The 56,911-nt window shown below is 65.6% G+C and carries 51 protein-coding genes (2 of these 51 cut by a window edge); 35 read left to right on the forward strand and 16 right to left on the reverse strand.

Translation table 11 applies throughout. From position 1 onward, the window contains the following. The 3 genes from DCM80_RS24530 to DCM80_RS24540 all read left to right on the forward strand — a co-directional run. Positions 1-2, forward strand: partial view of a Zn-ribbon domain-containing OB-fold protein gene (locus tag DCM80_RS24530; protein ID WP_257194095.1) — a 2-nt sliver only. The gene continues 358 nt to the left of window position 1, outside the view; just 2 of its 360 coding nucleotides fall inside the window; its start codon lies beyond the left edge, outside the window; the stop codon is cut by the window's left edge — 2 of its three bases fall inside, at positions 1-2. 482 nt (positions 3-484) lie between these two features. Continuing rightward, positions 485-1,012 (forward strand): carboxymuconolactone decarboxylase family protein, encoded by a 528-nt coding sequence (locus DCM80_RS24535; RefSeq protein ID WP_257194096.1) that lies wholly within the window; start codon positions 485-487, stop codon positions 1,010-1,012. A 26-nt stretch (positions 1,013-1,038) separates the two neighbouring features. Further along, the gene (locus DCM80_RS24540) at positions 1,039-1,341 is read left to right on the forward strand and encodes a nucleoside triphosphate pyrophosphohydrolase family protein (RefSeq protein WP_257177843.1); all 303 of its coding nucleotides are present in this window, start codon (positions 1,039-1,041) and stop codon (positions 1,339-1,341) included. A 224-nt stretch (positions 1,342-1,565) separates the two neighbouring features. Here DCM80_RS24540 and glsA read toward each other — a convergent pair whose 3' ends face one another. From glsA to DCM80_RS24560, 4 genes are all read right to left on the reverse strand, one after another. After that, positions 1,566-3,413 (reverse strand): glutaminase A, encoded by a 1,848-nt coding sequence (gene glsA / locus DCM80_RS24545; protein WP_257194097.1) that lies wholly within the window; start codon positions 3,411-3,413, stop codon positions 1,566-1,568. A gap of 21 nt (positions 3,414-3,434) precedes the next feature. Next, positions 3,435-5,510: a TRAP transporter permease gene (locus DCM80_RS24550; protein WP_257194098.1), complete on the reverse strand. Its 2,076-nt coding sequence runs from the start codon at positions 5,508-5,510 to the stop codon at positions 3,435-3,437. A gap of 239 nt (positions 5,511-5,749) precedes the next feature. Further along, positions 5,750-6,916: a TAXI family TRAP transporter solute-binding subunit gene (locus tag DCM80_RS24555; RefSeq protein WP_257194099.1), complete on the reverse strand. Its 1,167-nt coding sequence runs from the start codon at positions 6,914-6,916 to the stop codon at positions 5,750-5,752. A 173-nt stretch (positions 6,917-7,089) separates the two neighbouring features. Further along, positions 7,090-7,311 carry an acetyl-CoA carboxylase biotin carboxyl carrier protein subunit gene (locus tag DCM80_RS24560; RefSeq protein ID WP_257194100.1) on the reverse strand — a complete coding sequence of 74 codons (222 nt, stop codon included), beginning with the start codon at positions 7,309-7,311 and terminating at the stop codon, positions 7,090-7,092. Between the two features lie 94 nt (positions 7,312-7,405). Here DCM80_RS24560 and DCM80_RS24565 point away from each other — a divergent pair, with 94 nt between their 5' ends. The 4 genes from DCM80_RS24565 (at position 7,406) to DCM80_RS24580 (ending at position 12,457) form a co-directional block, all read left to right on the forward strand. Further along, complete coding sequence (locus tag DCM80_RS24565) at positions 7,406-8,380, forward strand: IclR family transcriptional regulator (RefSeq protein WP_257194101.1); 975 nt, start codon at positions 7,406-7,408, stop codon at positions 8,378-8,380. Continuing rightward, positions 8,310-9,869 (forward strand): acyl-CoA carboxylase subunit beta, encoded by a 1,560-nt coding sequence (locus DCM80_RS24570; protein ID WP_257194102.1) that lies wholly within the window; start codon positions 8,310-8,312, stop codon positions 9,867-9,869. Before DCM80_RS24565 ends, DCM80_RS24570 begins: the two co-directional genes overlap by 71 nt. 169 nt (positions 9,870-10,038) lie before the next feature. Continuing rightward, complete coding sequence (locus DCM80_RS24575) at positions 10,039-11,742, forward strand: GMC family oxidoreductase (protein ID WP_257194103.1); 1,704 nt, start codon at positions 10,039-10,041, stop codon at positions 11,740-11,742. A gap of 331 nt (positions 11,743-12,073) precedes the next feature. Beyond that, positions 12,074-12,457, forward strand: coding sequence for a hypothetical protein (locus DCM80_RS24580; protein WP_306594547.1), 384 nt, complete (start codon positions 12,074-12,076; stop codon positions 12,455-12,457). A gap of 24 nt (positions 12,458-12,481) precedes the next feature. On the opposite strand, the gene DCM80_RS24585 is transcribed toward DCM80_RS24580, so the two are convergent. After that, on the reverse strand, positions 12,482-13,960 hold the full coding sequence (locus DCM80_RS24585) for an FAD-binding oxidoreductase (RefSeq protein ID WP_257194105.1): 1,479 nt from the start codon (positions 13,958-13,960) through the stop codon (positions 12,482-12,484). Between the two features lie 479 nt (positions 13,961-14,439). Here DCM80_RS24585 and DCM80_RS24590 point away from each other — a divergent pair, with 479 nt between their 5' ends. From DCM80_RS24590 to DCM80_RS24615, 6 genes are all read left to right on the forward strand, one after another. Beyond that, positions 14,440-15,861: a TadE/TadG family type IV pilus assembly protein gene (locus DCM80_RS24590; RefSeq protein ID WP_257194106.1), complete on the forward strand. Its 1,422-nt coding sequence runs from the start codon at positions 14,440-14,442 to the stop codon at positions 15,859-15,861. Positions 15,862-15,891: 30 nt separating this feature from the next. Continuing rightward, positions 15,892-16,419: a TadE/TadG family type IV pilus assembly protein gene (locus DCM80_RS24595; protein ID WP_257177854.1), complete on the forward strand. Its 528-nt coding sequence runs from the start codon at positions 15,892-15,894 to the stop codon at positions 16,417-16,419. 8 nt (positions 16,420-16,427) lie between these two features. After that, the gene (locus DCM80_RS24600; protein WP_028135787.1) at positions 16,428-17,096 is read left to right on the forward strand and encodes a TadE/TadG family type IV pilus assembly protein; all 669 of its coding nucleotides are present in this window, start codon (positions 16,428-16,430) and stop codon (positions 17,094-17,096) included. A gap of 348 nt (positions 17,097-17,444) precedes the next feature. Next, positions 17,445-18,020 carry a peroxidase-related enzyme gene (locus DCM80_RS24605; protein WP_257177856.1) on the forward strand — a complete coding sequence of 192 codons (576 nt, stop codon included), beginning with the start codon at positions 17,445-17,447 and terminating at the stop codon, positions 18,018-18,020. A gap of 111 nt (positions 18,021-18,131) precedes the next feature. Beyond that, complete coding sequence (locus DCM80_RS24610) at positions 18,132-18,938, forward strand: CoA transferase subunit A (RefSeq protein ID WP_257194107.1); 807 nt, start codon at positions 18,132-18,134, stop codon at positions 18,936-18,938. Next, complete coding sequence (locus tag DCM80_RS24615) at positions 18,935-19,681, forward strand: CoA-transferase (protein ID WP_257194108.1); 747 nt, start codon at positions 18,935-18,937, stop codon at positions 19,679-19,681. The genes DCM80_RS24610 and DCM80_RS24615 overlap by 4 nt, the downstream gene beginning before the upstream one ends. 243 nt (positions 19,682-19,924) lie before the next feature. Here DCM80_RS24615 and DCM80_RS24620 read toward each other — a convergent pair whose 3' ends face one another. From DCM80_RS24620 to DCM80_RS24630, 3 genes are all read right to left on the reverse strand, one after another. Then, on the reverse strand, positions 19,925-21,214 hold the full coding sequence (locus DCM80_RS24620; protein WP_257194109.1) for an MFS transporter: 1,290 nt from the start codon (positions 21,212-21,214) through the stop codon (positions 19,925-19,927). Between the two features lie 111 nt (positions 21,215-21,325). Next, on the reverse strand, positions 21,326-22,522 hold the full coding sequence (locus DCM80_RS24625; RefSeq protein ID WP_257194110.1) for an acetyl-CoA C-acyltransferase: 1,197 nt from the start codon (positions 22,520-22,522) through the stop codon (positions 21,326-21,328). A gap of 283 nt (positions 22,523-22,805) precedes the next feature. Then, positions 22,806-23,576 (reverse strand): enoyl-CoA hydratase, encoded by a 771-nt coding sequence (locus DCM80_RS24630; protein ID WP_257194111.1) that lies wholly within the window; start codon positions 23,574-23,576, stop codon positions 22,806-22,808. Positions 23,577-23,722: 146 nt separating this feature from the next. On the opposite strand from DCM80_RS24630, the gene DCM80_RS24635 reads away from it, so the two are divergent. Together DCM80_RS24635 and DCM80_RS24640 are read left to right on the forward strand one after the other, a co-directional pair. Beyond that, positions 23,723-24,256, forward strand: coding sequence for a PaaI family thioesterase (locus tag DCM80_RS24635; protein WP_257177862.1), 534 nt, complete (start codon positions 23,723-23,725; stop codon positions 24,254-24,256). A 64-nt stretch (positions 24,257-24,320) separates the two neighbouring features. Further along, entirely contained in the window at positions 24,321-24,941 is a 621-nt protein-coding gene (locus DCM80_RS24640) for a TetR/AcrR family transcriptional regulator (protein ID WP_257194112.1), read from the forward strand. A gap of 347 nt (positions 24,942-25,288) precedes the next feature. Here the strand turns inward: DCM80_RS24640 and DCM80_RS24645 are convergent, their stop codons facing one another. Next, a complete protein-coding gene (locus DCM80_RS24645; RefSeq protein ID WP_257194113.1) occupies positions 25,289-26,197 on the reverse strand; it encodes a LysR family transcriptional regulator in 909 nt (302 codons plus the stop codon). A 102-nt stretch (positions 26,198-26,299) separates the two neighbouring features. Between DCM80_RS24645 and DCM80_RS24650 the strand changes: the two genes are divergently transcribed. The 8 genes from DCM80_RS24650 (at position 26,300) to DCM80_RS24685 (ending at position 36,190) form a co-directional block, all read left to right on the forward strand. Further along, positions 26,300-27,796, forward strand: a complete 1,497-nt coding sequence (locus DCM80_RS24650) for a CoA-acylating methylmalonate-semialdehyde dehydrogenase (RefSeq protein ID WP_257194114.1) — start codon at positions 26,300-26,302, stop codon at positions 27,794-27,796. Positions 27,797-27,979: 183 nt separating this feature from the next. Beyond that, positions 27,980-29,125, forward strand: coding sequence for an isobutyryl-CoA dehydrogenase (locus tag DCM80_RS24655; protein WP_257194115.1), 1,146 nt, complete (start codon positions 27,980-27,982; stop codon positions 29,123-29,125). Further along, entirely contained in the window at positions 29,122-30,189 is a 1,068-nt protein-coding gene (locus DCM80_RS24660; RefSeq protein ID WP_257194116.1) for an enoyl-CoA hydratase/isomerase family protein, read from the forward strand. Before DCM80_RS24655 ends, DCM80_RS24660 begins: the two co-directional genes overlap by 4 nt. Positions 30,190-30,389: 200 nt before the next feature. Next, positions 30,390-31,313, forward strand: coding sequence for a 3-hydroxyisobutyrate dehydrogenase (gene mmsB, locus DCM80_RS24665; RefSeq protein WP_257198037.1), 924 nt, complete (start codon positions 30,390-30,392; stop codon positions 31,311-31,313). Next, positions 31,313-33,031 (forward strand): AMP-binding protein, encoded by a 1,719-nt coding sequence (locus DCM80_RS24670; RefSeq protein WP_257194117.1) that lies wholly within the window; start codon positions 31,313-31,315, stop codon positions 33,029-33,031. The genes mmsB and DCM80_RS24670 overlap by 1 nt, the downstream gene beginning before the upstream one ends. 151 nt (positions 33,032-33,182) lie before the next feature. Next, positions 33,183-33,662, forward strand: a complete 480-nt coding sequence (locus DCM80_RS24675) for a MaoC family dehydratase (protein ID WP_257194118.1) — start codon at positions 33,183-33,185, stop codon at positions 33,660-33,662. Between the two features lie 232 nt (positions 33,663-33,894). After that, a complete protein-coding gene (locus tag DCM80_RS24680; RefSeq protein WP_257177870.1) occupies positions 33,895-34,812 on the forward strand; it encodes an SDR family NAD(P)-dependent oxidoreductase in 918 nt (305 codons plus the stop codon). Between the two features lie 145 nt (positions 34,813-34,957). After that, complete coding sequence (locus tag DCM80_RS24685; RefSeq protein ID WP_257194119.1) at positions 34,958-36,190, forward strand: TIGR03862 family flavoprotein; 1,233 nt, start codon at positions 34,958-34,960, stop codon at positions 36,188-36,190. A gap of 96 nt (positions 36,191-36,286) precedes the next feature. Here the strand turns inward: DCM80_RS24685 and DCM80_RS24690 are convergent, their stop codons facing one another. From DCM80_RS24690 to DCM80_RS24700, 3 genes are read right to left on the reverse strand one after another with little or no spacing between them, the layout of a single operon-like run. Next, on the reverse strand, positions 36,287-37,366 hold the full coding sequence (locus tag DCM80_RS24690) for a D-TA family PLP-dependent enzyme (RefSeq protein ID WP_257194120.1): 1,080 nt from the start codon (positions 37,364-37,366) through the stop codon (positions 36,287-36,289). Between the two features lie 3 nt (positions 37,367-37,369). Continuing rightward, positions 37,370-39,181 (reverse strand): ABC-F family ATP-binding cassette domain-containing protein, encoded by a 1,812-nt coding sequence (locus DCM80_RS24695; RefSeq protein WP_257194121.1) that lies wholly within the window; start codon positions 39,179-39,181, stop codon positions 37,370-37,372. A 2-nt stretch (positions 39,182-39,183) separates the two neighbouring features. Next, positions 39,184-39,675 (reverse strand): YaiI/YqxD family protein, encoded by a 492-nt coding sequence (locus DCM80_RS24700; RefSeq protein ID WP_257194122.1) that lies wholly within the window; start codon positions 39,673-39,675, stop codon positions 39,184-39,186. Between the two features lie 107 nt (positions 39,676-39,782). Between DCM80_RS24700 and DCM80_RS24705 the strand changes: the two genes are divergently transcribed. Further along, positions 39,783-40,583, forward strand: a complete 801-nt coding sequence (locus DCM80_RS24705; protein WP_257194123.1) for a hypothetical protein — start codon at positions 39,783-39,785, stop codon at positions 40,581-40,583. 184 nt (positions 40,584-40,767) lie between these two features. On the opposite strand, the gene DCM80_RS24710 is transcribed toward DCM80_RS24705, so the two are convergent. After that, positions 40,768-43,140: a xanthine dehydrogenase family protein molybdopterin-binding subunit gene (locus DCM80_RS24710; RefSeq protein ID WP_257194124.1), complete on the reverse strand. Its 2,373-nt coding sequence runs from the start codon at positions 43,138-43,140 to the stop codon at positions 40,768-40,770. Positions 43,141-43,349: 209 nt separating this feature from the next. Here DCM80_RS24710 and DCM80_RS24715 point away from each other — a divergent pair, with 209 nt between their 5' ends. After that, complete coding sequence (locus tag DCM80_RS24715) at positions 43,350-44,423, forward strand: Ppx/GppA phosphatase family protein (protein ID WP_257194125.1); 1,074 nt, start codon at positions 43,350-43,352, stop codon at positions 44,421-44,423. Between the two features lies 1 nt (position 44,424). After that, positions 44,425-45,108: an RlmE family RNA methyltransferase gene (locus DCM80_RS24720; RefSeq protein ID WP_257194126.1), complete on the forward strand. Its 684-nt coding sequence runs from the start codon at positions 44,425-44,427 to the stop codon at positions 45,106-45,108. 87 nt (positions 45,109-45,195) lie between these two features. Here the strand turns inward: DCM80_RS24720 and DCM80_RS24725 are convergent, their stop codons facing one another. Then, the gene (locus DCM80_RS24725) at positions 45,196-46,686 is read right to left on the reverse strand and encodes an MFS transporter (protein ID WP_257194127.1); all 1,491 of its coding nucleotides are present in this window, start codon (positions 46,684-46,686) and stop codon (positions 45,196-45,198) included. A 166-nt stretch (positions 46,687-46,852) separates the two neighbouring features. Between DCM80_RS24725 and DCM80_RS24730 the strand changes: the two genes are divergently transcribed. The 7 genes from DCM80_RS24730 to DCM80_RS24760 all read left to right on the forward strand — a co-directional run bounded on the left by DCM80_RS24730 (position 46,853) and on the right by DCM80_RS24760 (position 53,941). Continuing rightward, the gene (locus tag DCM80_RS24730; protein ID WP_257194128.1) at positions 46,853-47,095 is read left to right on the forward strand and encodes a type II toxin-antitoxin system RelE/ParE family toxin; all 243 of its coding nucleotides are present in this window, start codon (positions 46,853-46,855) and stop codon (positions 47,093-47,095) included. A 9-nt stretch (positions 47,096-47,104) separates the two neighbouring features. After that, a complete protein-coding gene (locus DCM80_RS24735; protein ID WP_257194129.1) occupies positions 47,105-47,515 on the forward strand; it encodes a helix-turn-helix transcriptional regulator in 411 nt (136 codons plus the stop codon). A 232-nt stretch (positions 47,516-47,747) separates the two neighbouring features. Continuing rightward, a complete protein-coding gene (gene guaB, locus DCM80_RS24740; protein ID WP_028135815.1) occupies positions 47,748-49,241 on the forward strand; it encodes an IMP dehydrogenase in 1,494 nt (497 codons plus the stop codon). Between the two features lie 250 nt (positions 49,242-49,491). Next, positions 49,492-50,526, forward strand: a complete 1,035-nt coding sequence (locus DCM80_RS24745) for an NADP-dependent oxidoreductase (RefSeq protein WP_257194130.1) — start codon at positions 49,492-49,494, stop codon at positions 50,524-50,526. A gap of 142 nt (positions 50,527-50,668) precedes the next feature. Next, positions 50,669-52,489 (forward strand): caspase family protein, encoded by a 1,821-nt coding sequence (locus DCM80_RS24750; RefSeq protein ID WP_257194131.1) that lies wholly within the window; start codon positions 50,669-50,671, stop codon positions 52,487-52,489. 54 nt (positions 52,490-52,543) lie between these two features. After that, positions 52,544-53,494 carry an alpha/beta hydrolase gene (locus DCM80_RS24755; RefSeq protein WP_257194132.1) on the forward strand — a complete coding sequence of 317 codons (951 nt, stop codon included), beginning with the start codon at positions 52,544-52,546 and terminating at the stop codon, positions 53,492-53,494. Positions 53,495-53,644: 150 nt separating this feature from the next. Then, positions 53,645-53,941, forward strand: coding sequence for a hypothetical protein (locus tag DCM80_RS24760; RefSeq protein WP_257194133.1), 297 nt, complete (start codon positions 53,645-53,647; stop codon positions 53,939-53,941). Positions 53,942-53,954: 13 nt separating this feature from the next. On the opposite strand, the gene DCM80_RS24765 is transcribed toward DCM80_RS24760, so the two are convergent. Then, positions 53,955-54,797, reverse strand: a complete 843-nt coding sequence (locus tag DCM80_RS24765) for a metallophosphoesterase (protein ID WP_257194134.1) — start codon at positions 54,795-54,797, stop codon at positions 53,955-53,957. Positions 54,798-54,866: 69 nt separating this feature from the next. Next, positions 54,867-55,481 carry an acriflavin resistance protein gene (locus DCM80_RS24770; RefSeq protein ID WP_257194135.1) on the reverse strand — a complete coding sequence of 205 codons (615 nt, stop codon included), beginning with the start codon at positions 55,479-55,481 and terminating at the stop codon, positions 54,867-54,869. Between the two features lie 161 nt (positions 55,482-55,642). On the opposite strand from DCM80_RS24770, the gene DCM80_RS24775 reads away from it, so the two are divergent. Both DCM80_RS24775 and DCM80_RS24780 read left to right on the forward strand, forming a co-directional pair. Next, complete coding sequence (locus tag DCM80_RS24775; RefSeq protein WP_257194136.1) at positions 55,643-56,065, forward strand: MAPEG family protein; 423 nt, start codon at positions 55,643-55,645, stop codon at positions 56,063-56,065. 38 nt (positions 56,066-56,103) lie between these two features. Continuing rightward, positions 56,104-56,911 carry the 5' portion of an RsmB/NOP family class I SAM-dependent RNA methyltransferase gene (locus DCM80_RS24780; protein ID WP_257194137.1) on the forward strand. Its footprint extends 491 nt past the window's final position, so 808 of the gene's 1,299 nt are visible here — the first part of the coding sequence; the start codon lies at positions 56,104-56,106; the stop codon falls past the right edge of the window.

The following is a 56,911-nucleotide window of genomic DNA, read 5'->3' on the forward strand; positions in this document are numbered from 1 at the left end:
AGAGGGCTTCGTCATTCGGGGGCGGTCATGCGACCGAGCCTGGAACGGGTATTCTGGGCCTGGCCTGTGCGAGAGCCACCCCGGAATGACGAAAACGCTAAAACTCCAACTAGCGCCCGTAGAACAAGATGCTGGCGATGACGAGCATCGCCGTCACCGCCAGCATATGCGCGAGCGCTCCCGAGGCCGCCCCCTTGGTGGCTTCCTTCATGCCGTTTTCTCCCTAGACTTGGGCGTGACTCATCGTTGTGCGGCTAGCGCACCCGACGGCCAATTGTTTTACTCGGAACACCCCACTTCTCGAGTATCCGCCGCGACGTGTCCCCACGCAGCGAATATCGATCGTCCCAGGGTCGATCAGCAATGCGGCGGCAATTTGACTCGATGATGTTGCTCCTGCGTCGGCGCAAGAATAGAGTTTCAAGGAACTCTCGCCGGCAATTGCAAAAAGCATCAAAAGCTCTGGGAAAACTTCAGGAAAATCATGGCCCGCATTCCGTACAGCGACCCGTCCAAGGCATCCGACCGCACCCGCGAGATCCTCGACAAGAACCGCAACGCCAACATCTTCCGCATGATGGCGCACTCGCCGAGCTACTTCGAGCAGTACTGCCGGCTGGGTGGCGCGATCCGCCACAAGGGCGAGCTGGATCCGATCGTGCGCGAGCTCGCGATCACCCGCACCGGGATTCTGTGTGAGGCGCCGTACGAGATCGTCGCGCACAAGCGGATCGGCAAGAATGTCGGCGTCACCGACGCGCAGAACGAGGCGCTCGAGAACTGGCAGGCGGCGAGCTGCTTCAACGAAGTGCAGCGTGCCGCGCTCGCCTTCACCGACGAGATCGTCAAGCTGAGGAAGCCGACCGATGCGACCTTCAAGGCGATCGCGTCGCAGCTGACGCCGGCCGCGCTGGTCGAGCTGCAGCTCTCGGTCGGGTTCTACATCATGACCTCGAAATTTCTGGAGACCTTCGAAATCGATCTCCAACCCGTCACCGAAGTGGTAGGCTGATCCCAAAGACGCGGCGAGGGATGCTCATGACGATCGACGAGTACGCGGCCTGGGCCGCGACCATTGCCAAGGTCGGTGAGCATCCGTCCAACGAGCGGCTGTCCTATCTCGGCCTCGGTCTCGCCGGTGAAGCCGGCGAGGTCGCCGATCACATCAAGAAGCTGCTGCGCGACGACTGGCTCGACAAGGCCGGTCTGGTCGATGAGCTCGGCGATGTCATCTACTACTGGGCCTGCCTGTGCGCCGCGACCGGCCAGCAGCCGTCGGCGCTGCTCGAAGCCAGCGCAAAGAAGATCAAGCGACGGCTGAGCGAGGCGGCGAGCCGCTGAGGCGACAATCTCGTTGCGGCCATCCTTCGAGACGCCCGCCGTTGGCGGGCCCTCAGGATGAGGACCGAGCGCGCGGCAGCAGTTTCAGCGAGCAACATTGCTTCTTAGCCTCATCCTGAGGAGACCGCAAAGCGGTCGTCTCGAAGGACGAGGCGTGCGCTCAGGTCGACGCAAAGGCCAGATGCAGCACCATCGCCTGTCGAGGGAGCGAAGTCCTCCTTGGCTCACGTCGAGGTCAGAATGTCCACCTTCGCGTTGGCGACGATCAGGCGGTCGGCGAGCAGCTGCGCGAGGTTGCGCATGACGCGCTCGCTGGCGCGCGGGTGCTGCTTGCGGAAGCGTTCGAACGCTTTCAGCGGCACTTCGAACGCGGTCGCCGCCATGTCGGCGAACACGTCGGCCGAGCGCGTCGGCTCCAGCAGCGCCATCTCGCCGAACGCCATGCCGGCGGTCAGCGTCGCCAGCCGCACGCCGTCGGGCAGCGTGACATGAACCGCGCCGCTGCGCAGGAAGAACAGGGAGGAGGCCGGATCTCCCGTGGTGATGATCTTGGCGCCGGCCTGATAGGTTCGGATCGCGCAGATCGAGGCGAGATCGGTCAGCTCTTCCTCGCTCATCCCGGCAAGCAGCGGCTGCTCGGCAAGCTCGGTGGTCTCGTGGAAGTCGATCGAGCCGCCATAGCGGTAGACGATCTGGTCTTCGGCCCATTCGATCGCGGTGTCGAGCAGGTAGAAGTCGCGGACGTTCTTCAGCTCGGCGGTCCATTCCCGCAGGCTGTCCCATTCCCTGGAGGCGCGCCTGACGCCGGACAGCACCACCGTGACGTTCAGGGCCGCGAGCTCTTCGAAGGCTTCGGCGATCAGCCGCGCGCCCGCACGGGTGGTGGACGTGACACGGTGCAGGTCGAACACGACGATTTGCGGTCGCGGTCGTCCGGCCAGCCGGCGCGAGACGTAGTCGACGGCCGATAGCGACAGCGTGCCGACCAGCTCGATGACCCGTACCTCCTGCTCGTGCGCGGCCAGGATCTCGCGCTCCTGCGGCCGGCGCACGCGGCGGGACGGGCTCTTGCCGATATCGTAATCGGCGATGACGGCGTTGCGGGCGTCGTCGCTGCGGTTGAGCATGTGGAGGTCGTAATGCGAGGACAGGGCCTCGCAGACCTTGATGCCGCGCACGCTGTTGCCGTGCTTGTCGAGCTTTGGCGAATAGCTGCCGAGCCCGAGGCGGGCAGGGAGCGCGGCCAGAATGCCGCCGCCGACGCCGCTCTTGGCGGGAATGCCGATGCGGTAGATCCATTCGCCGGCATAGTCGTACATGCCCGACGAGGTCATCACCGAGAGGGTGCGCGAGATCGCATAAGGCGTCAGCACCTGCTCGCCCGTCACCGGATTGACGCCGCGATTGGCCAGTGTTGCCGCCATTACCGCGATGTCGCGCGCGGTGACCAGCACGGCGCATTGCCGGAAGTAGACGTCGAGCACGGCGGCGACGTCGTCCGAGATCACCGCGTTGGTCTTGAGCAGATAGGCGATCGCGCGGTTGCGGTCGCCGGTCTGGCTCTCGGACGCATAGACGGCCTCGTCCACGGCGAGCTCGCGGCCGGCAAAGCGGCCGAGCGCGAGACGGATCTGCTCGAAGGCTTCTGCGCCCTTGCTGTCGTGGATCAGTCCGGTGCAGGCGATCGCGCCGGCATTGACCATCGGGTTGAACGGGTGGTTCTCGGCGTTGAGGCGGATCGAGTTGAAGGGGTCGCCCGAGGGCTCGACGCCGATCGCGCGCTCGACCCTGCCGGCGCCGAGCAGGTCCAGCGCCAGCGCGAACACGAACGGCTTCGACATCGACTGGATGGTGAAAGGCGCCCTGGAGTCGCCGACCTCGTAGACGTGGCCGTCCAGGGTCGCGAGGCTGATGCCGAAACAGGCAGGGTCGGCCTTGCTCAGCTCGGGAATGTAGTCGGCAACGCTGCCCGAAGTTTCGGCAGAGAATTCGTTGAGGCAATTGTCCAGAAACCGCAGCAAGGGCGGTTGCGAGCGGGTCCAGGCGGCGGCGAGAGGCGAGAGCGGTGTCATCGCCTCACTTGTGCAACGCAATCAGGGGGCGCGCAACCCGTCCGGCATCATGGTCTGCCGCCGGACCAGCACCAGCGCGAGCAGGGCGGTGGGCACGAGAATGGCAAGGCCGAGCAGCGTCACCTGCAGCTGCGACAGCGGCATGATGCCGCCGCCGGGCGTGGCCACCACGAAGCCGCCGATCACCAGCAGCACACGGATTGGCCATTCCAGCGCGCCGGCGCCGCGCAAGTCCCCGACGAAAGGCTGGTAACCCTGAATGCCGCCGCAGATGAACAGCGTACCGAACGCCGCAAGCCCCATCAGGCCGAGGCCGACCAGATACGGGCTCGGCCCCTGCAGCACCAGCGCCGGATTGAGCACGAAGAAGAACGGCAGGAAATAGATGATGCTGCCGACCCACATCGACTCCCAGCCGGTCTTCATCGCCGGCGAGCCGGCAATGCCGGCGGCGGCAAAGGAGGCGATCGCGACCGGCGGTGTGATCGACGACAGCATGCCCCAATAGAAGATGAACATGTGCACCGCCATGCGGTTGAGCCCGAGCTTCTCCAGCGCGGGCGCGACCAGTATGGCGAGGAAGATGTAGCAGGCCGTCGTGGTCAGCCCGAGGCCGAGGATCAGGCTGGTCAGGGCGCACATCGCCAGCAGCAGGAAGGGATTGTCGCCGGCGATATGCAAGAGGTCGTTGGCAAGGCTCGACACCACCCCGGTCATCGAGAATGCGCCGATCAGCAGGCCGCAGCCGGCGAGGATGCCGACGAGCTCGACGAAGGTGCGCCCGTTGACCTCGAGGAATTTGCCGATGGTCGCAAGCGTCCAGCGCGTGTCCTTGGAGAAGAACTGGTTGAGCACGAGCAGCAGTGCGGTGGCATAGAACGGCGCATGGCTCTCGCGCTTGAAATAGAGCAGCATCACGACCAAGAGCGCGATGACGAAGACGTAGTACCAGCCGTCCTTGATCGTATCCATGACCCGCGGCAGCTCGGCGCGCGGAATGCCTTTCAGCTTGTGGCGCGCGGCGTAGGCGTCGACCTGCATGAACAGACCGGCGTAATAGAGCACGGCCGGAATGATCGCGGCCACCGCGACGTCGGCATAGCTGACGTTGAGGAACTGCGCGATCACGAACGCGGTGGCGCCCATCACCGGCGGCGCCAGCACCGCACCGGTCGAGGCGCAGGCCTCGATCGCGGCCGCATAGGAGGCGCGGAAGCCGCTCTTCTTCATCACGGGGATGGTCATGGTCCCCGCGGTCAGCACGTTGGAGATGATCGAGCCCGACATCATGCCGAGCAGGCCGCTGGCGAAGATGCAGACCTTGGCCGCGCCGCCGCGGAAGGTACCGCACAGCGCGAAGGCGAGGTTGATGAAGAACTTGCCGGCGCCGGTCATCATCAGCGCGGTGCCGAACACCAGGAAGCCGATCACGGTGTCGGCAAAGGCCTGGATGGGGATGCCGAGTAGGCTCTCGCCCGACAGCACGTGATAGGCGGTCGCCTGTTCCAGCGTCGATTGCGTGCCGCGGAACGGTCCGAGCCAGCCGGCTTCGGCGAACAGCGGATAGACGGTGAAGGGCAGCACGCTCAGCAGCAGGCTCCAACCCCCGGTGCGGCGCAGCGCCTCCATCAGGATCGCCCACATCACGAGGCCCGCGGCGATCACGTTGGTCGGCGCGCCGCCGAATTCCCAGCCGGCCTCCGCCGCCTTGCGTACGTTCGACATCAGCATGATGGCCGCCGCGAAGGTCGCGACGAACAGGACGAGGTCATACCAGGGAATGCGGTCGAGCGGCGCACGCCCGGTGCCGGGGAAGATCAGGAAGGTGAACGGCAGCATCAACGCGATCAGGAGGTAGAAATATTCGGTGTTGAGCTGGGTGTAGCCGATGAAGAATCGCAGCGAGAATTGCTGGTTGATGCACAGCAGGATGGTCGCCGCGGTCGCGGCCACCAGCATCCAGCGCCAGGCGCCGCGCAGCGTCCGCACGCGCGTGACCTCTGCTTCCTGCAGGTTGGCGGCGGCGTTATGCGGATCGTCGAACACGACCCGCGTGGCCGCGTCTTGCGGGGCGGTGGAGGTGGAGGAAGACATCATCGATCCCGGGGCGTGGGCTGGTAACTCTGACTAAGCGAATGGCCGTTGTTTGAATCGCTCGGACCGCGGATTCGACCTCTCCCGCTTGCGGGAGAGGTTGCGCCGAAGGCGCGGGAGAGGGCTTTCTCCTCTAGGGGATTGTCCCTTTGCGGAAACACCCTCTCCCCAACCCTCTCCCGCTTGCGGGAGAGGGAGTGCACCTATCGCGTGACGACGATCGAGTCCAATAACGCCTCTCTCTATTCCTCGAACCCGTTCGGCATATCCGCCTTCGCGAGCGCCGCCGCGCGGGCCTTCATCCAGCCGTCGAGAAACGCCTTGTCATCCGCCGGCGGATTGGACTTGCCGTAATCGGCCCATGCCGCGCCGAGCACCTCTTGGCGCTTGATCAGCTTGTTGTTGTGCGCCTCCTGCGCATCGCTCCATTGCCCGGCCTCCTTCAGCGCCTTCACCGCGCCGGGATGCACCGGCACCACCCAGTTCTTGGTCTGGCGATCGGCGGCAAGACCGCCGGCGCCGGGCGCGGAATCCTTGTAGGCGTCGTAATTGACGATCATGGCCTTGGTCATCGCATAGACCTGGTCGGCCGGCTGCGAGGCGTAGGCCACGAAGATCGGGTAGGGGTAATTGCCGAGCTCGACCGGCTTCTGCGGCGTGATGCCGGCGCCGCAGGTCGCGACCTGCGGGAAGAAGAACGAGCCGACCTTCTGCATCCGCGCCCAGCCTTCCTTGTCCTTGGCGGGAAGCGGCGGCCAGATCAGGCCGCGCGGCGAGGTCTCGGCTTCCTTGGCAGGGCCGGTGATGGTGGTGCCGAAGGCGGCATCGACGTCGTTGTTGATCAGGCCTTTCCACATCGCGCCGTAGCTCGCGAACTCGACGACCTTGACGTCCTTCTGCGTCAGGCCGGCGAAGGCCAGCACCGCGAGCGAGTTCTGGTTCAGCGCCGGCGAGCCGACCACGAAGCCGACGCGCTTGCCCCTGAGGTCTTTCAGCTCCTTCACGCCCGTGTCGGCGGCAACGCCGAGCGAGCCGCAATTGCAGTCGACCGACGAGAGCAGGATCTGCAGCGGCTGCGGTCCCCATTCCTTCGCGCCGAACTCGAACACGCCTTCCTGTGCGAAATAGGTGCCGGATCCCATCGCCGAGGACACGGCGCGCTTGGCGCGCAGCGGCGCAAGCCGGGCGACGTCGTTGCCCGCAGGCAGCACGCGCACGTCGGTGCCGTACTTGTCCTTCATCATCTTGCCGACGCCGACCGCGATGTTGAAACCGGCGGTGCCGGTGTCATAGGCGGTGAAGGCCAGCGTCGCCGGCAACTTGAGGTCTTCGGCGAACGAATAGCGTGTAGACGCAAAAGAAATGCCCGCCACCAAGGCAGGCGCGAGTACGAGCAGCCCACGAAGCATGTTTTCCCTCCCATGATCCTCGCTTCGACGCGAAGATTTCTTTCTTTGTTTGAAACAACGTTTTGTTTGCAAGAGATCATGTCACCGCGATCGAACGATGGCAACGCCGCACCGCGCATGCGGGAACGAGGCTGACAGAATGTCGCGCGAAACTTTGTCCGAAACAGAACATTTCAGCACGCGACGATCGCGATCGCCTGACCCTCCGCGACGACGTCGTCGAGCTTCACCAGCAGAGACGTGATCGTGCCGCTTGCGGGCGAAGAGACCGGTATCTCCATCTTCATGGCTTCGACAACCACAACGTCATCGCCATCCGCGACGGTTCCTCCAACTTGCACGGGAGTTGCGCAGACGCGTCCCGCAATCTCCGTGACGATCTTAATTTCTGGCATGCCATCGCCTTTTTGTTGTCGTCGCAAAATGCCTGAGGTAGCGTCGTCTGCAAGTGGAATTTAATTCCGCAGAGCGGAACACACGGTAGGGAACATGGGACGACGATCGGAGCGGTTGAGTAGGCAAGGCGCACTCGCTGGCGATGCCGGCGAGGGAGATGTCATCCAGGTGGTCTCGCGCGCGTTCGACGTGTTGCGATGCTTCGAAGGCCACGAGGCGAGGCTCGGCAATCTCGAGATTTCAAATCGCTGCGGTCTGCCGCGCTCGACGGTGTCGCGGCTCACGCACACGCTGACGCGGATGGGGCAACTGGTCTATCTGCCGCGCGATCAGAAATATCGCATCGGCCCGAGCGCGGTCGCGATGAGCGCCACGATGATGAAGGGCGCGCAGCTGCGCAGTTTGATCCGGCAGCGGCTGCAGGAAGTCGCCGAGCAATTGCCGGGCACGGTCGGCTTCGTCGTTCCGGATCGATTCCATCTCGTCTATCTCCTGTTCGCGCGCTCGGCGACCGCACTCGGCCTGCACGAGGGCACCGGCAGCCGCATCGCGATGGCCTCCACCGCCGCGGGCGCGGCCTACACCGCGGCGCTGGCGCCGGAGGTCGGCGATGCCTTCATCGCGGAGATGGAGCGGGAGGCTCCCGAGGCGGCGAAGATCCTGAAGCCGCGCATCGAAGCCAACCGGCAAATGCTGCGCGAGCGCGGCTATGTCGTGGCCTGCGGCCTGTGGAGCCCGCACATCAACGGTCTCGCGCTGCCGATATGGTCGCCGCAGTACCAGACCTTCGTGGTCATCACGATCGGCCTGCTTTCGGCGATGTATGACGAGGAGCGGCTGCATGCCGAGGTCGCGCCATTGATGCTCGAGCTCGGGCGTTCGCTCGGCGGCCTGCTCGAGGGCGCCGAAGGTGACGTCTTCAACAACCGCATCCCGCGTAAACCGGTCGCAATGGCCGTGCACAACAATAACAAGCCGATCCATTCGGAGGGAGTGAATGAACTGGAAGCCGGAACTCGACGAGCTCGCCCGGCGCGAAGCCTTCGCGCGGGAGATGGGCGGCGTTGACAAGGTCAAGCGACAGCATGACCAGGGCCGGCTGACTGTTCGGGAGCGCATCGACAAGCTGACCGACAAAGGCAGCTTTCACGAGATCGGCGCCGTCTCCGGCATCGGCGAGTACGATGCCGGCGGCGAATTGCAGAAATTGACGCCGGCCAACTGCGTGTTCGGCCGTGCCCGCGTCGACGGGCGCACATTGGTCGTGGTCGGCGACGATTTCACGGTCCGCGGCGGTTCGGCCGATGCGTCCATTTCGGCAAAGCCGTTGATGGCCGAGGAGATGGCGCACGACTTGCGCCTGCCCATCGTGCGCATCATCGAGGGCTCCGGCGGCGGCGGCTCGGTCAAGACCATCGAGACCAAGGGCGCGGCCAACCTGCCGGGCGGCATCGGCGGCACGCGCTGGTATCGCTTCACGACGGAGAACCTGTCGCGCGTGCCGGTCGTCGCGCTCGGCCTCGGCTCGGTGGCGGGCCTCGGAGCCGCGCGCCTTGCCGCCAGCCACTATTCCATCATGACGCGGAAGTCCGCGATGTTCGTCGCGGGGCCGCCGGTGGTGAAGGCGCTGGGGCAGGACCTCTCGAAGGAGGAACTCGGAGGCGCCGACATCCAGACCCGCGCCGGCGCAATCGACCATGCCGTCGACACCGAGGATGAGGCGTTCGCCTGCGCGCGGCGTTTCCTGTCCTACCTGCCGTCATCGGTCTACGAGCTGCCGCCGACCTTGCCCTGCACCGACAATCCGGAGCGCAGCGACGAGGCGCTGATGAACGCGGTGCCGCGCAACCGCAAGCAGGTCTACAAGATCCGGCCGATCATCGAATCCGTCGTTGACAGGGGCTCGTTCTTCGAGGTCGCCAGGAATTTCGGCAAGCCCATCATCGTCGGCCTCGCGCGGCTCGAGGGCAGGGCGGTGATGGTGCTGGCCAGCGACAGCTTCCACTATGGCGGGTCCTGGACGGCGGATGCCTGCCAGAAGGTGGTGCGCTGGGTCGACTTCGCCGAGACCTTCCACCTGCCGATCGTCTACCTCATGGACTGCCCCGGCTTCATGATCGGCCTCGATGCCGAGAAGGCGGCGACCATCCGCCACGGCGTCCGTGCCATGGCCGCGGTGAACCAGACCACGGTGCCCTGGTGCACCGTGATCCTGCGCAACGCCTTCGGCGTCGCCGGTGTCGTGCATCAGCCGGCCGACCGCTTCTCGATCCGCTACGCCTGGCCGTCGGCCTATTGGGGCTCGCTGCCGCTCGAAGGCGGCATCGAGGCCGCCTATCGGGCCGACATCGATGCGGCCGAGGACAAGGCGGCGAAGCTGGAGGAGATCCAGCAGCGCCTCAACAAGCTGCGCTCGCCGTTCCGCTCGGCCGAGAAATTCTGGGTCGAGGAGATCATCGATCCCCGCAAGACGCGATCGCTGCTGTGCGAGTTCGCGCGCCTCGCCGAGCCGCTGCGTAAGCCGGGGCCGCCGGAGAATTTTTCGATCCGGCCGTAGCATCCTCGTGCCAGGACATGATCCTCGTGCCTCGGACACAGCGCGCCGCTCCTTCAGCGGTGCGGCGCGTCCGGGACACGAGGTGCGGCACCGACAGATCCAAGCCACTTCCACAGCAAAACAATAACGGGCTAAGCTCGCCCAACAAGAACAACAGGAAACGCCAATCGTGTACGACTTCATCATCGTCGGCGGCGGCTCGGCGGGGTCCGTGCTGGCGCACCGGCTCTCGGCCAGAAGCGCCAACAGGGTCCTGCTGTGCGAGGCCGGACAGGACACGCCGCCCGGCAACGAGCCGGCCGAAATTCGGGACAGCTATCCGGGCACCGCCTATTTCGATCCGCGCTTCCACTGGACCGAGCTCAAGGTTACGACTCAGGTCGTCAGCCACAACAATCCGAACGAGGCGCGGCCTCCCTTGCGCAAATACGAGCAGGCGCGCGTGCTCGGCGGCGGCTCCTCGATCAACGGCCAGATGGCCAATCGCGGCGCACCGACCGATTACGACGAATGGGACGCGCGCGGCGCAGAAGGGTGGACGTGGAACGAGGTGCTGCCCTTCTTCAAGAAGGTCGAGCGCGACCTCGATTTCGACGGTCCCTATCACGGCAAGGACGGCAAGATCCCGGTTCGCCGCATCCCCAGGGAGCACTGGACCAGGCACTCCCAGGCATTCGCCGAGGCCTTCCAGCAGGCCGGCCATCAGTTCCTGCCGGACCAGAACGGCGAGTTCGTCGACGGCTTTTTCCCGGTGACGCACTCCAACCAGGCTGAGCAGCGCGTCTCGGCCGCGATGGGTTATCTCGATCGCGATACCCGCAAGCGCACCAATCTCACGATCTCCACCAACACGCAGGTGCGCGAGCTATTGTTCGAAGGCACGCAATGCGTCGGCGTGAAGGCCGTCGTCGGCGGACGAGAGCAGGAGTTCCGCGGACGCGAGATCATCCTGTCCAGCGGGGCCATCCATTCGCCTGCGCATCTGCTGCGTGCCGGCATCGGGCCGGTCGGCCATCTCAAGGACTTGGGCATTCCGGTGCTGATGGGACTGCCGGGCGTCGGCCAGCGCCTGATGGATCATCCCTCGATCTCGCTGTCCTCCTTCGTTCGCCGCGGTGCGCGCATGAACGAGCACACCAGGCGCCACATGCAGCTGGGCCTGCGCTACTCCTCCGGTCTTGCCGGTGTGCCGAAGGGCGACATGTTCGTCGTCCTGCTCTCCAAGTCGGCCTGGCACGCGGTCGGTGAGCAGATCGGCTCGCTGCTGACCTTCGTCAACAAGACCTATTCGGAGACCGGACAGGTCAAGCTCGCCTCGCGCGATCCCTCCGCGGAGCCGATCGTCGAGTTCAACCTGTTGTCCGACCGGCGCGATCTCGATCGCCTGATGAGCGGCTTTCGCAAGATGGCGGCGATCCAGATGAGCGACGTCGTCAGGAAGGTGACGGACAAGCCGTTTCCGGCCGCCTACACCGACAAGGTGCGCAAGATCGGCGTGGTCAACACAAAGAACAAGATCCTCACCGCGATCGCCGCAGCGCTGATGGACGGGCCGGCGGCGCTGCGCCACTACATGATCGACAATTTCGTGGTCGAAGGCTTCACCTTCGATCAGGTCATGAATGACGACGATGCGCTGGAGGCCTTCGTGCGCAAGGCCACCATCGGCGTCTGGCACGCCTCCTGTTCATGCCGCATGGGCCGTGTGGACGACCCGATGGCGGTGGTCGACAACCAGGGCCGCGTCAAGGGCGTCCAGGGCCTGCGCGTCGTCGACGCCTCGATCTTCCCGGTGGTGCCGTGCGCCAACACCAATTTTCCGGTGTTGATGTCGGCGGAGAAGATCGCGGCTGCGATCATGCAGCCCGGTTGAGTCCATGCGCTTGCGCGGCTTTGGCGCGATAAAGATAACCTAAGTTAAAGGGCGTAAGTAAAAGGCATTTTCTGCCGCCCTTTGGGCCCATTTCGGACAAACCAATATTGGTTTCTCCGCAGCGGGGCAGGACCCTCCAACCAAGAGTCCTGCAATGATCAAGCAAGTTGTTTCTGCGTGCGTCGTCGTTATAGCCATGTCCGCCGCTGCCGAGGCGCGGCCCTATCGCATCCTCCAGGCGCCCGAATGCAACGTCACCATGCCCTGCGATTTCTCGCACTCGCAGGTGCGTCGCGAGCGGGCTCCCGGGGTTTCAATCCGGAGAGCTTCATTGCCGAAGGCTTCATTGCAGGCCTATCGCTCGATGCAAATGACCGTGACCGATGCCGGCAACGCCGCCACGACGATCTCCGGCGAGCGCGTCGTCGGGGGGCGCCCGGCCGGCTGCCCGTCGTCCTTCTGCGGTTGCGGCGCGTCCTTGCGCGTGTTCGGCCGCGTCGTGCCGGAACTGAATCTTGCGTCCAACTGGCTGCGCTTTCCGCGCGCGGCCCCGGCGCCGGGAATGGTCGCGGCGCGCCGCGGCCATGTCTTCGTTCTGGAGCAGCATCTCGGTGGCGACATGTGGATGGCGTACGATGCCAATTCCGGCGGGCGCGCCACGCGAATCCACGCGCGCTCGCTGCGGGGCTACACGGTCGTCAATCCGCGCGGCTGAGACGACGGCGGAGGTGCGCGGCGTTCATCGCAGCCGCAGCACCTTGCCGGGGTTCATGATGTTCTGGGGATCGAGTGCGCGCTTGATGGTGCGCATGATGTCGAGCTCGGTCTTGGAACGGTAGTGGCTGAGCTCGTCCAGCTTGTCGATGCCGATGCCGTGCTCGGCCGAGATCGAGCCGTCCATGGAGGTGATGAGGTCGTTCACCGCCCGCGTGATGGCGGCCTTGTATTGCGTCAGCGTCTGCTGGTCCATGCCCACCGGCGCCATGAACGAGAAGTGCAGATTGCCGTCGCCGATGTGCCCCAAAGGATAGGGCCGGATGGTCGGGAGAATGTCGAGCACGGCCTTGAGCCCGAGATCGATGAACTCTGGAATCCGGGAGATCGCCACCGAGATGTCGTAGCTCAGCCCAGGCCCCTCGGCGCGCGAGGCCTCGGCGACGCTTTCCCTGATGCGCCACATGTTCTGCGATTGCTGTCCGGTCTGGGCGACGACCGCGTCGATCACGCGTCCGGCCTCGAGTTGATCGGCGAGAAACTGCTCCATCTTTTCGGCGATGCCGCCGGTCCCGTCCTGCCGCGCCCGCGCCGACGACCATTCCAGCAGCAGGTACCATGGCGTGTCCGCCTTGAGCGGATCCTGCGTGCCGGGAATGTGGCGAAGCACCATGTCGACGGCGGCGCGGCTCATCAGCTCGCAGGAGCCGACATTGTCCTCGGATGCGCTGTGGGCCTCCGACAGGATCTCCAGCGCCGCGCGCGGATCCCGGATCGCCAGCCACGCCGTGCAGACGTCCTTCGGCGCCGGCCACAGCTTGAGCACGGCCTTGGTGATGATGCCGAGCGTTCCTTCGGCGCCCATGAAGAGGTGCTTGAGGTCGTAGCCCGTATTGTCCTTCTTGAGCGCGCGCAAGCCGTCCCAGACCTCGCCGCTCGGCAGCACGACCTCGAGACCCAGCACGAGATTGCGGGCATTGCCGTAGCGGAGCACCTGCACGCCGCCGGCGTTGGTCGACAGATTGCCGCCGATCATGCACGAGCCCTGGGCGCCGAGGCTGAGGGGCAGGAACCGGTCGTGCCGGCTTGCGGTCTCCTGCAGGGTCTGCAGCACGCAGCCGGCCTCGACCGTCATGGTGTATCCGGTGGCATCGATGTCCAGCACGCGGTTCATGCGGCCAAGCGACAGCACGATGCCGGTGTGCGCGGGCCAGGGCGTGGCGCCGCCCATCAGGCCGGTGTTTCCACCCTGCGGCACGATCGCGATCCCATGCTCGTGGCAGAGCCGGACCACTTGCGCGACTTCCGCGGTGTTGCCGGGGCGAACCACCGCGCCGGCGTTTCCAGCCAGCAATCCGCGCCAATCCGTCACGAACGGCTGCATGCCGTGCGCGTCCTCGATAAGGCCTTTCTCACCCACGATCGCGCGCAGCGAATCGCGCAATGGGACGGTGAGCGGAACGGTTGGAATGATGGGTTCGGACGACGGACCGGCAACCGGCATTTGTTTCCCCTGGCGCATCTTGATGTGCACTGCGCACGCGGCGTGCGTCAGAGCATTGTCCACGTTTGCGCCGTGGAGTCTAACGGCAAAATGTCTCTCACCCGGGGGGGCCAGACGGGCAGGCCTGCGCAGGCGGCATGGGGCCGTCTTCGGATTTCCCGCTTGATTTGCGCCGCACCGGGCGACCGCGGCGTTCCGCCGGCCGGCACGTCACCTTCGGTATTTCTACGGGGCGATGCTTAGGGTTTAGCGCCAATGTCTGCGACCGGATTCAAGCGACATTAATGATGCCTTCTCGATATGAGACATCCCGGTCCGCTTCGGCTGTTCTTTGCGGATTGCCCGTAAGCGTTGATTAAGAGAGCCATCGTCATATCCCGCCTGTGACGGGCGAGCGCAGGCATCGAAACCCGGCGGCCTCGTCCGGCGATTTCAGGGAAAGGACCGCTGCCGCAACGACGGCAGCCAGGATGAACGACATGCTCCGCCGCGCAATGCTCTGTTTCGCGACAGACCGGAAGGCCAACGTCGCCATCATCTTCGCGCTGACGATGGTTCCTATCATCTTTCTCCTGGGCATGACGCTCGACTACACGCTGGCCTTGCGCAAGCGCGAGCAGCTGAACGCAGCCGCCGATGCGGCCGCGATCGCAGCCGTGCGGCCCGCGATGCTGACGCAGACCGACGAGGCCACCATCCGTAACACGGCGGCTGCCGTCTTCGCTGCAAAGGCGAAACTTCCCGGGCTCGCCGCCGTGCCGACGCCGACGGTCACGGTCACGGATGTCGGTCTGTCGCGGACCATCACGGTGTCCTATGCTGCGGAATCGGTCAACAATTTCCCCGGCGTGCTCGGCAAGCAGACCTGGAAGGTGGCGGGGGCAGCGACGGCGCAGGCGTCCAGCGCCCCCAACATGAACTTCTACCTGTTGCTGGACGATTCGCCGTCGATGGCGCTGGCGGCCACCCAGAAAGACATCGACAACATGGTTCTCGCCACGAAGAACCAGCCCACTTACGCGAAGAATTGCGCATTCGCCTGCCACGAGGCGCATCCCAACAACGCAAATCCCAGCACGACGAACAAGGACAATCTCACGGTCGCGCGTGCGAACAACATCACGTTGCGGATCGATCTCGTGACCAACGCCGTCAAGCAATTGATGGTCGGGCCGTGGACCTGTCCGCAGTCGGGCACCACGGGCGGCGTCATGCAGTGCATGTCGGCGATCAACAACACGACCTACAAGGCCGCCATCTACACCTTCGACTACGCCTTGAATACGATCCAGACGCTGACCACCCCGACCACCGCCGGCACGAAGATCGGCAACATTCAGCTCCTGAAGGTCGACCATCAGAACTGCCCCGTTCTCGACAGCAAGGGCGCCTGCATCTACACGACCGACTACGGCACCGACATCTCGAAGGGGCTGACGGACCTCAATGCCGTCATGCCCAATCCCGGCGACGGTACCGCGAACGGTACGCCGCAGGAAGTGGTCTTCCTTGTCACCGACGGCGTCGAGGACAAGCTGATTCCGAAGACGGGGGGCAGCTGCGATCCCAGTGCCACCTATCCGCTTCCGCAGGCCAACACCTCGACTTTGCGATGCCAGCAGCCGCTCAACACCGCCGTATGCGATACCATCAAGAGTCGGAACATCCGTATCGCGGTCCTCTACACCGAGTATCTGCAACTGCCGAGCGACGGCTGGTACAACGGCCGTATCGCGCAGTTCAACAACCCGACCTCGTCGACGGGCACGATCGCACAACGGTTGAAATCCTGCGCGTCGCCGGGCCTGTACGCAAACGTTCAGAATGGCGGCGACATCAGCAAGGCGCTGACGGACCTGTTCATCAAGGTTGCGTCCAGCACGGCCAGCCTCGTGCAGTAGGAAGAGGCCATGTCCGGATCCCCCGCCACAATGAGGAGACGCCGCGATCGCTGCGCCGGTTTCGCGCGGGATAGCCGGGGCGCTACGGCGGTCGAGTTCGCGCTCGTCGCCGCGCCGTTCCTCGCCCTCGTCATCGCGCTGATCCAGACCTTCCTGGTCTTCTTCGCCCAGCAGACGCTCGAATCCATCGTGCGGCAGTCGGCGCGCCTGGTCATGACCGGGCAGGTCCAGTCCGCGAACATGACCCAGGCCGTCTTCAAGCAGAAGGTCTGCGACCAGATCCTGATCCTGTTCAACTGCAGCGGCATGATGGTCGACATGCAAGTCGCGACCTCGTGGACCTCCGCGAACACGGCGATGCCGACCCTGACCTACGACGGTTCGGGCAAGGTCTCCAACGTCTGGCAATACAACCCAGGCCAGCCCGGCGATATCGTCGTGCTCCGCATCATGTACGAGTGGCCGGTCGTCCTCGGTCCGCTCGGTTTCAACCTGTCGAACCTTAGCAACGGCAACCGGCTGATCATGTCGTCCGCCGCGTTCCAGAACGAGCCATGAGCCACCTGATGATCTCCGCCCTGTCGTCCCGCGCCCGTCACCTGTTGACCGATGTCCGCGCCGTTGCAGCGACCGAGTTCGCCATCGTGACGCCGTTCATGCTGTTGCTCTACATCGGCGGCGTCGAGCTCGGCACCGCGCTCTCCATGAACGTCAAGGTCAGCGCGACCGCCCACAGTGTTGCCGACATGATCACGCAGAACACGTCCGTTAGCCCGAGCCAAATGGACGGTATCCTCGCGGCTGCGACCGCCATCATGGCGCCGTATCCCATCAAGAATGGCAGCACCTCCTTGATGACGATTACCGTCTCGGAAGTCTCGACCGACAGCAGCGGCAACGCAACGGTACAATGGAGCAAGTCGACCAGCGCGTCGGGCGCGAGAACGCCGGGGACCGCCATGACCTTGTCGTCCTTTACCGCACCGGGCGGCACCACCAACGCCAACATCTCGCTCATCCTGAGCGAAGTGTCCTACGACTACACGCCCAATCTCGGCTTCACCATCGCGGGCACCGTCAAGCTGTCCGACAGCTATTACCTGTTTCCGCGCTGCTCGACCAACGGCCCCGGCGGCTCCTCCAGCCCGCCTTATTACGACGTGAAGTATTCCACGACTTATCCGACATCGACCACCTGCACCTGCGTCCAGCATTTGCAGCAGAAGACCTGCTAGTCCCGCGCGAGCGGGCAGGGCTATCGTATTTCGGAGCGGGTTTTGGCTTGCGACCGTCCGTCGAGACGCTTGCCGCTGGTAGGCCTTCGGTATGAAGACCGCGTGCGCGGCACAGGCTTCGACGAACCCGGATACTGCCCCACCTGATCCTGGGCAGACCGCCACCGGAGCGCGGGGCTGGTCTACAGCCACCCGCATTGCCTTACGACATCGAAGCGGGCATTGATTGCGAGGAACGACGCCCCGACGCGCTCGACGCATTCACCCCGTGGATTTCTTGCAATGACCGGGCCCAAGGACAAAGAAGGCGAGGGGAGTCCCATAGAAGAGCCCAAGGATATTCAGGCCATGACCCAGGCACCTGCCATTAGCCGCTTCCCTGTCCCTGATCTCGCCGACATGCCGGACGACATTCGGGCCCGTATCCTGGCCGTCCAGGAGAAGTCCGGCTTCATTCCGAACGTCTTTCTGGTGCTCGCGCACCGGCCGGACGAGTTTCGCGCGTTCTTCGCCTACCACGACGCGCTCATGGACAAGCCGGGCAACCTCACCAAGGCCGAGCGGGAAATGATCGTGGTTGCGACCAGCAACCTCAATCAATGCCAATATTGCGTCATCGCGCATGGCGCGATCCTGCGCATCCGCGCCAAGGATCCCTTGATCGCCGATCAGGTCGCGGTCAATTACCGCAAGGCGGACATTACAGATCGGCAGAAGGCGATGCTCGACTTCGCCGTCCGCGTCTCGACCGAGGCCTACAAGGTTTCCGAATCCGATTTCGCCACGCTGAAATCGCACGGGTTCACGGAAGAGGACGTCTGGGACATTGCCGCGATCACGGCCTTCTTCGGCCTCTCCAACCGGCTTGCCAACGTCACCAGCATGCGTCCGAACGCGGAGTTCTACGGCATGGGACGCGGCTGACCGGGTCCGCACGTGCACGATCGGGGGCCGCGCGGCTCAGGTGCCGCGGGCGAAGCCGGAAGTCGATCCTGTTCGATCGGCCTCCTGGGAAGCGAAGGGAGAGGTGGAGAGATGACGGATTTCGTAACGCCGCAGCAGATGGCTGAGATGATACCTTCCGGGTGCAAGCTCGGCCTGGCACCGGACGACTACGCCGCGGCTCCGGGATTGGTTCGCTTGCTGATCGAGCGCGGCATCCGCGATCTGCACGTGGTCTGTGCGCCGATCGGCGGCATGCAGGTCGACATGCTCATCGGCGCCGGTGCCGTGGCGACGCTGGAGACGAGCGCCGTCAGTCTCGGCGAAGCGGGCGGCGCGCCGTGTTTCAGCCGGGCCGTCCGCGACGGATCGATCCGTCTCCGCGACGCGACCTGTCCCGCGGTGTTCGCAGGCCTGACGGCCGCCGAGAAGGGCGTTCCGTTCATGCCGATCCGCGGCATCATCGGCAGTGACGTCCTGAAGAAACGGGACGATTGGAAGCTGATGTCCAATCCGTTCGACGACGGCGAGAAGATCGTCGCGGTCTCGGCGATCCGGCCCGACATCGCCTTGTTTCATGCGCCCGAAGCGGATCGGTTCGGCAACGTCCGGCTGGGGCGCCGGCGCGAAGTGATGTTGCTGGCGCACGCCTCGAAGCAGGCCTTCGTGACCGTCGAGCGCATTTCCGAGGTCTCGCTGCTCGAGGACGAGAAGATGGCCGCCGGCGTCCTGCCGGCGATCTACGTCAGCGCGGTGGCAGAGCTGAAGAACGGCGGTTGGCCCACCGGGCTCTACGCCGAATATCCCAGGGACGGGCAGGAGGTCGAGAAGTACGCGCGCGCGGCGCGCTCGCCGGAAGGCTTCCAGGCCTACATCCGGGGTTCGAGGAGCGCGGCATGAGCGAGCCGTGCACCAGCCGCGAGTTGATGATCTACACGATCTCGCGGCTACTGAAAGGCGTGCGGCATGTTGCGGTCGGTCAATCCTCGCCGATGCCAGCGGCGGGAGCCATGCTGCTGCGTGCGCTCAACGAGCGTGACGGACTGGAGCGCCTGCAGGTCTCGATCCTCGGCTCGGTCAAGCACAATTCGTTCACCGGCGGTGCCGAGGAGCTGTTCGATTGCGCCGCGCAGGGACGCTTGGATGCCTTCTTTCTCGGCGGCGGCCAGATCGACGGCCAGGGCAACGTCAATCTCGTCGGCACCGGCGACTATCCGAACAATCCGGTCAGGTGGCCCGGCTCGTTCGGCTCCGCCTACCTCTATTTCCTCGTTCCGCGGGTCATCCTGTTCCGGGAAGAGCACAGCCTGCGCTCCCTGGTGGAGCGCGTCGACTTCGTGTCTGCGCCTGGCGTCACCGACGAGACGGTCTATCGGCGCGGCGGCCCGCACGCGCTGCTGACCAACGCGGCGTTGTTTTCCTTCGAGCGCGAGGCGGGACGCTTTCGCCTCGAGAGCACCCATCCGGGATATGATTGGCGCGACATTCGCGGCACCACGGGCTTCGCGTACGACAACGAGCAATGCGAGGTCACGACGCCGTCGCCGGACGAGGCGACACTCGCCTTGATCCGGGGCCGGATCCGCGAGGAGCTGCGCGAGTGCTATCCGCAGTTCGCAGGGGCTATGCCGGGGCCGGGGTAGAGAAGGATGGCTCGTTGCGGCGGCCAGCGCGCACGCCTCCTCCTTCGAGACGACCGCTTCGCGGTCCCTCAGGATGAGGCTAAGCGGCATAGCTGCTTGTTGGAGCCACAGCCACACACTCCGCCCTCATCCTGAGGGCCCGCCGGAGGCGGGCGTCTCGAAGGATGCGCCGCAGAGCCGGGACACCTCAGCGCTGTCCGTCTCCCGGTGCACGCCGCACCGGGGAAACATACTTGCGCCGCCTTACGCCATCGCCGCTTGCGGCTTCGGTTGCCGCGACAGCGCCAGCACGATCAGGGCGGCGAACACGCAGAGAGCGCCGGCGATGAAGAACGCGGGCAGGTAGCTCTGATAGACCGTTCGCGAGAAGCCTGCCCCGAACGCCGCAGCGCCGGCGCCGAGCTGATGGCCGGCGAAGATCCAGCCGAACACTAGGTTGGCGCGCTCGGGGCCGAACTTCTGCGCGGTGAGCCGCACCGTGGGCGGCACCGTCGCGATCCAGTCGAGCCCGTAGAACAGCGCGAACAGCGAGAGGCCGTAGAACGAGAAATCGCTGAAGGGCAGGAAGATCAGCGAGAGCCCGCGCAGGCCGTAATACCAGAACAGCAGATGGCGGTTGTCGTAGCGGTCCGACAGCCAGCCCGACATGATGGTGCCGAAGAAGTCGAAGATGCCCATCGCGGCGAGCAGGCTGGCGGCCTGCACCTGCGGGATGCCGAAATCGAGGCACATCGGGATCAGGTGCACCTGGACCAGGCCGTTGGTCGAGGCGCCGCAGACGAAGAAGGTCGCAAACAGGATCCAGAACGCCGTCGACTTCGAGGCGTCGGCCAGCGTGCCGAGCGCCACCGCCGTGATCGAGCCGTGGCTGACGGGCGGCGCGGGCAGGGGTTCGGTGCCTTCGTCGCCGAACGGGCGCTGGCCGACATCGCTCGGCCGGTCGCGCATTGCGAGCAGGACGGCCAGTGCGGAAACGCCGAGCATGATGCAGACGAAGCCGAGCGCGAGCCGCCAGCCGTAGCGTTCGGTGAGGCTCGCGAGCAGCGGCAGGAACACGAGCTGGCCGGTGGCGACGCTCGCGGTCATGATGCCGACCACGAGGCCGCGTCTTGCCGCGAACCAGCGCGTCGCGATCGTCGCGCCCAGCACCAAGGCGGTCATGCCGGTGCCGATCCCGATCACGACGCCCCAGAGCGCGATGAGCTGCCAGACCTCGGTCATGCCGAGCGAGGCGACGAGGGCCGAGACGACGATCAGCTGCGCAACCAGCGTGACGTTGCGCAGGCCATAGCGGTTGAGCAGGGCGGCCGCGAACGGCGCCATCAGTCCGAACAGGATGAAGCGGATCGACAGCGCCGAGGAGATTTCCGCCGTGCTCCAGCCGAACTCCTTCTGCAGCGGAACGATGAACACGCCGGGCGCGCCGACCGTGCCGGCGCTGATCAGCGCGGCAAGGAAGGTGACGCCGACCATTACCCAGCCGTAATGGATGTTGCGGCGGGACAGTGCTGCCGCGAGCCAGTTCGAGATCATCGGGCCTCAATCATGGTTGTCGAGCCCATGGGGACCCGCATCATCGTTGCAATCTGGCACAGGCGAGGAAAGTCTGAAATGCCAGACTTCCCTCAATTTCAGACATCGAGGTCAGCGGGCCGGCCGCTCGACGGCGATGGCCGTGGCTTCGCCGCCGCCGATGCACAGCGCGGCGACGCCGCGCCTAAGGTTCTGCGCCTCCAGCGCATGCAGCAGCGTCACGATCAACCGCGCACCGGTGGCGCCGATGGGGTGGCCGAGCGCGCAGGCGCCGCCGTTGACGTTCAGCTTGTCGCGGGGAATGCCGAGATCGCGCTGCGCCGCCATCGCGACCACGGCGAAGGCCTCGTTGATCTCGAACAGGTCGACATCGGAGGCAGCCCAGCCGACCTTGTCCAGCAGCTTGCGGATCGCCGGGATCGGCGCCGTGGTGAACCATTGCGGCTCCTGGCTGTGGGTGGCGTGGCCCCTGATCTCGGCGAGAACCGGCAAGCCGTTCCGATCGGCAAGCGAGCGTTTCGTCAGCACCAGCGCCGCGGCACCGTCGGCATTGGCGGAGGAGGCCGCCGGCGTGATGGTGCCGTTGGCGCGGAATGCAGGCTTGAGGCCCGGAATCTTGCCGGGGTCGACCTTCAACGGATGCTCGTCATTGGCGACGATGCGGGGACCAGCCTTCTCGCTCAGCGTGATCGGCGCGATCTCGGCCTTGAACGCGCCGCCCTCGACCGCCTTGCGGGCGCGGGTGAGCGTCTCCATGGCGTAGGCGTCCTGATCCTTGCGGGTGAACTGGTAGGTCTCCGCGGTGGCCTCGCCGAAATCGCCCATGGAACGGCCGGTCTCGTAGGCATCCTCCAGGCCGTCCATCATCATGTGATCGATGATGCGGTCATGGCCGACGCGATAGCCGCCGCGCGCCTTTGCGAGGAGATATGGCGCGTTGCTCATGCTCTCCATGCCGCCGGAGACGACGATGTCGGCCGAGCCGGCGCGGATGATGTCGTGCGCCAGCATGGTCGCCTTCATGCCGGAGCCGCAGACCTTGTTGACGGTGGTGGCACCGGTGGCATCGGGCAAACCGGCGCTGCGGGCTGCCTGCCGCGCCGGCGCCTGGCCTTGTCCCGCCGGCAGCACGCAGCCCATGAAGACCTCGTCGACCTTCTCCGGCGCGAGCCTGGCGCGCTCCAGCGCCGCCCCGATCACGTGCGAGCCGAGCTTGTGTGCGGCAAGCGGCGATAATTCGCCCATGAAGCGGCCGAGCGGGGTACGGGCGGCGGAGACGATGACGACGGGATCGGCGGCTTCGGCCATGACGGAACTCCCTGGCGATGGCGTGTAAGATTATGGTCATCATATGATGCGGCGCAAAAAATGCAACCGCGGCCGGGATGAGAAAATGTCGTGATGAGGATGAGATTTGGTCGTTCGAGTAAGGGAATGCTTCTTCACGGCACGCTGTCATCACTCGCGAAGGCGGGTGATCCAGTATTCCAGAGGCGGTGCGGCTAGAACCGAGAAGCCGCGGCGTACTGGATGCCCCGCCCCCCGTGCGCAATTGCGCACTCGGCGGGGCATGACACCGTCTTTGGTGCGCCTACCGCTTTCGGTTGACAAAGGCGCCCATCAGCCGCGTCGGCTCGTCGGTCAGGAACGACTGCCCGAACACCTTCACGCTCAGGTTCACTGATTCCGTCAGCGGCAGCTCCTCCCATTGCCGCAGCAGCGCCTTCTGCGACCGCAGCGCCTCCGGGCCGCATTCAAGCAATGCCTTCACGAGGTGCTCGAGCTCGGCATCGAGCCCGCCCTCCGGCGCGACCTTGTCGACGAGGCCCCAGGCCAGCGCTGTGGCTGCGTCGATATTCTCCGCCGTCATCACCAGCCAGCGCGCGCGAGCCCAGCCGATCAGGCGCGGCAGCAGGGCCGCATGGATCACCGAGGGGATGCCGACACGCACCTCCGGCATGCCGAAATGCGCGTCATGCGCCGCGATCCGGAAGTCGCAGGCCGCCGCCACTTCCAGTCCGCCGCCGAGGCACCAGCCGGGCATCCGCGCGATGACCGGGGCGGGAAAGGCGCGTACGGCCTCGCAGAGATCGCGCAGGCGGCTGATGAAGGCCTCGGCCGACGCCTGGTCGAGTTTTGCCATCTCCTTGATGTCGGCGCCGCCGATCATGCTCCTCTCGCTCTGCCCGCGCAGCACCACGACGCGGATGCTGCGGTCGGAGCCGAGCTGCTGCAAGCCCTCGCGCACGGCGTCGGTCACCGGCGAGCCGAGAATGTTGAGCGGGCCGGCGTTGCAGATCGCGACATGGACGACGCCGCGCGCATCGCGCGTTACGCCGCAATGGTGGTTGAGCATTTCCATCGTGGGATTCCGGTCGGCTTTGGTGGCGCGCACAAGGCGCAGCGGTCGGTGTCACTTCCGGGCCGAAATCCCCGGCTTGTCAAGTCGCCAGTTGCCAGCGCGAAGTCCGCGAAGTAGTATGACGTTCATCATTCAAAGAGGCGTCCATGACCCCTAGCGATCAACTCGACCTGTTTTCGCCGGCGCAGCGGCGTGAGCGTGTGGTAGACTGGCAGGTGCCTGCGCCGGTGGCGAGAGCGGCCATGGCGCTGTCCGGCATGGATGCCATGCTTGGCATTCGCGACGGCCGGCTGCCGCCGCCGCCTTTCGCGAAGCTGATCGGCTTCACCATGGCCGTGGTCGAGCCAGGTCGGATCGTCATGGAACTGGAGCCGCGCGAGGATCTCGAGAACACCATCGGCCTCATCCACGGCGCGACCGCCGCGGCGCTGCTCGATACCGCCATGGGCTGTGCGATTTCGACCCGGCTCGAGGCCGGCCAGAGCTCGGTGACCCTGGATTTGAAGCTGGCGTTCCTGCGTCCGCTCTCGGTCCGTTCCGGGCTGATCTCGGCCGAAGGCAAGGTGATCAAGCTGGGGCGGCAGACCAGCTACACCGAAGGCTTCGTCCGCGACGGCAAGGGCGCCCTCGCGGTGCATGCAACTGCAACCTTTTCCATGATCGGCAGCAACTTAACATGAATTAATGCAGCCATTTCGGCCTCCGCGTGTTATGAAATGATTTCCGACATTCAATGAGACCCGCATGCGCTATTCCCGGGAACACAAGCAGGAAACCCACGACCGCATCGTCAGGAAGGCTTCCGTGCGGCTGCGCGAGAAGGGCGCCCACGGCATCGGCGTCGCCGACCTGATGAAGGAGGCCGGCCTGACCCATGGCGGCTTCTACGCGCATTTCGATTCCCGCGAGGCGCTGGTGATCGAGGCGTTCGGTTATGCGATGGACCGCTCGATGGAACACTGGCGCAAGATCACCGACGAGGTGTCGCCGGAGAAGCGGCTGGCGCTGATCGCGGAGGCCTATCTCTCGGCGCTGCATCGCGACAATCCCGGCCATGGCTGCTCGATTCCCGCCCTCGGTGCCGAGATCGCCCGCGAGAGCCCGAAGGCGCGCAAGGCCTTTGCCGGCAAGCTCGACGAGATGATCGAGCTGTTGGCGGACTACATCCCGAACCTGCCGCGCAAGGCCGCACGCAAGCAGGCGATCGCGACGCTGGCGACGATGGCCGGCACCATGCTGCTCGCGCGTATCGCGGGGTCGAGCGAACTGTCCGACGAGGTGTTGAAGGCCGGCCGGGACGTCGCGCTGGAGGGCGCGAAGCGTGAGCCGACGAAGCCCGCAACGGTCAGGAAGACGAAGAACTAGGCGAGGTGCCGTAGGACCTCCTACCCGTGGTCAAGGGGAGATCGCCCTTGAGCGATATGGTAGCGCCGTGCTCGATGCAGTCCAGGACGCGTTGCGCCGGCGTTGCCGGTGCCTTCGGCATCCTGGACAGCATCTGGGGGCGCGGTTCCTACGTCGGTGCTCAAGGCACAGGTGGGCAAGGCTGCTCCCGGCGGATCGGCCCGCACGGCCAGTCTACTCCAAAAGGCCGTCTCGAACCTCTCAAGGGTACAGGGTGGGCAAAGGCGCACAGCGCCGTGCCCACGATCTCTCTCCATGGTCGGCGTTAACGTGGGCACGCTTCGCTTTGCCCACCCTACGCGATCGTGCTACCGCCCCGCGAATAGCGCCCGCTCGCGCTCGACGATCTCGCCGATGTAATCCGCAACCGCGCGGATGCGCGCCAGATCCTTGCTGTCGGCGTGCATCAGCATCCAGAACGTGCGCGTGATCGAGATCTCATCGGGCAGCACCGGAACCAGTTGCGGATAGTCGGTCGCCATGAAGTGGGGCAGCACCGCGATGCCGAAACCGGAGAGCGTGGCATTGAGCTGCGCGATCAGATTGGCGCTGCGGAAGCGCGCGGATATCCGCGGCGACACCTGCGGCAGATAATCGAGCTCCGGCGTGAACAGGAGCTCCTCGATGTAGCCGACGAAGCGGTGCTGCGGCAGCACCTCGCGCGAGGTGATCTTTGGAAAGCGGTCGAGATAGGCGGGCGCGGCATAGAGGCCGAGGCGGTAGTCGAGCAACTTGCGGCCGACGATGCGGCCTTCCTTCGGCATGGTCAGACTGATGGCGATATCCGCCTCGCGCTTGGAGAGGCTGAATAGCCGCGCGGTCGCCACCAATTGCAGGTCGAGATCGGGATAACGGTCGGCGAACGGCGTCAGCCGCGGCGCCAGGAAGGCGGTGCCGAAGCCGTCGGGTGCCCCGATCCGCACCGTGCCGGTCAGCCGCGCCACCGAGCCGCCGACCTGCTCCTGGTTGGCGACGATGGTGGATTCCATGGCTTCGGCGCTGTCGGCGACGCGCTGGCCGGCCTCGGTGAGGAGATAGCCGGTCTTGCGCCGGTCGAACAGCTTGGCCGACAAGTGCCTTTCCAGCCGGTCGACCCGGCGGATCACCGTGGCATGGTCGACGCCCAGCTGTTTGGCCGCAGCCGAGACCGATCCGCCTCGCACGATGGCCAGCACGAAGCGAAAGTCGTCCCAGTCGATAGCGCCTTGATCCAGCATTTTCGCACATCTATGGTGCATTATCTCAGACTTGAATCCTATAAAATGCAGGTCAATAGGATTTGTCAAAGCGCTCAGGCTCGGACCTCAGGAGATCATTCCATGCGTTCAATCGGACATTTCATCGGTGGCAAGGAGGTCAAGGGCACCTCTGGCCGCACCGCCGACGTTTTCGAGCCGATGACCGGTGACGTTCAGGCCAAGGTGGCGCTGGCGTCCAAGGCCGAGGTCCGCGCCGCCGTCGAGAACGCGCGCGCCGCGCAGCCCGAATGGGCCGCCACCAACCCGCAGCGCCGCGCCCGCGTCATGATGAAGTTCCTCGAGCTGGTGCAGCGCGACTACGACAAGCTCGCCGAGCTGCTGGCCCGCGAGCACGGCAAGACCGTGCCGGACGCCAAGGGCGACATCCAGCGTGGCCTCGAGGTCGCGGAGTTCGCCTGCGGCATCCCGCATCTGATGAAGGGCGAATACACGGAAGGAGCGGGTCCCGGCATCGACATCTACTCGATGCGCCAGCCGCTCGGCGTCGTCGCCGGCATCACCCCGTTCAACTTCCCGGCGATGATCCCGATGTGGAAGTTCGCGCCGGCGATCGCCTGCGGCAACGCCTTCATCCTCAAGCCGTCGGAGCGCGATCCCGGCGTGCCGATGCTGCTCGCTGAGCTCATGATGGAAGCGGGCCTGCCGGCCGGCATCCTCAACGTCGTCAACGGCGACAAGGACGCCGTCGACGCCATCCTCGACGATCCCGACATCAAGGCCATCGGCTTCGTCGGCTCCACCCCGATCGCGCAGTACATCTATGAGCGCGCCGCGCAGACCGGCAAGCGCTGCCAGTGCTTCGGCGGCGCCAAGAACCATGCCATCATCATGCCCGACGCCGACATGGACCAGGCCGTCGACGCCCTGATCGGCGCCGGCTACGGCTCGGCCGGCGAGCGCTGCATGGCCGTCTCGGTCGCGGTCCCCGTCGGCAAGTCCACTGCCGATCGGCTGATGGAAAAGCTGATCCCGCGCGTCGAGAGCCTCAAGATCGGCACCTCGATCGATCCTTCCGCCGATTACGGTCCGCTGGTCACGCGCGAGGCGGTCGAGAAGGTCAAGAGCTACATCGACATCGGCATCAAGGAAGGCGCGACGCTCGCGGTCGACGGCCGCGGCTTCAAGATGCAGGGCTACGAGAAGGGCTTCTATCTTGGCGGATCGCTGTTCGACAACGTCACCAAGGACATGCGGATCTACAAGGAAGAGATTTTCGGCCCGGTGCTCTCGGTGGTGCGCGCGCACGATTACAAGGAAGCGCTGGCGCTGCCGTCGGAGCACGACTACGGCAACGGCGTCGCCATCTTCACCCGCGACGGCGATGCCGCGCGCGACTTCGCGGCCAAGGTGAACGTCGGCATGGTCGGCATCAACGTGCCGATCCCGGTTCCGATCGCCTATTACACCTTCGGCGGCTGGAAGAAGTCGGGCTTCGGCGATCTCAATCAGCACGGTCCAGACTCGGTCCGCTTCTACACCAAGACCAAGACGGTGACCTCACGCTGGCCGTCCGGCGTCAAGGAAGGTGCGGAATTCTCGATCCCGCTGATGAAGTAACGCGGCCCGCGTGAACTGCAGCGGCGTCGGGACAACACCTCTCCTTTCGGGAGAGGTCGCGCCGAAGGCGCGGGTGAGGGGCTACGTTCTCTCGTTGGAGCAGCACCCCCTCCCCCGATTTGCTGCGCAAATCGACCTCTCCCCTCCGGGGAGAGGTAACCCTATCCCGGCGGGGGCTTTGAGATGCAGTTCGCTCTGAACGAGGATCAGATCGCGGTTCGCGACATGGCACGCTCGTTTGCGGCGGAAAAGATCGCGCCGCATGCGTTGCGCTGGGACGAGGAGAAGCATTTCCCCGTCGACGTGATGCGCGAGGCAGCCACGCTCGGCATGGGCGGCATCTACATTCGCGACGATGTCGGGGGATCCGCGATGACGCGGTTCGACGCGGCGCTGATCTTCGAGGCGCTGGCGACCGGCTGCCCGACCACCTCGGCCTTCATCTCCATCCACAACATGGCGTCCTGGATGATCGACGCTCACGGCAGCGACACCCAGCGCCACCAATGGCTGCCAAAGCTCTGCACCATGGATCTGATCGCCAGCTACTGCCTGACCGAGCCGGGCGCCGGCTCGGACGCAGCGGCGCTGCGCACCCGCGCGGTGCGCGACGGCGACCATTACGTCCTCAATGGCCAGAAGCAGTTCATCTCCGGCGCCGGCGGCACCGATCTGCTGGTGGCGATGGTGCGGACCGGCGGTGATGGTCCCGGCGGCATCTCGACCCTCGTCATCGACGGCAAGACGCCGGGCGTCTCCTTCGGCGCCAACGAGCGCAAGATGGGCTGGAACGCGCAGCCGACCCGTGCGGTGATGTTCGAGAATGCCCGCGTGCCGGTCGCCAATCGGCTGAGCGAAGAGGGCGTCGGCTTCAAGATTGCGATGGCCGGCCTCGACGGCGGCCGCCTCAACATCACGGCGTGCTCGCTTGGCGGCGCGCAGACCGCGCTCGACAAGGCGCGCGCCTACATGAAGGAACGCAAGGCGTTCGGCAAGCGGCTCGACGAATTCCAGGCGCTGCAATTCCGCCTTGCCGACATGGCGATCGAGCTCGAGGCCGCACGCACCTTCCTGTGGCGCGCTGCGGCCGCGCTCGACCGTAAAGACTCCGATGCCACCATGCTGTGCGCGATGGCCAAGCGGTTCGGCACCGATGTCGGCTTCGAGGTCGCCAACCATGCGCTGCAGCTTCACGGCGGCTACGGTTACCTCAGCGAGTACGGCATCGAGAAGATCGTGCGCGATCTGCGCGTGCACCAGATCCTCGAAGGCACCAACGAAATCATGCGGCTCATCGTGGCGCGCAAACTGATCGAGGGCGCGCGATGAGCGGGGTGGAAGAGGGCGATCTCATCGCCCGCGTCGAGGGGGCGGCCGGCATCATCAGGCTCAATCGTCCGAAGGCGATCAATGCCGTGACGCTGGAGATGTTTCGCGACATCGAGAAGGCGCTCGATCGCTTCGAGGCCGATCCTGAAGTCGCCGTGATCGTGCTGGAAGGTGCCGGCGAGCGCGGGCTCTGCGCCGGCGGGGACATCCGCGCGCTCTGGGAAAGCTCGAAGGTGAACGGCGACCTCGGCAAGATCCTGTGGCGCGAGGAATACATCCTCAACGCCCGGATCAAGAAATTTCCGAAACCGTATGTCGCCTTCATGGACGGCATCGTGATGGGCGGCGGCGTCGGTCTGTCCGCCCATGCCAGCCATCGCGTCGTCACCGATCGTACCAAGCTCGCCATGCCCGAAGTCGGTCTCGGCTTCTTCCCCGATGTCGGCGGCACCTATCTGCTCGCGCATTCGCCGGGCGAGATCGGCACCTATTTCGGGCTGACCGGCCAGACCATGAATGGGCCGGATGCGATCCATGCCAAGTTCGCCGATTGGGTCGTGCCGGCGGTGAAGTTGCCCGAGCTGCGCGAGGCCCTGACGAAGCTACGTTCGGGTGCGACCGCGGCCGATGTGAGCAAGCTCATCACCGGCTTCGCCACCGGCGAGATCGCCGGGCCGGTCGCCGCCAAGGAGCCGGTCATTGATGCCTTGTTCGGCTTCGACCGCATGGAAGACATCCTCGCGGCGCTCGAGCGCGACGGCTCTGAGTTTGCGCAGGCGACGCTGAAGACGCTCAACGAGAAATCGCCGCGCGGCATGGTGGTGACGCTGAAGCTCTTGCGCCTCGCGCGCCAATCGTCGAGCCTGGAAGAGTGCCTGGTGCGAGAGTACCGCGCCGCGCTCGAAGTCTTCCGCAGCGACGATTTCCGTGAGGGCGTCCGCGCCGCCGTGATCGACAAGGACCGCAACCCGACCTGGTCGCCGTCGCGGATCGAGGATGTGACGCCACAGATGCTGGCGCCGTATCTCGCCGAGATCGGCGCCGACGAGTTGAGGTTCAACTAGTGTGCGAATTACCGAATCGATGCGGCAGGAATTCGGACCACCTCTCCCGTAGGGAGAGGTCGGATCGCATCGAAGATGCGATCCGGGTGAGGGGATCAGGTCTCTCAGACGCTGCGGCCCCTCACCCGGATTGCTCCGCCATCCGACCTCTCCCCGCTGGGGAGAGGTAACCCCAAGCTGCCACCAGTGCTGAATTTGAAATAGATCAGCGTCTCAAGCGGGAGGAAACGACAATGGCCACGATCGCATTCATTGGTCTGGGCAACATGGGCGGCCCGATGGCGGCTAACCTCGTCAAGGCCGGCCACAAGGTGGTGGCGTTCGACCTCGTGGAGGCCTCCCGCAATCAGGCCAAGGCCGATGGCGCCGGCATTGCCGACAGTGCATCCGCTGCGGTGAAAGGCGCCGATGTCGTCGTCACCATGCTTCCCGCGGGCAAGCACGTGCTCGGCGTCTGGAGCGAGGTCGTGCCGGCAATGACCAAGGGCGCGCTGATCATCGACAGCTCCACCATCGACGTCGAGAGCGCGAGGGCCGCGCATGTGCTGGCGGCGAAGCACGGCGTGCTTTCGGTCGATGCGCCGGTCTCCGGCGGCACCGGCGGCGCCAAGGGCGCGACGCTCACTTTCATGTGCGGCGGCGAGGAGAAGGCCTTTGCCGCGGCCAAGCCGGTGCTGGAGAACATGGGCAAGAAGATCGTGCATTGCGGCGGCGCCGGCGCCGGCCAGGCGGCAAAAATCTGCAACAACATGATCCTCGGCATCTCCATGATCGCGGTCAGCGAGGCCTTTGCACTCGGTGAGAAGCTCGGCCTTTCGCATCAGGCGCTGTTCGACGTCGCCTCGACCTCCTCGGGCCAGTGCTGGTCGCTGACGACCTATTGCCCGGTGCCGGGCCCGGTGCCGACCTCGCCCGCCAACAACGACTACAAGCCGGGCTTCGCTTCGGCGCTGATGGTGAAGGATCTGACGCTGGCGCAGGATGCCGCCAAGGCTGCCGGCGCAGCCACGCCGCTCGGCAAGCATGCGCAGGAGATCTATCAGTCTTTCGACGCAGCCGGCCAGGGTGGGGTGGATTTTTCCGGAATTATCAAGCACGTTAGGAGTCTGGCCGGGAAAGCTTGATGACGACATTCCAGGAAGCGCGCGCGTTCCTTCTGCAACATCGCACGGATTACGAGACGGCGGTCAAAGACTTCCGTTGGCCGGATCCGGTCCCCTTCAACTGGGCGCTCGACTGGTTCGACGCCGAGCTGGCAACCAATGCGGAGAGCAGGGATCGCCCCGCGCTCTGGATCGTCGATGCCGCACAGGATCGCCAGACAAAGCTGTCCTTCGCAGCGCTCTCCAAGCGCTCCAACCAGGTCGCAAATTTTCTCCGCGCGCAAGGCTTGCAGCGCGGCGATCATCTGCTCTTGCTGCTCGGCAATGTGGTTCCGCTGTGGGAAACCATGCTGGCGGCGATGAAGCTCGGCGTCGTCGTGATTCCCGCGACCACGCTGCTCACGGCGGACGAGCTGCGCGACCGGCTCGATCGCGGCAAGGCCAAGGCAGTGGTTGCCGCCGAGGATCAGGTCGCGAAGTTTGCGAGCCTTGGTGCGGACAACATCGCTCGCATCGCGGTCGGCGCGGCCGCCGACGGTTGGCTGTCATACGATGACGCGGCAAAGGCTTCCGAAAGTTTTGCTGCCGACGGTGTAACCAACGCCGACGACCCGATGCTGCTCTATTTCACCTCAGGCACGACGGCGAAGCCGAAACTCGTCCGGCACAGCCAGCGCAGCTATCCGGTCGGCCATCTCTCGACCATGTACTGGATTGGGCTGAAGCCCGGCGACGTCCATCTCAACATTTCCTCGCCCGGCTGGGCCAAGCACGCCTGGAGCTGCTTCTTCGCGCCGTGGAACGCGGGCGCGACCGTGTTCGTGGTCAACCAGCCGCGCTTCGATGCGAAAGGCCTGCTCGCCACCATCGGCCGCTGCGGCGTCACCACGCTGTGCGCGCCGCCGACGGTGTGGCGGCTGTTCATCCAGGAGAACCTCGCCTCGTTCAAGGTGGCGTTGCGCGAGGTCTGCGGCGCCGGCGAGCCGCTCAATCCTGAAGTGATCGACCAGGTACGGGCTGCCTGGGGCCTCACCATCCGCGACGGCTACGGCCAGACCGAAACTACGGCGCTCGCCGGCAACTCGCCGGGCCAGAAGATCAAGATCGGCTCGATGGGCCGGCCGCTGCCGGGCTATCGCGTGCAGATCAGCGACGCTGACGGTCACCCGGCCAGGGAAGGCGAGGTCACGCTGGTGCTCGGCGCCGATCGCCCCGCCGGCCTGATGCAGGGTTACCAGGGCGACGACGGCAAGCTGTCCGGCGCCGAGGGCGAGCTCTATCGCAGCGGCGACGTCGTGTTCGAGGACGACGAGGGCTATTTCACCTTCGTCGGCCGCTCCGACGACGTGTTCAAGTCGTCCGATTACCGCATCAGCCCGTTCGAGCTCGAGAGCGTGCTGCTCGAGCACGAGCTGGTCGCGGAAGCCGCGGTGGTGCCGAGCCCGGACCCGATCCGGCTCGCCATCCCCAAGGCTTTCGTGCTGCTCACGTCGGGCACGGAGCGGACGCCGGAGACGGCACTCTCCATCTTCAGGCATCTGCATAGCCGGCTGGCTCCGTTCAAGCGTATCCGCCGCCTCGAAATCGTCACCGAGCTGCCGAAGACGATCTCTGGCAAGATCCGTCGCGTGCAGCTACGACGGCTCGAACGCGACGACGATCGCGACGATCCCCTGCGCGGCCGGGAATTCCGCGAGGAGGATTTTCCGGAACTGGTGAAGGCAAGGGGCGAAAGTTAGTGAGATTTCGTCATTCCGGGGCGCGCGAAGCGCGAGCCCGGAATACATTTCGCAGCAGGCTCTGCGGCGCGATGGATTCTCAGATGCGCAATTGCGCATCATAGCTCGATGCTCCGCATCGCCCCGGAATGACGGCACCAGGAGTGACCAAATGAACGAAGTCTGGAAGAAGCCGCCGATTACGCTTCAGGCCTATCAGGCCATGGTCGGCAAGGAGATCGGCGTGTCCTCGTGGCACCTGATCGACCAGCCCCGCATCGACACCTATGCCGACGTGATCGAGGATCACCAGTTCATCCATGTCGATCCGGAACGCGCGAAGAAAGAGACCGCGTTCGGCACCACCATCGCGCACGGTTTCCTGACGATGTCGCTGATGTCGATCATGTCCTACGAGGTGATGCCGGTGATCGCGGGCACCACGATGGGCGTGAACTACGGCTTCGACAGACTGCGCTTCATCTCCCCGGTGCGCGCGGGCAAGCGCGTCCGCGGCCGCTTCGTCCTCGCTGAAGCCAAGCTGCGCAAGCCGAGCGAATTGCAGTCCCGCACCAACGTCACGGTCGAGATCGAAGGCGAGGACAAGCCGGCGCTGGCCGCGGACTGGCTGGGGTTGATCTATTTCGAGTAGTCCCGAGGCCTCGTTGCCGGACTTGACCCGGCCAATTATCGCTGCTCAAAAGCTGACCAAATCCCTCGCGGAGCGCTCTTACCCTCTCCCCCTGTGGGAGAGGGTGGCTTCGCGGAACGCGAAGCCGGGTGAGGGGTCTCTCTCCGCGGACTCGCCTGCCGACACATACCCCTCATCCGGCGCTTGCGCGCCACCTTCTCCCACAAGGGGAGAAGGAAGAAAGGAAACACTCATGGCAATCAGGTTCGACGGACGCGTCGCCATCGTCACCGGCGCGGGCAATGGTCTTGGCAAGGCGCATGCGCTGGGGCTGGCCAGCCGCGGCGCGAAAGTGGTGGTCAACGATTTCGGCGGCGCGCGCGACGGCACCGGCGGTTCGCTGTCGCCAGCCGAAGCCGTGGTCGAGGAAATCCGCAAGGCCGGCGGCACGGCGATGGCCGACGGCGCCGATGTCTCGAACTTCGAGCAGGTCACCGCCATGGTCGAGCGCGCCACCAAGGAATGGGGCAGCGTCGACCTCTTGTGCGCCAATGCCGGCATCCTGCGCGACAAATCGTTCGGCAAGATGGAAGCCGCCGATTTCCAGAAGGTGCTGGACGTGCATCTCGTCGGCACCTTTTATTGCTGCAAGGCGGCCTGGGCCGGCATGCGCGACCGCAATTACGGCCGAATCGTGCTGACCACCTCGTCGTCCGGCCTCTACGGCAATTTCGGCCAGGCCAATTACGGCGCGGCGAAGTCGGGCATGGTCGGCCTGATGAATGTGCTCGCGGAAGAGGGCCGCAAGAACGACATCCGCGTCAACATCATCTCGCCCACCGCGGCGACCCGCATGACCGAGGAGCTGCTGCCGCCGCAGGCGCTGCAGCTGATGAAGCCGAACGCGATCACGCCCGCGGTCGAGTACATGCTGAGCGAGGACGCCCCGACCCGCACCATCATGGGCGCCGGCGCCGGCTCCTTCGCCGTGATCAAGATTTTGGAGAGCGAGGGCATCAACCTGCCGGAGTCCGAATGGACGCCCGACGCCGTCGCCGCGCATTTCGCCGAGATCAGCGACATGTCGAAGGCCAGGGCGCTGACGGGCGCGTTCGAGCAGACGCAGAAATACGTGGCGCAGGCCGCAGCGCGGGCGGGGATCAAGCTCTAACCCTTCGGTCATTCCGGGGCGCGCGTAGCGCGAACCCGGAATCCATCGCTCCTCAGAATCCGCCGCCTGATGGATTCCGGGTTCGCGCCAAGTGGCGCGCCCGGAATGACGAGCGAGGCGTGAGAATCTGCCCTAAACTCCCGCCATGACCTCACCCCATAACGACATCGCCGTCATCGGCGCCGGTCCCGCCGGGCTGATGGCGGCGGAGGTGCTGGCGCAGGGCGGCGCGCGCGTCACCGTCTATGACGCGATGCCGTCCGCGGGCCGCAAATTCCTGATGGCGGGCCGCGGCGGGCTCAATCTCACTCACAGCGAGCCGTTGCCGCAGTTCATGGCGCGCTACCGCGAGGCGGCACCGAATCTGCAAGCGGCGATCGCGGCGTTCTCGCCCGAGGCGCTGCGGGCGTGGAGTGAAGCATTGGGCGAGCCGACCTTCGTCGGCAGCAGCGGCCGGGTGTTTCCGAACGCGTTCAAGGCTTCGCCCTTGCTGCGCGCCTGGCTGCGGCGCCTCGACACCAGCGGGGTGCGGTTTGCCTTCCGGCATCGCTGGACCGGATGGGACGGTGAGGGGCGACTGCTGTTTCGAACGCCCAATGGCGAGGCGGCGGTCGTTGCCGACGCCACGGTCCTCGCGCTCGGCGGCGCGAGCTGGCCGCGGCTCGGCTCGGATGGCGGCTGGGTCGGGCTCCTCGCTGCCAGGGGCGTTGCCATTTCCAGACTGCGGCCCGCCAATTCCGGCTTCACGGTCGCGTGGTCAAACGTGTTCCGCGATCGCTTCGAGGGACAGCCGCTCAAGGGCGTGGCGCTGGCGATCGGTGGGCACACGGTGCGCGGCGAAGCCATGATCACCCGCAGCGGCATCGAAGGCGGGGCGGTCTATGCGCTGTCGGCGGAGCTGCGCGAAGCCGTGCTCGAACTCGGCCATGCGACGTTGACTATCGCATTGCGGCCCGACCTCGATGCCGGCGCGTTGACGACGCGGCTATCGGGCACGCGCGGCAAGCAATCCCTGGCGAATTTCCTGCGCAAGGACGCGCAAGTGTCGCCGGTCGGCATCGGCCTGATGCAGGAGGCCGCCATTGCGTCCGGCCGAACGCTGGCCTCGTTCGCGCCGGCGGAGCTTGCGCAGCTGATCAACGCCATTCCGGTGCAGCTCACAGGCATCGCCCCGATCGAGCGCGCGATCTCGACCGCGGGCGGCATCACCTTCGCCGAGCTCGACGACCGCTTCATGCTGCGCAAATTGCCCGGCGTGTTCGCCGCCGGCGAGATGCTGGACTGGGAAGCACCGACCGGCGGCTACCTGCTGCAGGCCTCGTTCGCGACGGGGCTTGCTGCGGGCAGGGGTGTGCTGGCGTGGCTCGAGAAATCGTAGGGTGGGCAAAGGCGCAGCGCGCCGTGCCCACCATCTCTCGCGGTTACGGCAAGAAAGTCGTGGGCACGCTCCGCTTTGCCCACCCTACGGCAGCCGCTACCGCAGCTTCCCCCGCGCCGCCACGGGCAGCGTGCCGATGATCTCCTCGCCGCGGACCATCACCACCTCGTCCATCATGTTGACGACGACGCAGACATGGTTCGGCACGATGCGGACGACGTCGCCGACATTGGGCCGGGTGTTGCTGCGGGACAGATCGAGGAAGCCGTGCTCCTCGGCGAACTTGGCGATCTTGGCCTCGGGGTGCTCCAGGATCAGGCCGTGGCCGTCGAGGCCGCCGGTATCCGTCGTCAGCGTCTTCGAGCCGGCATCGAGGATGCCGCGCTCGGGCGCGGCGCGGCTCACCACCGTCGAATAGATGTGCAGCGCGCAGTCGTCCCAGGTCGCCGAGCCCGCGGCGACCTGCATGCGGTCGTTGTAGATGTAGGTGCCGAAGCGGTGCTCGGTGCCGCCCTTGAGCTTGCCGATGTTGAGGAGGTTCGGCGTGCCGCCGGTCGAGACGATTTTTGCGTCCAGCCCGTGGGCGCGCACGCCAGCCAGGGCCTCGTCGTAGAATTTCTGCGCGTCGGCCCAGCCGGTCTCGGTCGGGTACAGCATGAAGCCGACGAATTCGAGCCCCTTGGACGCCGCGATCTCGCGCGCCAGCGCGATCGCTTCGGCGGGCGTCTCGACCCCGGCGCGCTTGCGCCCCGTATCGCATTCGACCACGACCGAGAGCGGACGGCCCGATGCAGCGGCTGCCTTCGGCAGGCCGGCGACGACGGTGGAATTGTCGGCGGCCACCGTCATGTTCGCCTTCGCCTGCAGCGCCCCGAGGCGCGCCATCTTCTCGTCGCCGACGAGATTGTAGCTGATCAGGATGTCGTCGATGCCGGCATTGACCATGATCTCGGCCTCGCCGAGCTTCTGGCAGGTGATGCCCTTGGCGCCGGCCGCGATCTGCATCTTGGCGATGGTCGGATTCTTGTGCGTCTTGATGTGCGGACGGTTGGCGATGCCGGCGTCGTCGCAGGCCTTCTGGATCCGCGCGATATTGCGCTCGACCCGGTCCATGTCGATGACGGCGCAGGGCGTGCCGTATTCGCGGGCGATCTTGGCGGCAAGGGGCGTGGTCATGATCTAAGCCTGTTCTATCTCTTCGCGAAGCATTTCCAGTTCGAGCCAGCGCTCTTCGGCAGCAGACAGCTCTTCGTGTGCCTTGGCGATGGCGGCCGACGTATCGTCGAATTTTTTGCGATCCTTCGCATAGAGACTGGGATCGTCGAGCACGCGCTGCAGCTTGGCGATATCGGCCTGCAGCGTCTCCATCTTCTTCGGCAGCGTCTCCAGCGCGTGCTTCTCGTTGAAGCTCAGCTTCCGCTTCGGCGCGGAGGTGGGAGCAGCGGAGCGCTCCTCCTTCTTTTCCGCAGCCGGTTGCGCTTTCGCCGTCTCGCGCTTAAGGTCTGCACCCCGCTGGCTCAGCATGTCGCTGTAGCCGCCGGCATATTCGGTCCACTTGCCGTTGCCCTCGGGCGCGATCACGGAAGTGACGACGCGGTCGAGGAAGTCGCGGTCGTGGCTGATCAGGATGACGGTGCCTTCGTAGTCGCCGAGCATCTCCTCGAGCACATCGAGCGTTTCGAGATCGAGGTCGTTGGTCGGCTCGTCCAGCACCAGGAGGTTCGAAGGCTTGGCCAGCGCGCGAGCCAGCATCAAGCGGCCACGCTCGCCGCCGGAGAGCACCTCCACCGGCGTGCCGCGCTGCTCCTGCGCGAACAGGAAATCCTTCATGTAGCCGACCACGTGCTTCGGCTTGCCGCCGACCATGATTTGGTCGCCGCGGCCGCCGGTCAGGGCCTCCGCCAGTGTCGACTTGGGGTCGAGGCTTTCGCGGTGCTGATCGAGCGTCGCTACCTCCAGATTGGCGCCGAGACGTATCGTCCCGGAATCCGGCTGCATGCCGCCCGTGAGCAAATTGACCAGCGTGGTCTTGCCGGCGCCGTTCGGCCCGATGATGCCGAGGCGGTCGCCGCGCTGGATGCGGGTCGAAAAATTGTCGACGATCTTGCGCTCGCCATAGGCCTTGGTGATGCCCTTCGCCTCGATCACCAGCTTGCCGGATTGCTCGGCTTCGCTGGCTGCGAGACTGGCGGTGCCGGCCGTGCCGCGATAATTGCGACGCTGGTCGCGTAGCGCGTGCAAATTGGCGAGGCGCTTGACGTTGCGCTTGCGCCGGCCGGAGACGCCGTGGCGCAGCCAGTGCTCCTCGTCGACGATCTTGCGGTCGAGCTTGTGCTGGTCGCGCTCTTCCTCCGCCAGCACCTCGTCGCGCCAGCTCTCGAACGAGGCAAAGCCGCGGTCGATCTGCTTGATCCGGCCGCGGTCGAGCCAGGCGGTCGATCGCGAGAGATTGGTCAGGAAGCGGCGGTCGTGGCTGATGATCACCAGCGCACTGCGGCGGCCGTCGAGCTCGCGTTCCAGCCATTCAATGGTGGCGAGATCGAGATGGTTGGTCGGCTCGTCCAGCAGCAGAATGTCGGGCGAGGGCGCCAGCACATAGGCCAGTGCCGCACGGCGGGCCTCTCCGCCGGAAAGATCGTGCGGGTTCTCCTCACCGGTGAGGCCGAGCTGCTCCAGGAGATAGCGCGCCTGATGCTGGTCGTCGCCGGGTGCGAGCCCGGACTCGACGTAAGCAAGCGTGGTCTTGTGCGCGCCGAAATCAGGCTCCTGCGGCAGATAGCGCACGGTGGCGCCGGGCTGCACGAAGCGCGTGCCGCCGTCCGGCTCGACGAGGCCGGCCGCGATCTTCAGCAGCGTCGATTTGCCGGAGCCGTTGCGGCCGATCAGGCAGACCCGCTCGGATGGCGCGACGTTGAGCTCGACGCCCGACAGCAGCGGCGTGCCGCCGAAGGTCAGCCTGATATCCTTGAGTTGGATCAGCGGCGGCGCCATGGTCAGCCCTGACTGGTTGCGGCTGCATCAGCGCGACGTCGCGCGATCCGCCGCAGCGTCTGGTCGAGCGCCGAGAGGAAGGCGGAGCGGTCGCGCGGCGCGAACGATCTGGGGCCGCCCGTGACCTCGCCGGCCGAGCGCAGATCGGTCATCAGATTGCGCACCGCCAACGTCATCCCGATTGATTCTTCGGTGAACGGCTTGCCGTTCGGCGCGAGCACGTCGGCGCCGGCCTTGACGCAGCGGCTCGCCAGCGGAATGTCCGAGGTCACCACGACGTCGCCGGGGCGGGCGCGCTCCGCGATCCAGTCGTCGGCCGCGTCCATGCCGCTCCCTGCGGCAATGCGCTCGATCAGCGGGTCCTGCGGCACACGGATGAAATTGCCGGCGACCACGCTGACGGGCACGCCGTGCCGGAGCGCCACGCGGTAGATCTCGTCCTTCACCGGACAGGCGTCGGCATCGACATAGATGCGGGTGGGGGTGTCGGTCATTCGCCGCGTGGTACCCCATTCGGGCCGCAAAGGCGAGGGGATTGACCGCTGTTCCCCGGGGCCTACGATCGGCCCTGAAGCAACAAGAAATATGGGGAACGCCAGCCATGCCGAACCGGCTCGAAACCTACCGCGTCGAGGCCTACAACACCGCCAAGCAGTCCGAGAACAAGATGCATGACGACAAGGTGGCGCAGCGCTTCGGCTTTTCCGGCGGGCTGGTGCCGGGCGTCGACGTCTTCGCCTACATGATGCACGTGCCGATCGCGCGCTGGGGGCGCGATTTCCTGGCGCGCGGGCTGGTCGAGGCGCGCTTCATCAAGCCGGTCTATGACGGCGAGACCGCCGATGTCGACGCCACCGAGCACGAGGGCTTGCTGACCATCGAGGTGTTCAGCCGTACCGAGCTCTGCGCGACCGGGACGGCCTCGCTGCCGGCGTCCGCGCCGGCGGTGTCGCTGGACGACTATGTCGCAGTGCCCGTGGCGGCCGAGCGCAAGCCGGTCGGTCCCGCGACGTTCGAGACGGGCAAATGGCTGGGCACGGCGCCGCGCCGCTGGATTGGGCGGGACGCGGCGGATTATCTCACTGACATCAGGGAGAGCGATCCGATGTTCGCGCGCGAGGGGCTGGGCCATCCCGGCCTGATCCAGCGCGTGATGAACCGCGTGCTGGTCGACAACACCATCCTGGGCCCCTGGATCCACGTCGGCAGCCGGATGCAGCTGCTGTCGGCCGCACGCGCCGGCGACGAGATCACCGCGCGGGCGAAGGTCACCGCGAATTACGAGAAGAAGGGCCACCGCTTCGTCGAGCTCGACGCGCTGGTCGTCGCCAACGGTACCACGCCGCTGGCGCATTGCCAGCACACCGCGATCTACCAGCCGCGCGAGCAGGCGGCGGCGTAGCGAAGGCCGGGCAAGGCGACGCCAGTCGCGCCAAAGGCAGTGTCATGCCCCGGCTTGTCCGGGGCATCCAGTACGCCGCGGCCTCTCGCTTCCAGCCGCGCAATCTCTGGAATACTGGATCGTCCGCCTTCGCGGACGATGACAGTTGTGGGTGTGGAGGCGGCGAGCGTCCCTCCGGCAGCTCCTACGCCGCCTTACTCTTCGCCTCCTGGATCGAGCGCCATACCCGCTCCGGGGTCAGCGGCATGTCGATGTGCTTGATGCCGTACTCCGACAGCGCATCGATCACCGCGTTCACCACCGTCGACAGGCTGCCGGCGCAGCCGGCTTCGCCGCAGCCCTTGCTGCCGAGCGGGTTGGTGGTGGCGGGGACCGGATGATCGCCGATCGTCATGTTCGGGACGTCCTCGGCGCGGGGCAGGGCGTAGTCCATCAGCGAGCCCGTGATCGGCTGGCCGCTGTCGTCGTAGCGGATCTGCTCCATCAGCGCCTGGCCGATGCCCTGCACGACGCCGCCATGGAGCTGGCCCGCGACCAGCATCGGGTTGATCACCGTGCCGAAATCGTTGACCGCGCTGTAGCGCACGATCTGCACCACGCCGGTGTCCGGATCGATCTCGACCTCGGCGACGTGGCAGCCGTTCGGGAACGCCGAGGCGATCGGCTCGCTGGTGTGATCGACGTCGAGGCTGTCGGGCACGCCCTCGGGCACCTTGCCGTCGTGCAAGCGCTTGGCGAGCTCCATGATGTCGATGCTGCGATCGGTGCCGGCGATCGTGAACCTGCCGCCTTCGAACTCGATGTCAGCCTCCGACGCTTCGAGCAGGTGCGCCGCCGCGCGCTTGCCTTTCTCGATGACGAGCTTGGCAGCGCCTACGATGGCCTGGCCGCTGGCCATGATCGAGCGAGATCCGCCGGTGCCGTTGCCGGTGTGGACGATGTCGCTGTCGCCCTGCACCAGCTTGATGTTGTCGAAGGGGACGCCGAGCTGCGCGCTCAGTACCTGTGCGAACGGGGTGGCATGGCCCTGGCCGTAATCGAGCGTCCCGGTGATGAGCTGCACGGTGCCGTCAGCATCGAATACGATCTTGCCGAGTTCGGGGCTCGGCGGCGCCGTGACCTCGAGGTAGGAGCCGACCGCGATGCCGCGCAGCTTGCCAGCCTTCCTGCTCTCCTTCTTGCGCTTGGCGAAGTTCTCGTGGTCGGAGATCTCGAGCGCCTTGTTGAACACGGCCTGGAAGTCGCCGCTGTCGTAGGTGACGCCGGAGGAGGCCGCGAACGGGATCTGGCTCGGCTTGATGAAGTTGCGCTTGCGCAAGGTCAGCCGGTTGATGCCCATCTCGTCGGCGGCGCGGTCGATCAGCCGTTCCATGTAATAATTGGCCTCGGGTCGGCCGGCGCCGCGATAGGCGCCCATCAGCGTGGTGTTGGTCAGCACCACCTTGATGTCGACCGCCATCAGCGGCGTGCGATAGACGCTGGAAAAATTCTTGCCGGTGTTGAGCGAGAGCGGTCCCGGCGCGACGCCGGTGATGTAGGCGCCGACATTGCCGTAGCCGGACAGCCTGGCGGCGAGGAAATGCCCTTCGGCATCGAGCGCGAGCTCAGCGTGGATCTTCTGCGCGCGGCCGTGGCTGTCGGAGAGGAAGGCGGTCGATCGCTCGTCGAGCCATTTCACCGGCCGGCCCAGCGCCTTCGCCGCATACAGGATGCACATGTATTCGGGATAATTGATGTTCTTCATGCCGAAGGAGCCGCCGACATTGGCGGTGAGGATGCGCACCTTCTCGTTCGGCACTTTGAGGTTCTTGGCGAGATTGGCGCGGTTACCGGCCACGCCCTGCGTCGGCACCTGCAGCGTGTAGCGCTCGGTTGTCTTGTCGTAGGAGGCCAGCCCGACGCGCGGCTCCATCGAGACCACGGCGACGCGGGTGTTCTCGATGTCGATCCTGGTGACGTGGGCAGCGCTGGCGAAGGCCGCGTTGACCTTGTCGGCGTCGCCGTAATGATAGTCGAGCACGACGTTATCAGGGATGTGCTCATAGAGCTGCGGCGCGCCGGGCTTGGCGGCTTCCTCGGGGTCGGTCACCGCCGGCAGCGGCTCGACCTCGAGCTCGACCGCCTCGGCGGCATCGCGGGCCTGCGCCAGCGTCTCCGCCACCACGAAGGCTACGGGATCGCCGACGAAGCGGACCTTGTCGGTCGCCAGCGGCTGGCGGTTGGTCTGCAGCAGGGGCGACCCGTCGCGGCTCTTCAGGGGAAGGCCACAGGTGAAGGGGCCGTAGCCGGCGGCGTCGAGATCCTTGCCGGTCCACACGCCCAGCACGCCGGGCATCGCCCTGGCGGCATCGATCCCGATGCCGCGGATGAGGCCATGGGCGTGGGTGGAACGAACCACCACGGCATAGGCCTGGCCGGGCAGGTTGAAATCGTCGGTATAGCGGCCCTTGCCGCGCACCAGCGTGTCGTCCTCCTTGCGGCGGACAGGCTGTCCGACGCCATATTTTTGCAGTGCAATAGCGTTCTCGAGCGTGGAGGATTTGGTGTGTTCTTGCATGGAATTGACCTGAAAAGCCGGCATTTGCGCATTTTCGCGGCAGCATGGCACCGGACTCATCTGAGATAACCCACGACCCCGTTCACGACAACGCACGAATGGGCATGGTCCCATGTGATGCGTTGTTGCGCATACCCGCCGCGCTGCTAATGTTTCAGGCGAAAAAGCAATTCCAGACCGGCCCGACCGGCCGCGGAAAGACAGTTTGTATGAATGACCACACGCGGCTCCGCGACGGCCATGCGCCGCACGGCGAGCTGGAGCGGTCGATGGCGGCAGTGGCGTTGGCCACCGAACCGGCGGCAGGCGCACAGGCGTCGGGAACCGGCGTCTATGCGGCGCTGGACCTCGGCACCAACAATTGCAGGCTGCTGATCGCCTGTCCGACCCAGGACGGCTTTCGTGTCGTCGATTCCTTCTCGCGCATCATCCGGCTCGGGGAGGGTGTCTCGGCGACCGGTTGCATCAGCGAGGCCGCGATCGAGCGCGCCATCGCCGCGCTCAGTATCTGCCGCGACAAGATCAACCTGCGCAAGGCGCGCCGGCTGCGGCTGATCGCAACGGAGGCCTGCCGCGCGGCCTCGAACGCCGAGGGGTTCCGCAGCCGCGTGGCGGCCGAGACCGGCATCGAGCTGGAGGTGATCGACCGCGAGACCGAGGCCGCGCTGGCGGTGCTCGGCTGCTCGCCGCTGGTCGACCCGAGGGGGCGCGGCGCTATCCTGTTCGACATCGGCGGCGGCTCGACCGAGCTGGTGCGGATCGAGCGCGACCCGGAAAATCCGGAGCCGCGCATCAAGGCCTGGATGTCGATCCCCTATGGCGTGGTCACGCTCGCCGAGCAGTTCGGCGGACGCGACGTGACGCCGGAGATCTACGCTGCGATGGAGCAGGAGGTCGCAAACCATGTCGCGCCGTTCGCGGAGGAGCACGGCGGCGATCTCGCCGACATGCACCTGCTCGGCACCTCGGGCACGGTGACGACGCTCGCCGGCATCCATCTCAACCTCGCGCGCTACGACCGCCGCCGCATCGATAGCATCTGGATGAACGATGCCGACATCACCGCGACCATCAACAAGCTGCTCGGCATGAGCTACGAGGAGCGCGCGTCCAACAATTGCATCAGCGTCGAGCGCGCCGATCTCGTGCTCGCCGGTTGCGCCATCCTCGATGCGATCAGGCGCGCCTTTCCGCTGCCGCGCCTGCGCGTCGCCGACCGGGGCCTGCGCGAAGGCATGCTGGTCGAGATGATGCGCGAGGACGGCGCGCTCAGGAGCTGGTGAGATGGCCAAGGACACCACCGGCCGCTTGCATGTCCAGGTCAAGACCGGCGGCAAGCGCAAGCTCTCGTCCAAGCTCTGGCTGGAGCGGCAGCTCAACGATCCCTATGTCGCCAAGGCCAAGGCCGCGGGCTATCGCTCGCGCGCCGCGTTCAAGCTGTTAGAGATCGATGACAAGTATCGGCTGTTGAAACCCGGCATGGCCGTGGTCGATCTCGGCGCGGCGCCTGGCGGCTGGAGCCAGATCGCCGCCAAGCGCGTCGGCTCCACGGAAGGCAAGGGCAAGGTCGTCGCGATCGATCTCTTGGAGATGCCCGAGATTCCCGGCGTCGATTTCGCGCAGCTGGACTTCATGGACAACGACGCGCCCGAAAAGCTCACCGCGATGCTGGGCGGCGGCGCCGACGTCGTGATGTCCGACATGGCCGCCAACACCACCGGCCACCGCAAGACCGACCAGCTGCGCATCGTCGGCCTGGTCGAGACCGCGGCCGCGTTTGCCTGCGACGTGCTCAAGCCCGGCGGTGCGTTCCTGGCCAAGACCTTCCAGAGCGGCGCCGACGCCGACCTGCTCGCCCAGCTCAAGCGCGACTTCGCGAGCGTGCGCCATGTCAAGCCGGCGGCGAGCCGGCAGGATTCCTCGGAACGCTACGTGCTGGCCACGGGATTTCGCGGCGGGACTGCCTGAGCCAATCTTTACTGTCGTCCCGGACAAGTGCAGCTCCGGACAACGCGTAGCGGTGTCTGGAGCGTAGCGCTGATCCGGGACCCATATCTACCCCAGCCGCTGGTCCCGCACGTCCTGCGTATCTTCGCTGGCCGCCTTGACGGCCGCCTTTTCCGCGCCCTTGCCGGCGCCCTTGCGGCTCGCGATCTCCACGGCCTTGCGACCGGAGATCTCGTGGCCGGCGTCCGCCGGCATCTGCCAGAAGAACCAGCTCGACGCCGCCGAGGCCAGCGCGACCACGACGAAGGCCGGCGCAAAGACGGTGGCGTTGATCTCGCTGACATGGCTGAACCACATCGTGGTCTCGACGCAGGCCGCGCCGACGGCGACGCCGGCCGAGATCGCCAGCTGCTGGTTGACGCTGACCAGCGTCGTGGCGCGGCTCATCTGTGCGGTCTCGACGTCGGCATAGGCGACCGTGTTGATCGCAGTGAACTCCAGCGAGCGGAAGAAGCCGCCGACCACCAGGATGACCATGATGATGAGCAGCGGCGTCGTCACCGTGAACAGCGCGCAGACGGCGAGGAAGAATGCGCTGACGATCGCGTTCACCGTCATCAGATTGCGGAAGCCGAAGGTGCGGATGATGCGCGCCGCCAGCGTCTTCATGCCCATTGCGCCGAGCGAGGAGGCGAAGGTGACGAGGCCGGAATGGAACGGGGAGAGGCCGAAGCCGATCTGCATCAGGAGCGGCAGCAGGAACGGCAGCGCGCCGATGCCGAGCCGGAACAGGAAGCCGCCGAACACGGCCGCGCGCAGGGTCGGCAGCCGCAGCAGCGAGAAGTCCAGCACCGGTGACCCCGTGCGCCGGGCGTGCAGGACATACAGCGTCATCGAGATCGCGCCGCCCACGACCAGCGCCGCGACGGTGCTCCACGGCAGCAGGTTCAGTCCGGCCACCGAGAGCCCGAAGGCGATGCCGGCAAGCCCGATTCCCGCGAGCACCATGCCGTAGAGATCGAACGGCTCCTGGGTCTCGCTCTTGATGGGATCGATGAAGCGCAGCGCCATGAAGATGCCGAGCAGCCCGATCGGGATGTTGATCAGGAAGATCCAGTGCCAGGACGCGTAGGTGGTGATGAAGCCGCCGAGCGGTGGGCCGATCACGGGACCTATCAGGGCAGGCACCGTCACCCAGGCCATGGCGTTGACCAATGCGCTCTTGTCGACCGACCGAAGCAGCACGAGGCGCCCGACCGGCGTCATCATCGCGCCGCCCATGCCTTGCAGGATGCGTGCGAACACGAAATCGGTGACGGAGGTCGAGAGCGCGCAGCCGACCGAGCCGACCATGAACACCCCGACCGCGATCGCGAACACCATGCGTGCGCCGAACCGGTCGGCAGTCCAGCCGCTCGCCGGAATGAACACCGCCAGCGACAGCAGATAAGAGGTGATCGCGAGCTTGAGCGTCAGCGGACTGGTGCCGATGTCGGCCGCGATCGCCGGCAGCGAGGTGGCGATCACCGTCGAGTCCATGTTCTCCATGAAGAGAGCAGTGGCGACGATCAGCGGAATGACGCGTTGCTTGTCGACCATGACGGATTGGTAATGATCGGAGGGAAGGGCTGCTTTGCGGCTTAACACCAACGATTGGCCGGGACCATTGCGCATCGACGCATGGTACCTAAATCCTGCGAGAGGGGCATCGCTTTGTGGGATCATTGGGCTTGCCGAATTTATCGCATTATGCGATATTTCCGACGTGAAGGAGATCGAATTCACTTCCGCCGCCGTCCGCCAATGGCGCAAGCTTACGGCCGCCACGCGCGCCCAGATCGATCTTAAGCTGCAGGCCTTTGCGCAGTCCGGCGGGGGTGACGTCAAGGCGCTGAAGGGCGCGCCGGGCATGCGGCTCCGCGCCGGCGATTGGCGCGTGCTCTTCACGGTGAAAGGCAACACGATTACAATTCATGCGGTCGGGCACCGCCGTGAAATCTACGACTGAGAGGACGTCATGGCCAAAACCGTCACCGCGAAGAGCAGCGTTCAGTTCATTCGAACGCCAGGAGGCGACGATCTCGCAATTCTGCCGCGTAACGAATATGACCGACTGATCGCCCTTGCAGCGGAAGTGCAGGAAGACGCTTCGGCAAGCCGCATTGTCCGAAACTCCGTACGCGCCGTGAAGGAAGGGCGCGAGGTGGTGCTGCCAAAGGCGGTCGTTGATCGTCTTGCGGATGGAGAGAATGCAATCCGGGTAATTCGCGAGTGGCGCGGCATGATCCAGGGCGAACTGGCCATAGCGGCAGGTATCAGCCAGAATTATCTCTCCGAGATCGAGAACGGACGGCGCAAAGGGCCTGCTGAGCTCCAGAAGAAATTTGCGCGGGCTTTGGGGGTTCCGATCGACCTGCTGATAGACTGAGGCGTGGGCCGGCCATCGATGCTGCCCCCTTGGGCCACGCCGGATGGACCAAAAAACCCCTGTGCATGGCTGGCCGGCGGTCCGAATTGCTTTGATTCGTCGCGCGGCCGTGCTATCGACCCGCGTCAACCCCACCGATGGGCTCCGATTCTCAAGGCGATGCCGCAAGGTACGCCGAGGGCGGCGCTCATCCATTAGCATTTGCGGCAGGGCCGCAGGAAGGAGTTGGCAAATGGCCACGGTGCAACTTCAGGGCATCCGCGAAGCCTTTACGTTCGACGACGTGCTGCTGAAGCCGGGCCTGTCGGACGTCATGCCGGGCGAGGTCGACATCCGCTCCCGCGTCACCCGCGCCATTCCGCTCAACATCCCGATCATGGCCTCGGCCATGGACACCGTCACCGAGGCGCGCATGGCGATCGCGATGGCGCAGGCCGGCGGCCTCGGCGTCATCCACCGCAATTTCGACCCTGAAGGGCAGGCGGCACAGGTCCGGCAGGTCAAGCGCTACGAGTCCGGCATGGTGGTGAACCCGCTCACCATCAGCCCCGAGGCCACGCTCGACGACGCGCTGAAGCTGATGAGCGATCACGGCATCTCCGGCATTCCCGTCGTCACCGGCGCCGGCAAGAACATTCCGGGCAAGCTGGTCGGCATTCTCACCAACCGCGACGTGCGCTTTGCGACCAATCGTCAGCAAAAGATCTCCGAGCTGATGACGCACGAAAACCTCGTCACGGTCCGTGAGAACGTCAGCCAGGACGAGGCGCGGCGGATGCTGCACCAGCATCGCATCGAGAAGCTGCTCGTCGTCGACGAGCAATATCGCTGCGTCGGCCTGATCACCGTTAAGGACATGGAGAAGGCGGTTGCTCATCCGCTCGCCTGCAAGGATGCGCAGGGGCGCCTGCGCGTCGCCGCCGCGACCACTGTCGGCGATACCGGCTTCGAGCGCACCGAGCGCCTGATCGATGCCGGCGTCGACCTCGTCGTCGTCGACACTGCGCACGGCCATTCCCGCCACGTGCTGCATGCGGTGAACCGCATCAAGCGCCTGTCCAACTCGGTGCAGGTCGTCGCCGGCAACGTCGCTACCACGGAAGGCGCGCAGGCGCTGATCGATGCCGGCGCGGATTGCATCAAGGTCGGCATCGGCCCGGGCTCGATCTGCACCACGCGCATCGTCGCCGGCGTCGGCGTTCCCCAGCTCACTGCGATCATGGATGCGGTGGAAGCGGCGAAGAAGGCCGACATCCCCGTCATCGCCGACGGCGGCATCAAGTTCTCCGGAGACCTCGCCAAGGCGCTCGCCGCCGGCGCCGACATCGCCATGGTGGGCTCGCTGCTCGCCGGCACCGACGAGACGCCGGGTGAAGTCTTCCTGTGGCAGGGCCGTTCCTACAAGGCCTATCGCGGCATGGGCTCGGTCGGCGCGATGGCGCGCGGATCGGCCGACCGCTACTTCCAGCAGGACATCAAGGACACGCTCAAGCTCGTGCCTGAAGGCATCGAGGGCCAGGTGCCCTACAAGGGCGCGGTCGGCCACGTCATGCACCAGCTCGCCGGCGGCCTGCGCGCTGCGATGGGCTATGTCGGTGCAAAGGACATGAAGGAGCTGCACGACAAGGCCCAGTTCGTCCGCATCACCGGTGCGGGCCTGCGCGAAAGCCACGTCCACGACGTCACGATCACGCGCGAGAGCCCGAATTATCCGGGCGGAGGTTAGTCTCTCTCCGCTCTCGTGCCCCGGACGCAGCGCAGCACCACTTCGGTGATGCGCTGCAGAGCCGGGGCCCATCGCCGGACTTGGTCGTGTCTCGAGATCTGGGACCTGCTCTGCGCAGCAACGTTTCACGTTGCCGCGCGTCCGGGACACGAGAGCCGTGATGAAGCGTCATCATGCTCCGCCGCTTTTGTATTGACGCGGCGAGTTGCCTCCGCTTCCGTCCCCGTCGAAAGACAATTCGGAGGAAGCCATGTCCCAAGCTCAGCACAGTGCCAAACGCATCGTTCTCGCCGCGCGTCCCGTCGGCGAACCCAAGCCGTCTGATTTTCGCCTGGAGGAATTCGCAGTTCCGACACCCGGGCAGGGCGAAGTTCTGCTGCGCACGATCTGGCTGTCGCTCGATCCCTATATGCGCGGGCGCATGAGCGAGGGGCCGTCCTACGCTGCGCCGGTGCCGGTCGGCGGGGTGATGGAAGGCGAGGCGGTCAGCGAGGTTGCGGCGTCCAACAATCCCGATTTCGCGGTCGGCGACATCGTGCGCACTCGTTCCGGCTGGCAGACCCATGCGATCTCGAACGGCAAGGGCCTGATCAAGGTCGATCCCAGGCTCGGCCCGATCTCGACCTCGATCGGCGTGCTCGGGATGCCCGGCATGACCGCCTATACGGGCCTGCTCGACATCGGCAAGCCGCAACCGGGCGAGACCGTCGTCGTCGCCGGCGCCTCCGGTGCAGTCGGCTCGGCGGTCGGCCAGATCGCGAAGATCAAGGGCGCACGCGCTGTCGGCATCGCCGGCGGCAAGGACAAGTGCGACTACGTGGTCAGGGAGCTCGGCTTCGATGCCTGCATCGATCACCGCGATCCCGACCTCGCCGCCAAGCTGAAGGACGCCTGCCCGAAAGGCATTGACGTCTATTTCGAGAATGTCGGCGGCGCCGTGTTCGAGGCGGTGTTCCCGCAGCTCAACCCGTTCGCCCGCGTGCCGGTCTGCGGCCTGATCGCCCATTACAACGACACCGAGGCCAAGCCGCCGAAATGGGCCGGCGCGATGATGCGCAACATCCTCACCAAGCGGCTGACCTTCCGCGGCTTCATCGTGTCCGACTTCGCCGCACGCCATGGCGACTTCCTGCGCGACATGTCCGGCTGGGTCCGCGACGGCAAGGTCAAGTACAAGGAGTTCGTCACCGAGGGCCTGGAGAGCGCGCCCGGCGCCTTCATCGGCCTGCTGAAGGGCGCCAATTTCGGCAAGCAGCTGGTCCGGGTCGGGCCGGACAAAGCCTGAGGCGAGTGCTCCCGAACCCACGTCGGCCGCCCCTGCGCTTAGGGCCGGGCGGCCGACGACGGCTGCAAAATCCGATTGGCAAACGCGGAAATGCTACTACCATAGGGTTAGCAATTGGGTCCTGCGATATGAGGTTGCGGGCATGCGGCGGCGCGATGTGCTTGCCGGCGGACTTGTCTGGGGGCAGTTGCTGGCGGCTCGAAGGGTCCTAGCGCAGCCTGCGGCCTCCACGCGCGGCGCTGTGGTGATCGGGGTCAACAAGACCGGCAACTTGCCCGTGCTGAGAGCGGCCGTCTCGGGCGCAAAGTCGATCGCACAATGGCTTACGACGGAAGGTTTCGAGGTCAAGCTGATCACGGATGAGGTCACGCCGGTCACTGGCGTAGCGCTCAAGGCGGCCGTGACGGAGTTCGTCAATCGCGGCACGCTGACACAGCTCGTGATCTACTTTTCCGGTCATGGAATTGCGTTTGGCAACAACGAGTTCTGGTTGTTGAGCGGAGCTCCGGACGATGTCAACGAGGCGGTCAGCCTGACGGAATGCGTGGCGCTTGCCGGGCGTAGCGCCGTATCAAACGTCGTGATCATCTGCGATGCCTGCCGGTCCAATTCGGACTTCGACAGCTCGCTGCTGCATGGAACGGTGATTTTCCCGCTTGGAAGCTACATCCCCGGGCGTCCCTCTCCGGAGGTCGATCGTTTCTTCAGCACCCGCCCCGGCGCGCCGTCCTATGAATTGCGGCAGAAGGCGGCCGATGAGTTCCAGGGCATCTTCACCGAGACTTTTCTCGATGCCTTCCGCAAGCCTCGACCCGATATGGTGTCGACGGTCGGGGGCGTGAGCGTGGTCTCGAACCGGAAGCTCAAAACGTTCCTGCTCGACGAGGTGCCGCAGCGGCTACGCGTACACAATGCGAGTCTCGCGCAATATCCCGATGCGCGTATCGAATCCCCTGACAGTGCCTATCTGGGACGCGTGCGCGGATCGGTGACGGCGGCGGTCGACCAGCCGCGAGATGTGACGCTGGTCGACGTTGCCGCCCATCAATTCAATCGCACCGCGGTTGGAGCGCTTGCGTCGTTGCGAAAGATCGATTCCGTCAGAGAGCTGGAGGTCGCTTCGAGCACCGGCTTCAACGCGGCCCAGCAATCCTTGATTGTGGCGAAGCAGCCGGCCACGACCTTCAATGCACCGACCGGATTCTCGGTGACCGGCGTCCAATTGCGCGAGGCATGGCTGGCTGGCGGCAGGCAGGCGCAGATCGTTGCACCCGGCAACGGTACCGACCAGTCCGGCCTCGTGAACATTCCCGTCCAGGATGGTTCTCCAATGACGGCCGCCCTGGTGTTTGCGGACGGCAGCGGGACCGTGCTTGCCGCATTGCCCGGCTTCATAGGGTCGCTCACCGTCCGCAATGGCGGTGTGGCGGACGTCACGTATGCCCCGTCGCCAACAAGCCGGCGATGGAGCGAGTACAAGGAGGCCGGACCCCGCCTCGATCACCTGCGGGCGCTGATGGCGACGTCGGCCCAGTACGGCGTGCTCCGCATCGAAGGCGACCGGCAAACGCGCTCGGCGGCGGCCTCGAGACTTGCCGATCAGATTCGTGTGCTGAAGGGAATTGATCCGACGCTCGGAATTTACGCCGCCTATGCTTACGCTGATGCCAATCTGCCGCAGCAGGTCGCCTCGGTGCGGTCTTTCATGGCGGGTGACCTCGAAGGCGAGCTGTTCGATCTTGCGCTGTTGGCCGACGTACTGTCGGACAGCAGGATATCCGAGCGCGCCGTGCCATTCTGCCCGATGTTCTCGCAGGGCTGGCAGCTCATCCGCACTCGCAAAGTGGTGCTTCGGGAGCAGGTCCTGCGGGCCAGGGACAGCCTGCGGTCGTCGCTCTGGACCACGTTCGGTCCCCCTGGAATGAAATTGATGCTGGAAGCCCTGGCCACCGCCGGCCGCTGATCGTGCGCGGCCAAACGCGGCCGAACACGGGTGCCGGACGCGAAAGGAAGAGCGATGCGTCGTCGTGAAGTTCTTGCGGGTGCGGCCGGCCTGATGTCGCTGATCGCGACCGGGGGCCGTGCGGATCCGTTTCCTGTACGTCTCGTGTTGGTACATGGTCGTTCGCAACAGGGGCTGGACCCTGTCGAGTTGCAATCGATCTGGATGGAGACGCTGAAGCGCGGCGCGGCCAAGATCAATCGTACCGTCCCCGACAATCTTGAAGTGGCATTTCCCTATTACGGCGATCGTCTGGACGAACTTGCGCGCGAGGCGCAGGTGCCTCTGACCGACGATATCCAGGCGCGCGGCAGCGCGGTCGATGACGATTTCCTGAGGTTTCAGGCTTCCGTCGCGGAGTCGATCCGCAGCAAGGCCGGCATCACGGATGCCCAGGTGCAGCAGGAGTTCGGCAACAACCCGACTGCACGAGGTCCGCAGAATTGGGCATGGGTGCAGGCGATCATCCGCACGATCGATCGGTTCGGGGGCGGGCTGAGCCAGTCCGGGATCGAGCGCCTGATGCGAGACGTATTTCTCTATACGACGCGGTCAGGCGTCCGCGACCAGATCGACCGCATCGTCGGTGCCGGCTTCGATGAGCGGCCCTGCGTGGTGGTCGGGCATTCGCTGGGGTCGGTCGTAGCCTACAATGTTATGCGGACCGACCGACGTACGCTGAACGTGCGTGCATATGTCACGGTGGGCTCGCCGCTGGGTATCAGGGCCATCCGCGACCAGCTCCGGCCGATCGGTTTTCCGGCGCCTGCCAAAGCCTGGTACAATGCGTTCGACCCCAAGGACGTGGTCGCGCTCTATCCGCTCGATGGCGCGAACTTCCCGGTCACGCCCGCCATCGAGAACTATGCGAACGTCCGCAACGGGACAGACAACCGCCACGGCATCGTGGGCTACCTGGACGATCCCATGGTTGCGCGGCACGTTCTCGACGCGCTGGGCTCCTGAACTCCCATAAAAGCCCGACCGCAGGTCCTCAATGGTTAACAAAGAGTCACCAAATGGCCACACCTGCCCGCAAAAGCCGCAGGTGTGACCGGCGGTTCATTGACGGGTCCGCGAAGGCATTGAATCATCGCGCATATTTTGGGTGTTGCGATGTTAGAGATCAGTGTTTTCTGCGTTATCCTGCTGGCGGCCGGCTATTGGACGACCATGTTCATCATGGGCCGTCGCGACGACGTCATCCATGGCAAGTTCGTGCATGCCGACGAGGAGGGCGATCTGACCCGTTCCACGATGCCGGCACCGCCACCATTCCCGAAGCGCCCGGTCAAGGCTGCGCAGCCTGTCTGGCAACCGCCTGCCGACGATGTCGCGGCCAAGCCGGTGAACAGCGAGGCGCTGCAATCCTTGCTCGCCGCGATCCAGCAGGACCTCAAGAGCGTCGCTTAAACCGCCAAGCGCGTCAGTGCTCACCGCCCATCTGGGCGAGGAGCTCCTCGATATCGACATCGACCTGGCCCGCGGCCCTGACGTGGCGGACCTCGAGACTGTCGGGTCGAAAGCGATACTCGACCAGCCCGACCTCCTTGATCGCTATCCTGTCCTGCCGCCGATCATTGATGACGAAGCCGGCCGACGGTGCCCAGACATGGCGGGTGTGGCGCCAGGTGAAGTCGCGCCGCTGGTGCACGTGGCCGCTGGCGACGAGGCGCAGATCGATCGTCCCGAGCATCTCGATCAGCCGCGCCCGCGCTGGCTGCGGCACGTAGCGGATCGAGGTCTCCGGCGCTTCAGGATCGTCGGGCAGGTCGAGAAACAGCGGCTTGTGCAGGAACAGCGCGACCGGCCTGCCGTTCGTGCGTGATATCTCCGAGGCGAGCCAATCGAATTGCTCCGCCTCGAAGGCGAGCCCTGAATTCATCACCAGCGAATTGAGGCCGATGAAGCGCCAGCCCGCGGCTTCGAATGCCCAATGATCCTCGCCGACGATTTCGCAGAACTGCCGGCAATGCGCCTCGCTGACCGGCGGCTTCGGCGCCGGCCCGATCGCGGTCGGATTATCGCCGATGTCGTGATTGCCGGGGATGTAGCGGCATGCGACGGGCAGGGCATCGTGCAGGCCTTTGGCGAAGACCATATCGTCGCGGCCGGTCGGGCCGTCGAAGGCGACATCGCCGGTGTTGACGACGAGATCGGGCCGATCAGTGTCGATGTGCTCGCAAACCCGGTGGAAGTTGGCGACGAGGCCAGGGAAGCGGCGGCCGAGATGGGTGTCGGAAATCTGGGTCAGGCGAAATTCGGACATGCGACCAACTTACCCGTGGTCGCGCGGCGGAACGATGACGGCGCCGGCATGGATCGCGCCGAACAAAGTTTAAAGCACGCGGTAGCGGATCGTGTAGCCGTCCTGCGGCGCGATCGGACCGGCAAGCGGCGAGGCGATGCGGTCGGCGAGGTGCCAGGGGCCGAACTCGCCGGTGCGATGCGGTTCGGCGGGCAGCCGGAGACGGAACTCGAACGTGCCCTTGCCCGGCAGATTCACGACCAGCATGCGGTCCGCGGTGCGGTGGTTGAGCGCGACGGCGCCGCGCAGCAGCGCGCGGCCGTCGGCGAGATCGCGTACGCCGCCGATCAGCGCCAGCGTCTGGTTGCGGTCGGTGTGCAGCTCGATCTGGCTGTCGGTCATGGCCGTCAGCATCTCGCGGGGCATGCGGATCTCGAACTCGACGGCGGGCTTGGACGGATTGAGGCCGAGATAGGCAAGTGCGGCGTGACGCATGTCGTAGGCGGCAAAAGCGAACAGCGCGAGCGCGGCGAGCGCCGCAAGGCCATGCCGGGCCACGTCCCGCCAGCTCCGGTAGCTCAGACGAAAATACACCGTCATCGCCAGCGCGACCGCGAGTGCCATCGCGATACCCGACAGCGCAGACATCAGGATACCGAGCTGGCCGTCGGTGGATAAGGTCCAGAGGCTGGACAGGGTGGTCATGGCGCCATCTCGCCTTGGGCCCCCGAGAGGGGCCGAAATCGCTTTAACTATCGGTGGTTGGTCGCAAGATCGGGAAGGCCGGTTCAACTCGCTGATTGTCAGCGTCGGAAGTCTCCTCTAATGACGGTCCGCGCAGCGTTTCGCCTTCCGGGAAAGTTCCGATGTCCGTTCAAATGGTCTTGCTGCCGGTCTTCGTCCAGATCGGGCTCACCTTCGCCCTGCTGATCGGCATGGTCGTTGCGCGCCGCAAGACGCTGGTCTCGGGCGAGACAAGGATCCGCGACATCGCGCTGGGCGAGCCGAACTGGCCCAAGGGCGCCACCCAGATCGCCAATTGCTACCGCAACCAGTTCGAGCTGCCGGTGCTGTTCTACGTCCTGATCGCGCTGGCCTTACCGTTGCGCCGCGCCGATCTCTTCATCGTGCTGATGTCATGGGTGTTCGTGGTGACGCGCTTTGCCCACGCCGGGGTCTTCGTCTCCTCGAACGATCTCGGCCGGCGCTCCACGGTCTGGCTCGCCGGCGTGCTGGTGCTGCTGGCGATGTGGATCTACTTCGCGCTCAAGCTCTTGTTGCTGATCTAGGCGCCCGCGCCCGTCCATGCTGATCTGAAAGATCGAGAATGACCCCCGCTGCCCGGCTGTCCGCAGCCATCGAACTGATCGACACCATCGAGAAGGATCGCGTGCCCGCGGCCAAGGCGCTGAAGGAGTGGGGCACCGCGCACCGCTTCGCCGGTTCCGGCGACCGCGCCGCCATCGCCGGCCTGGTCTGGGACGTGCTGCGCCGCTACGCCTCGAGCGCGTATCTGATGGATTCCGATACCGCGCGCGCGCGGCTGATCGGCATGCTCCGGCTCGAGCGCGGCATGGACGCGGCGACGATGGGCGCCTTGTTTGACGGCAGCCGCTTCGCCCCGGCGCCGTTGACCGAGGCCGAGCAGGCTGCGCTCGCCTCGCGGTCGCTCGAGGGTGCGCCGGCCGCGATCGCCGGCGACTATCCCGAATGGCTGGATCCGCACCTTGCAAAGGTGTTCGGCGAGGACCGTGCGGCGGAGGCGGTCGCGATGGCCAGCCGGGCCCCGCTCGACCTGCGCGTCAATACGCTAAAATCCAATCGCGACAAGGTGCTGCGCAATCTTGCTCATCTTCATGCGAAACCGACGCCGTGGTCCGCAACCGGCTTGCGCATCGAGCTTTCGGCCGATGCGCGCAACCCCGGCATCCAGGCGGAAGAGGATTTCATCAAGGGCGCCGTTGAAGTGCAGGATGAGGGATCGCAGCTGGCGGCGCAATTCACCGCGGCGAAGCCCGGCGAGCAGGTGATCGACCTCTGCGCCGGCGCCGGCGGCAAGACGCTGGCGCTCGCCGCGCTGATGCAGGGCAAGGGCCGGCTGATCGCGACCGACCGCGACAAGCGCCAGCTCGCGC

The sequence above is a fragment of the Bradyrhizobium sp. WBOS08 genome (assembly GCF_024585125.1).
In the GTDB taxonomy this organism is placed as follows: Bacteria; Pseudomonadota; Alphaproteobacteria; order Rhizobiales; family Xanthobacteraceae; genus Bradyrhizobium; species Bradyrhizobium japonicum_B.

Bases quoted from the DNA above. Each gene is read 5' to 3' on its own strand.
- DCM80_RS24535 (WP_257194096.1), top strand. From the start codon at position 485: ATGGCCCGCATTCCGTACAGCGACCCGTCCAAGGCATCCGACCGCACC.
- DCM80_RS24630 (WP_257194111.1), bottom strand. From the start codon at position 23,576: ATGGAAATGCTCAACCACCATTGCGGCGTAACGCGCGATGCGCGCGGC.
- DCM80_RS24595 (WP_257177854.1), top strand. From the start codon at position 15,892: ATGAGGAGACGCCGCGATCGCTGCGCCGGTTTCGCGCGGGATAGCCGG.
- DCM80_RS24560 (WP_257194100.1), bottom strand. From the start codon at position 7,311: ATGCCAGAAATTAAGATCGTCACGGAGATTGCGGGACGCGTCTGCGCA.
- DCM80_RS24615 (WP_257194108.1), top strand. From the start codon at position 18,935: ATGAGCGAGCCGTGCACCAGCCGCGAGTTGATGATCTACACGATCTCG.
- DCM80_RS24705 (WP_257194123.1), top strand. From the start codon at position 39,783: ATGCCGAACCGGCTCGAAACCTACCGCGTCGAGGCCTACAACACCGCC.
- DCM80_RS24715 (WP_257194125.1), top strand. From the start codon at position 43,350: ATGAATGACCACACGCGGCTCCGCGACGGCCATGCGCCGCACGGCGAG.
- DCM80_RS24590 (WP_257194106.1), top strand. From the start codon at position 14,440: ATGCTCCGCCGCGCAATGCTCTGTTTCGCGACAGACCGGAAGGCCAAC.
- DCM80_RS24660 (WP_257194116.1), top strand. From the start codon at position 29,122: ATGAGCGGGGTGGAAGAGGGCGATCTCATCGCCCGCGTCGAGGGGGCG.
- DCM80_RS24775 (WP_257194136.1), top strand. From the start codon at position 55,643: ATGTCCGTTCAAATGGTCTTGCTGCCGGTCTTCGTCCAGATCGGGCTC.
- glsA (WP_257194097.1), bottom strand. From the start codon at position 3,413: ATGACACCGCTCTCGCCTCTCGCCGCCGCCTGGACCCGCTCGCAACCG.
- DCM80_RS24610 (WP_257194107.1), top strand. From the start codon at position 18,132: ATGACGGATTTCGTAACGCCGCAGCAGATGGCTGAGATGATACCTTCC.
- DCM80_RS24620 (WP_257194109.1), bottom strand. From the start codon at position 21,214: ATGATCTCGAACTGGCTCGCGGCAGCACTGTCCCGCCGCAACATCCAT.
- DCM80_RS24710 (WP_257194124.1), bottom strand. From the start codon at position 43,140: ATGCAAGAACACACCAAATCCTCCACGCTCGAGAACGCTATTGCACTG.
- DCM80_RS24655 (WP_257194115.1), top strand. From the start codon at position 27,980: ATGCAGTTCGCTCTGAACGAGGATCAGATCGCGGTTCGCGACATGGCA.
- DCM80_RS24685 (WP_257194119.1), top strand. From the start codon at position 34,958: ATGACCTCACCCCATAACGACATCGCCGTCATCGGCGCCGGTCCCGCC.
- DCM80_RS24750 (WP_257194131.1), top strand. From the start codon at position 50,669: ATGCGGCGGCGCGATGTGCTTGCCGGCGGACTTGTCTGGGGGCAGTTG.
- DCM80_RS24645 (WP_257194113.1), bottom strand. From the start codon at position 26,197: ATGCTGGATCAAGGCGCTATCGACTGGGACGACTTTCGCTTCGTGCTG.
- DCM80_RS24540 (WP_257177843.1), top strand. From the start codon at position 1,039: ATGACGATCGACGAGTACGCGGCCTGGGCCGCGACCATTGCCAAGGTC.
- DCM80_RS24605 (WP_257177856.1), top strand. From the start codon at position 17,445: ATGACCCAGGCACCTGCCATTAGCCGCTTCCCTGTCCCTGATCTCGCC.
- DCM80_RS24670 (WP_257194117.1), top strand. From the start codon at position 31,313: ATGACGACATTCCAGGAAGCGCGCGCGTTCCTTCTGCAACATCGCACG.
- DCM80_RS24675 (WP_257194118.1), top strand. From the start codon at position 33,183: ATGAACGAAGTCTGGAAGAAGCCGCCGATTACGCTTCAGGCCTATCAG.
- DCM80_RS24700 (WP_257194122.1), bottom strand. From the start codon at position 39,675: ATGACCGACACCCCCACCCGCATCTATGTCGATGCCGACGCCTGTCCG.
- DCM80_RS24680 (WP_257177870.1), top strand. From the start codon at position 33,895: ATGGCAATCAGGTTCGACGGACGCGTCGCCATCGTCACCGGCGCGGGC.
- DCM80_RS24745 (WP_257194130.1), top strand. From the start codon at position 49,492: ATGTCCCAAGCTCAGCACAGTGCCAAACGCATCGTTCTCGCCGCGCGT.
- DCM80_RS24725 (WP_257194127.1), bottom strand. From the start codon at position 46,686: ATGGTCGACAAGCAACGCGTCATTCCGCTGATCGTCGCCACTGCTCTC.
- DCM80_RS24600 (WP_028135787.1), top strand. From the start codon at position 16,428: ATGATCTCCGCCCTGTCGTCCCGCGCCCGTCACCTGTTGACCGATGTC.
- DCM80_RS24585 (WP_257194105.1), bottom strand. From the start codon at position 13,960: ATGCCGGTTGCCGGTCCGTCGTCCGAACCCATCATTCCAACCGTTCCG.
- guaB (WP_028135815.1), top strand. From the start codon at position 47,748: ATGGCCACGGTGCAACTTCAGGGCATCCGCGAAGCCTTTACGTTCGAC.
- DCM80_RS24765 (WP_257194134.1), bottom strand. From the start codon at position 54,797: ATGTCCGAATTTCGCCTGACCCAGATTTCCGACACCCATCTCGGCCGC.
- DCM80_RS24550 (WP_257194098.1), bottom strand. From the start codon at position 5,510: ATGATGTCTTCCTCCACCTCCACCGCCCCGCAAGACGCGGCCACGCGG.
- DCM80_RS24735 (WP_257194129.1), top strand. From the start codon at position 47,105: ATGGCCAAAACCGTCACCGCGAAGAGCAGCGTTCAGTTCATTCGAACG.
- DCM80_RS24690 (WP_257194120.1), bottom strand. From the start codon at position 37,366: ATGACCACGCCCCTTGCCGCCAAGATCGCCCGCGAATACGGCACGCCC.
- DCM80_RS24760 (WP_257194133.1), top strand. From the start codon at position 53,645: ATGTTAGAGATCAGTGTTTTCTGCGTTATCCTGCTGGCGGCCGGCTAT.
- DCM80_RS24555 (WP_257194099.1), bottom strand. From the start codon at position 6,916: ATGCTTCGTGGGCTGCTCGTACTCGCGCCTGCCTTGGTGGCGGGCATT.
- DCM80_RS24625 (WP_257194110.1), bottom strand. From the start codon at position 22,522: ATGGCCGAAGCCGCCGATCCCGTCGTCATCGTCTCCGCCGCCCGTACC.
- DCM80_RS24570 (WP_257194102.1), top strand. From the start codon at position 8,310: ATGAACTGGAAGCCGGAACTCGACGAGCTCGCCCGGCGCGAAGCCTTC.
- DCM80_RS24635 (WP_257177862.1), top strand. From the start codon at position 23,723: ATGACCCCTAGCGATCAACTCGACCTGTTTTCGCCGGCGCAGCGGCGT.
- DCM80_RS24695 (WP_257194121.1), bottom strand. From the start codon at position 39,181: ATGGCGCCGCCGCTGATCCAACTCAAGGATATCAGGCTGACCTTCGGC.
- DCM80_RS24640 (WP_257194112.1), top strand. From the start codon at position 24,321: ATGCGCTATTCCCGGGAACACAAGCAGGAAACCCACGACCGCATCGTC.
- DCM80_RS24650 (WP_257194114.1), top strand. From the start codon at position 26,300: ATGCGTTCAATCGGACATTTCATCGGTGGCAAGGAGGTCAAGGGCACC.
- DCM80_RS24770 (WP_257194135.1), bottom strand. From the start codon at position 55,481: ATGACCACCCTGTCCAGCCTCTGGACCTTATCCACCGACGGCCAGCTC.
- DCM80_RS24720 (WP_257194126.1), top strand. From the start codon at position 44,425: ATGGCCAAGGACACCACCGGCCGCTTGCATGTCCAGGTCAAGACCGGC.
- DCM80_RS24755 (WP_257194132.1), top strand. From the start codon at position 52,544: ATGCGTCGTCGTGAAGTTCTTGCGGGTGCGGCCGGCCTGATGTCGCTG.
- DCM80_RS24565 (WP_257194101.1), top strand. From the start codon at position 7,406: ATGGGACGACGATCGGAGCGGTTGAGTAGGCAAGGCGCACTCGCTGGC.